Annotated in this window: 48 protein-coding genes and 1 tRNA gene (2 of these 49 cut by a window edge); 25 read left to right on the forward strand and 24 right to left on the reverse strand. The window is 31.8% G+C overall.

The genetic code is table 11. The annotated features are described in order from the left end of the window. On the reverse strand, positions 1 to 333 hold the 5' portion of the coding sequence (locus E0F76_RS14855; RefSeq protein WP_132007794.1) for a nucleotide sugar dehydrogenase. Its footprint begins 1,059 nt before the window's first position; the window shows 333 of its 1,392 coding nt (coding positions 1–333); it begins with the start codon at positions 331 to 333; the stop codon falls past the left edge of the window. A gap of 527 nt (positions 334 to 860) precedes the next feature. Between E0F76_RS14855 and E0F76_RS14860 the strand changes: the two genes are divergently transcribed. The 23 genes from E0F76_RS14860 to E0F76_RS14965 all read left to right on the forward strand — a co-directional run bounded on the left by E0F76_RS14860 (position 861) and on the right by E0F76_RS14965 (position 26,644). Beyond that, positions 861 to 1,289: an adenylyltransferase/cytidyltransferase family protein gene (locus tag E0F76_RS14860; protein ID WP_132007797.1), complete on the forward strand. Its 429-nt coding sequence runs from the start codon at positions 861 to 863 to the stop codon at positions 1,287 to 1,289. A gap of 11 nt (positions 1,290 to 1,300) precedes the next feature. Continuing rightward, positions 1,301 to 2,290 (forward strand): mannose-1-phosphate guanylyltransferase, encoded by a 990-nt coding sequence (locus E0F76_RS14865; protein WP_132007800.1) that lies wholly within the window; start codon positions 1,301 to 1,303, stop codon positions 2,288 to 2,290. Positions 2,291 to 2,390: 100 nt separating this feature from the next. Beyond that, the gene (locus E0F76_RS14870) at positions 2,391 to 3,347 is read left to right on the forward strand and encodes a GDP-L-fucose synthase family protein (protein WP_165932716.1); all 957 of its coding nucleotides are present in this window, start codon (positions 2,391 to 2,393) and stop codon (positions 3,345 to 3,347) included. 81 nt (positions 3,348 to 3,428) lie between these two features. Beyond that, complete coding sequence (gene gmd, locus E0F76_RS14875; protein WP_132007924.1) at positions 3,429 to 4,541, forward strand: GDP-mannose 4,6-dehydratase; 1,113 nt, start codon at positions 3,429 to 3,431, stop codon at positions 4,539 to 4,541. A 225-nt stretch (positions 4,542 to 4,766) separates the two neighbouring features. Beyond that, positions 4,767 to 5,705 carry a hypothetical protein gene (locus E0F76_RS14880; protein ID WP_132007803.1) on the forward strand — a complete coding sequence of 313 codons (939 nt, stop codon included), beginning with the start codon at positions 4,767 to 4,769 and terminating at the stop codon, positions 5,703 to 5,705. Between the two features lie 81 nt (positions 5,706 to 5,786). Further along, positions 5,787 to 5,912, forward strand: coding sequence for a hypothetical protein (locus E0F76_RS19910; RefSeq protein WP_281275289.1), 126 nt, complete (start codon positions 5,787 to 5,789; stop codon positions 5,910 to 5,912). A gap of 249 nt (positions 5,913 to 6,161) precedes the next feature. Continuing rightward, on the forward strand, positions 6,162 to 7,526 hold the full coding sequence (locus E0F76_RS14885) for a lipopolysaccharide biosynthesis protein (RefSeq protein WP_165932717.1): 1,365 nt from the start codon (positions 6,162 to 6,164) through the stop codon (positions 7,524 to 7,526). A 74-nt stretch (positions 7,527 to 7,600) separates the two neighbouring features. Further along, complete coding sequence (locus E0F76_RS14890) at positions 7,601 to 8,872, forward strand: glycosyltransferase family 4 protein (RefSeq protein ID WP_132007809.1); 1,272 nt, start codon at positions 7,601 to 7,603, stop codon at positions 8,870 to 8,872. 38 nt (positions 8,873 to 8,910) lie between these two features. Then, positions 8,911 to 10,017: a glycosyltransferase gene (locus E0F76_RS14895; RefSeq protein WP_132007812.1), complete on the forward strand. Its 1,107-nt coding sequence runs from the start codon at positions 8,911 to 8,913 to the stop codon at positions 10,015 to 10,017. A 291-nt stretch (positions 10,018 to 10,308) separates the two neighbouring features. Beyond that, complete coding sequence (locus E0F76_RS14900; protein WP_165932718.1) at positions 10,309 to 11,394, forward strand: hypothetical protein; 1,086 nt, start codon at positions 10,309 to 10,311, stop codon at positions 11,392 to 11,394. 13 nt (positions 11,395 to 11,407) lie between these two features. Next, positions 11,408 to 12,241 carry a glycosyltransferase family 2 protein gene (locus E0F76_RS14905; RefSeq protein ID WP_132007818.1) on the forward strand — a complete coding sequence of 278 codons (834 nt, stop codon included), beginning with the start codon at positions 11,408 to 11,410 and terminating at the stop codon, positions 12,239 to 12,241. Further along, entirely contained in the window at positions 12,238 to 12,801 is a 564-nt protein-coding gene (locus E0F76_RS19915) for a CatB-related O-acetyltransferase (RefSeq protein ID WP_132007821.1), read from the forward strand. The genes E0F76_RS14905 and E0F76_RS19915 overlap by 4 nt, the downstream gene beginning before the upstream one ends. 76 nt (positions 12,802 to 12,877) lie before the next feature. Further along, entirely contained in the window at positions 12,878 to 13,768 is an 891-nt protein-coding gene (locus tag E0F76_RS14915) for a hypothetical protein (protein ID WP_132007824.1), read from the forward strand. A 62-nt stretch (positions 13,769 to 13,830) separates the two neighbouring features. Beyond that, entirely contained in the window at positions 13,831 to 14,727 is an 897-nt protein-coding gene (locus tag E0F76_RS14920; RefSeq protein WP_132007827.1) for a glycosyltransferase, read from the forward strand. Continuing rightward, complete coding sequence (locus tag E0F76_RS14925; RefSeq protein ID WP_132007830.1) at positions 14,724 to 15,830, forward strand: glycosyltransferase family 4 protein; 1,107 nt, start codon at positions 14,724 to 14,726, stop codon at positions 15,828 to 15,830. Before E0F76_RS14920 ends, E0F76_RS14925 begins: the two co-directional genes overlap by 4 nt. A gap of 334 nt (positions 15,831 to 16,164) precedes the next feature. Next, the gene (locus E0F76_RS14930) at positions 16,165 to 16,929 is read left to right on the forward strand and encodes a WecB/TagA/CpsF family glycosyltransferase (RefSeq protein WP_220398931.1); all 765 of its coding nucleotides are present in this window, start codon (positions 16,165 to 16,167) and stop codon (positions 16,927 to 16,929) included. Positions 16,930 to 17,570: 641 nt separating this feature from the next. Beyond that, positions 17,571 to 18,971: an exopolysaccharide biosynthesis polyprenyl glycosylphosphotransferase gene (locus tag E0F76_RS14935; RefSeq protein ID WP_132007833.1), complete on the forward strand. Its 1,401-nt coding sequence runs from the start codon at positions 17,571 to 17,573 to the stop codon at positions 18,969 to 18,971. A 19-nt stretch (positions 18,972 to 18,990) separates the two neighbouring features. Next, on the forward strand, positions 18,991 to 19,185 hold the full coding sequence (locus E0F76_RS14940; RefSeq protein ID WP_132007836.1) for a hypothetical protein: 195 nt from the start codon (positions 18,991 to 18,993) through the stop codon (positions 19,183 to 19,185). Between the two features lie 113 nt (positions 19,186 to 19,298). Next, positions 19,299 to 20,066: a polysaccharide biosynthesis/export family protein gene (locus E0F76_RS14945; protein ID WP_132007839.1), complete on the forward strand. Its 768-nt coding sequence runs from the start codon at positions 19,299 to 19,301 to the stop codon at positions 20,064 to 20,066. A gap of 7 nt (positions 20,067 to 20,073) precedes the next feature. Continuing rightward, entirely contained in the window at positions 20,074 to 22,437 is a 2,364-nt protein-coding gene (locus tag E0F76_RS14950; protein ID WP_132007842.1) for a GumC family protein, read from the forward strand. A gap of 342 nt (positions 22,438 to 22,779) precedes the next feature. After that, a complete protein-coding gene (locus E0F76_RS14955) occupies positions 22,780 to 23,466 on the forward strand; it encodes a 2'-5' RNA ligase family protein (protein ID WP_132007845.1) in 687 nt (228 codons plus the stop codon). Positions 23,467 to 23,620: 154 nt separating this feature from the next. Beyond that, entirely contained in the window at positions 23,621 to 25,357 is a 1,737-nt protein-coding gene (locus tag E0F76_RS14960) for a phospho-sugar mutase (RefSeq protein ID WP_132007848.1), read from the forward strand. A 99-nt stretch (positions 25,358 to 25,456) separates the two neighbouring features. After that, positions 25,457 to 26,644 carry a lipid-binding protein gene (locus E0F76_RS14965; protein ID WP_132007851.1) on the forward strand — a complete coding sequence of 396 codons (1,188 nt, stop codon included), beginning with the start codon at positions 25,457 to 25,459 and terminating at the stop codon, positions 26,642 to 26,644. Positions 26,645 to 26,922: 278 nt separating this feature from the next. Here E0F76_RS14965 and E0F76_RS14970 read toward each other — a convergent pair whose 3' ends face one another. The 19 genes from E0F76_RS14970 to E0F76_RS15065 all read right to left on the reverse strand — a co-directional run bounded on the left by E0F76_RS14970 (position 26,923) and on the right by E0F76_RS15065 (position 46,561). Beyond that, entirely contained in the window at positions 26,923 to 27,654 is a 732-nt protein-coding gene (locus E0F76_RS14970) for a tyrosine-protein phosphatase (RefSeq protein ID WP_132007854.1), read from the reverse strand. 398 nt (positions 27,655 to 28,052) lie between these two features. After that, positions 28,053 to 29,159 carry a HigA family addiction module antitoxin gene (locus E0F76_RS14975; RefSeq protein WP_132007857.1) on the reverse strand — a complete coding sequence of 369 codons (1,107 nt, stop codon included), beginning with the start codon at positions 29,157 to 29,159 and terminating at the stop codon, positions 28,053 to 28,055. A gap of 494 nt (positions 29,160 to 29,653) precedes the next feature. Then, the gene (locus tag E0F76_RS14985; RefSeq protein ID WP_132007863.1) at positions 29,654 to 31,021 is read right to left on the reverse strand and encodes a hypothetical protein; all 1,368 of its coding nucleotides are present in this window, start codon (positions 31,019 to 31,021) and stop codon (positions 29,654 to 29,656) included. A gap of 475 nt (positions 31,022 to 31,496) precedes the next feature. Further along, positions 31,497 to 32,150 (reverse strand): hypothetical protein, encoded by a 654-nt coding sequence (locus tag E0F76_RS14990; protein WP_132007866.1) that lies wholly within the window; start codon positions 32,148 to 32,150, stop codon positions 31,497 to 31,499. A gap of 161 nt (positions 32,151 to 32,311) precedes the next feature. Continuing rightward, entirely contained in the window at positions 32,312 to 32,920 is a 609-nt protein-coding gene (locus tag E0F76_RS14995) for a P-loop NTPase family protein (protein ID WP_132007869.1), read from the reverse strand. A 78-nt stretch (positions 32,921 to 32,998) separates the two neighbouring features. Next, the gene (locus E0F76_RS15000) at positions 32,999 to 33,832 is read right to left on the reverse strand and encodes a transcriptional regulator (RefSeq protein WP_132007872.1); all 834 of its coding nucleotides are present in this window, start codon (positions 33,830 to 33,832) and stop codon (positions 32,999 to 33,001) included. Then, positions 33,829 to 34,134 carry a helix-turn-helix domain-containing protein gene (locus E0F76_RS15005; protein ID WP_132007874.1) on the reverse strand — a complete coding sequence of 102 codons (306 nt, stop codon included), beginning with the start codon at positions 34,132 to 34,134 and terminating at the stop codon, positions 33,829 to 33,831. Before E0F76_RS15005 ends, E0F76_RS15000 begins: the two co-directional genes overlap by 4 nt. 567 nt (positions 34,135 to 34,701) lie before the next feature. Then, positions 34,702 to 36,150, reverse strand: coding sequence for a hypothetical protein (locus E0F76_RS15010; protein ID WP_165932719.1), 1,449 nt, complete (start codon positions 36,148 to 36,150; stop codon positions 34,702 to 34,704). A 509-nt stretch (positions 36,151 to 36,659) separates the two neighbouring features. After that, on the reverse strand, positions 36,660 to 37,898 hold the full coding sequence (locus tag E0F76_RS15015) for a site-specific integrase (RefSeq protein WP_132007877.1): 1,239 nt from the start codon (positions 37,896 to 37,898) through the stop codon (positions 36,660 to 36,662). Positions 37,899 to 38,161: 263 nt separating this feature from the next. Further along, positions 38,162 to 38,246: transfer RNA gene (locus E0F76_RS15020), tRNA-Ser, on the reverse strand. Between the two features lie 168 nt (positions 38,247 to 38,414). Continuing rightward, positions 38,415 to 39,548 (reverse strand): 3,4-dihydroxy-2-butanone-4-phosphate synthase, encoded by a 1,134-nt coding sequence (ribB, locus tag E0F76_RS15025; protein ID WP_132007878.1) that lies wholly within the window; start codon positions 39,546 to 39,548, stop codon positions 38,415 to 38,417. Between the two features lie 11 nt (positions 39,549 to 39,559). Continuing rightward, positions 39,560 to 40,993: an LptF/LptG family permease gene (locus tag E0F76_RS15030; protein ID WP_132007880.1), complete on the reverse strand. Its 1,434-nt coding sequence runs from the start codon at positions 40,991 to 40,993 to the stop codon at positions 39,560 to 39,562. 7 nt (positions 40,994 to 41,000) lie between these two features. Beyond that, positions 41,001 to 41,690: a LolA family protein gene (locus E0F76_RS15035; protein ID WP_132007882.1), complete on the reverse strand. Its 690-nt coding sequence runs from the start codon at positions 41,688 to 41,690 to the stop codon at positions 41,001 to 41,003. Positions 41,691 to 41,698: 8 nt separating this feature from the next. Then, positions 41,699 to 44,137, reverse strand: a complete 2,439-nt coding sequence (locus E0F76_RS15040; RefSeq protein WP_132007884.1) for a DNA translocase FtsK — start codon at positions 44,135 to 44,137, stop codon at positions 41,699 to 41,701. A 19-nt stretch (positions 44,138 to 44,156) separates the two neighbouring features. Then, on the reverse strand, positions 44,157 to 44,531 hold the full coding sequence (locus E0F76_RS15045; protein ID WP_132007886.1) for a diacylglycerol kinase family protein: 375 nt from the start codon (positions 44,529 to 44,531) through the stop codon (positions 44,157 to 44,159). A gap of 9 nt (positions 44,532 to 44,540) precedes the next feature. Further along, the gene (gene tpx / locus E0F76_RS15050) at positions 44,541 to 45,038 is read right to left on the reverse strand and encodes a thiol peroxidase (protein WP_132007888.1); all 498 of its coding nucleotides are present in this window, start codon (positions 45,036 to 45,038) and stop codon (positions 44,541 to 44,543) included. Positions 45,039 to 45,178: 140 nt separating this feature from the next. Next, positions 45,179 to 45,436: a DUF6952 family protein gene (locus E0F76_RS15055; protein ID WP_132007890.1), complete on the reverse strand. Its 258-nt coding sequence runs from the start codon at positions 45,434 to 45,436 to the stop codon at positions 45,179 to 45,181. A 55-nt stretch (positions 45,437 to 45,491) separates the two neighbouring features. Then, a complete protein-coding gene (locus E0F76_RS15060) occupies positions 45,492 to 45,800 on the reverse strand; it encodes a thioredoxin family protein (RefSeq protein ID WP_132007892.1) in 309 nt (102 codons plus the stop codon). 122 nt (positions 45,801 to 45,922) lie between these two features. Further along, positions 45,923 to 46,561, reverse strand: a complete 639-nt coding sequence (locus tag E0F76_RS15065; RefSeq protein WP_132007894.1) for a peroxiredoxin — start codon at positions 46,559 to 46,561, stop codon at positions 45,923 to 45,925. Positions 46,562 to 46,941: 380 nt separating this feature from the next. On the opposite strand from E0F76_RS15065, the gene katG reads away from it, so the two are divergent. Then, positions 46,942 to 49,209, forward strand: a complete 2,268-nt coding sequence (gene katG, locus E0F76_RS15070; protein WP_132007896.1) for a catalase/peroxidase HPI — start codon at positions 46,942 to 46,944, stop codon at positions 49,207 to 49,209. A gap of 54 nt (positions 49,210 to 49,263) precedes the next feature. Here the strand turns inward: katG and E0F76_RS15075 are convergent, their stop codons facing one another. From E0F76_RS15075 to E0F76_RS15090, 4 genes are all read right to left on the reverse strand, one after another. Further along, entirely contained in the window at positions 49,264 to 50,862 is a 1,599-nt protein-coding gene (locus tag E0F76_RS15075) for a glycoside hydrolase family 3 protein (RefSeq protein WP_132007898.1), read from the reverse strand. A gap of 136 nt (positions 50,863 to 50,998) precedes the next feature. Then, entirely contained in the window at positions 50,999 to 52,267 is a 1,269-nt protein-coding gene (locus tag E0F76_RS15080; RefSeq protein WP_132007901.1) for an MFS transporter, read from the reverse strand. Then, a complete protein-coding gene (locus E0F76_RS15085; RefSeq protein ID WP_132007903.1) occupies positions 52,251 to 53,825 on the reverse strand; it encodes a glycoside hydrolase family 10 protein in 1,575 nt (524 codons plus the stop codon). The genes E0F76_RS15080 and E0F76_RS15085 overlap by 17 nt, the downstream gene beginning before the upstream one ends. A gap of 154 nt (positions 53,826 to 53,979) precedes the next feature. Then, positions 53,980 to 55,251 carry an acyltransferase family protein gene (locus tag E0F76_RS15090; RefSeq protein ID WP_132007906.1) on the reverse strand — a complete coding sequence of 424 codons (1,272 nt, stop codon included), beginning with the start codon at positions 55,249 to 55,251 and terminating at the stop codon, positions 53,980 to 53,982. 718 nt (positions 55,252 to 55,969) lie between these two features. Between E0F76_RS15090 and E0F76_RS15095 the strand changes: the two genes are divergently transcribed. Next, a protein-coding gene (locus E0F76_RS15095) for an amino acid permease (protein WP_132007909.1) crosses the window boundary here: on the forward strand, positions 55,970 to 57,671 show its 5' portion. It continues 227 nt past the right edge of the window; the window shows 1,702 of its 1,929 coding nt (coding positions 1–1,702); the start codon lies at positions 55,970 to 55,972; the stop codon falls past the right edge of the window.

A 57,671-nucleotide genomic window follows, 5' to 3' on the forward strand; every position in this document is an offset into this window, starting at 1 on the left:
AATGTATTTTAAATCAGCAGCCATGCCTTTTCCTTTTCCATATGTTTTAGTTGGCGTATTCACTGAAATGAATATTATTTGGGCTTCTTCAATTGCTTTTTCCACATCAATTGAAAAAAACAAATTCCTACCTCTTGTTTCTCCAACAATTGTACTCAAGCCGGGTTCGTATATTGGAATATTGTCTATATTTTCGTCATTCCAGGCAGCAATTCGTTGTTCGTTTATATCTACCACTGTGACCTTAATGTGTGGACATTTTTGCGCAATAACAGCCATAGTTGGTCCACCAACATATCCGGCTCCAATGCAACATATTTTATTGATTTTCATTTTATTTTTTTTTTATTTTTTGTTGAAATGAAAGGATATTTCTTTTCGTTTTAGATAGTTTTATTAATGATAACTGTAACATCAATATTTTTAAATACATTCTATGTTATGGTTTAAATTGGCTTTTCATCCTTATTTAATTGTTTTAAATAAGTAAGTCTTTTTGTTGATTTTTAGATTGTAAAGCTAATATTTTATAAATAGTCAAGCTTCCTAATAAGTGAAGTAATCCTCCAGATTTAGGCTACATTACAATTAATATGGCGGGTCATTTCCCTTTAAAAGAGATAGTTTTGTCCTGTATTGATCAATGATGATATTGTTTATAATTATTTAAATTTTATTGTTTTTATTTTGATTGTATATTTTTCAACATCATAACTGATTGCATGTTATTTGATTGAAAAGTTAACTTTATTTTATTTTAAACAGTTAGAAAATGTAACTGTTGATGGGGTACCCTTATCCAATTTTGAAAATACCAAATTAGTTTTAGGGCGTTTTTTTTACTTAATAATTTACTACATATGAAAATAGGAATAACATTTAGCACTTTTGACTTGTTGCATGCCGGACACGTAAAAATGTTAGAAGAAGCTAGAGAGCATTGTGACTATTTAATTGTTGGTTTACAGACTGATCTTACTTTGGATCATTCTGATAAAAACAAACTGACCCAAAGTGTTGTTGAGCGCTACATTCAATTAAAGGCTTGTCGATTTGTAGATGAAATTGTTCCTTACGCCACAGAACAAGATTTAGAGGATATATTACAGTGTTTTCAAATTGATATACGTTTTGTCGGGGATGAGTATAAACAAAGAGATTTTACAGGTAGAGCGTATTGTGAAGAAAAAGGTATGGAGTTGTATTTTAATTCACATGACCATCGTTTTTCCACAAGCGGATTGCGCAGAGAAGTATTTCAAATAGAACTTTTTAAAGAAAATAATTAAAATTAAGCGGAATGGTTACACATGTTATTCTTACTGGCGGAATAGGGAGTAGGTTATGGCCTCTTTCTCGAAAAACTCAACCAAAACAATATTTAGAATTGTTTGATGGCAAGTCTCTTTTAGAGATGACTATTGCTCGAAATGCAAATGTTGCTGATAAGATCCTTATTGTTGGTAACACAGATAATCATAATCTTAGTGTTGAAGTGATGAAGAAATTTGCAGTTTCTCATTCTTATATTGTTGAGTCAACCCCAAGAAATACAGCTGCAGCCATTGCATTTGCTGCTTTTGAATCGAATCCAGATGATGTTTTAATTGTCACTCCGTCAGATCATATTATTGATGGGGAATTTTTTTACAAGAAATCATTGAATGAGGCTATTAAATTGGCTAATAAAAATTTTTTAGTCACTTTTGGAATTAAACCGACTAAACCAGAAACAGGTTATGGCTACATTGAGTTTGAAGGTGAAGATGTGTTGGCTTTTCATGAAAAACCCGATTTAGAAAAAGCAAATCATTTTTTAGAAAAGGGGAATTGTTACTGGAATAGTGGTCTTTTTTGCTTTAAAGCAGGATTATATTTAGCGGAACTTGAGAAACAAGAACCAGAAGTTTATAAACAATCCAAGAAAGTTTGGGATGCTAATATTGCAGGACTTCTTGATTACGATTTATCACTTCAAATTCCATCAATAAGTATTGATTATGCCGTAATGGAACGTAGTAAAAACATAAAAGTTGTACCGTCTGAATTTAATTGGTCTGATTTAGGTTCGTTTGAATCAGTTTATGATTATTTATTGCAAACAGGACATCCCGTTGATGCAAATGGAAATATAGTTATCGGATCTTCATTACATACTTCTTTTGTTGGTGTTAAAAATTGTCTTTTGGTACATACTCCGGATGCTTTTTTGGTATTACAAAAAGAGAATTCTCAAGAGGTAAAACAAGTTTATCAAAACTTGGAAATTATCAATTCCCCATTATTATAATACAAAAAGCACAATTTAAAAAAAGGCAATTTTAAATTAAAAGTTTTTATACATTTTATTACTACGAATTAAAGTCAATTTATAAATCAAAAAGTTATTCATGGGGATTAATTACAATACAATTATTTACATCGCTGGGCATAATGGTATGGTAGGTAGCGCGATATGGCGTACACTATCAGCAAAAGGATATGTCAATTTAATAGGTGCTAGTAGTAAGGAATTGGATCTTAGAAATCAACAAGCCGTCCGAGACTTTATCCGGAAGACAAAACCAGATGTGATTATAGATGCTGCTGCAAAAGTGGGTGGTATTTTGGCCAATAACAATTTTCCATATCAATTTTTGATGGAAAATATGCAAATTCAAAACAATCTTATTGATACAGCACACCGTTTGGGGATTGATAAATTTATCTTTTTAGGCAGTTCTTGTATTTATCCAAAATTAGCTCCCCAACCTTTGAAGGAAGAGTATTTGCTTACAGAGCCATTGGAGCCGACTAACGAATGGTATGCTTTGGCTAAAATTACCGGAGTAAAAGCCTGTGAAGCTTTACGGAATCAATTTGATAAGGATTTTGTGAGTTTGATGCCTACCAATTTATATGGAACCCATGACAATTTCGATTTAAATAGTTCTCATGTTTTGCCTGCTATGATTCGCAAATTCCATGAAGCTAAACTGAATAATCATGCCGTTGTCGTTTTGTGGGGAAGTGGCACACCCTTGCGCGAATTTCTATTTGTAGATGATATGGCAGCAGCCGTTGTTTTTGCCTTAGAGAATACACTTCCTGAATCTCTGTATAATGTAGGTAGTGGAACCGATTTAACGATTAAAGAATTGGCATTAATGATCCAAAGAATTATTGAACACCAAGGAGAAATTATATGGGACGATACGAAGCCAGACGGTACGCCCCGAAAATTAATGGATGTTTCTAAAATGCATGCCTTAGGATGGAAGCATCAAACCAATCTCGAAGAAGGAATTAAGAAAACCTATAGTTGGTTTTTAGATAATACAGACAAGTTTAAAGAATTAAAAATGTAAAAATCGGTTAGCCGTATAATTAATTAACCGAATTAACTTTTCATATAAAATATCAAATAACGAAGCAATATGAGTACACAAATGAAAGTAGCCTTTATAACAGGAGTAACTGGGCAAGATGGAGCCTACCTTAGTGAATTTTTATTAAAAAAGGGATATATCGTTCATGGTTTGAAAAGACGTACCTCATTATTCAATACCGATCGTATTGATCACTTATACCAGGATCCTCATATTGATAACCGCAATTTCTTTTTGCATTATGGTGATATGACCGATAGTACCAACTTGATTCGTTTGATTCAGGAGATACAACCTGACGAAATCTACAATTTAGCTGCAATGAGTCATGTAGCTGTGTCTTTTGAAACACCTGAATATACTGGTAATGCCGATGGTTTGGGTACACTACGTATCTTAGATGCAGTTCGCTTATTAGGTTTGGAGCAAAAGACGCGTATTTATCAAGCTTCAACTTCAGAGCTGTATGGTAAAGTACAAGAAGTTCCACAATCAGAAACTACACCATTTTATCCACGTTCTCCATATGGAGTTGCAAAAATGTACGCATTTTGGATTACGGTAAACTATAGAGAGGCTTATGGAATGTATGCCTGTAATGGTATTTTGTTCAACCATGAATCACCCATTCGTGGGGAAACTTTCGTGACTCGTAAAATTACCAGAGCCACATCTAAAATTGCACTAGGATTACAAGATAAAATGTATTTAGGAAATTTGGATGCCAAACGCGACTGGGGTCATGCCAAAGATTATGTGCGCATGATGTGGATGATTTTGCAGGCTGATGAAGCAGAAGACTGGGTAATTGCTACAGGGACAACTACTCCAGTACGTGAATTTGTGCGTATGAGTTTTGCCGAAGTAGGGATTGTATTGGAATTCAAAGGTGAAGGAATTGAAGAAAGAGGGTATGTAAAAGCTTGTAACAATCCTGAATACCAATTGGAAATAGGAAAAGAAGTATTGGCTGTTGATCCTAAATATTTCCGTCCAACGGAAGTTGATTTGCTAATTGGGGATCCTACCAAAGCGAAAACCAAATTAGGTTGGGAATGCAAATATGATCTGCAAGCCTTAGTGAAAGATATGATGCAATCGGACTTGAAGTTGATGCAGAAAGATCAGTATCTTATTGATGGAGGGTATAGCGTTCTAAATTATTTCGAGTAAAAATAGATTGTCATCTAATAATAGATATAATTATTACTGTACTTAGTGATTAAGCATATTAGTTAATCACTAAGTACTCAATAAATGTTGTTTATTGCTTATCTGAAAACATCTTTTTTTATAATAAACAAAATATGGTTTATGTTCCATAAGCATTTTTGATTCTATGATAAAAAGTAGTCGGGCACTGGTGATTTAGAAATTGAATTTTAAATACAGAAAAACGTGAATAATATATTAATTATTGGACTAAAAATTTTAAGAAAAAGTCATGGTATTTTTTTTGATAGATCACAAAATAGAAAACCGGAGTGCATAGAGGGTGCAGATTTGGCGTCCTATGTTGTTTATGATTCCTTAATGAATGATCAACCTTGTATGATAGCAGGTTTTAGAAATACGGAGTTAAACTGTTTGGTAAACTACATAGGGGTAAAAGATCATGGTAAAGACTATTTAAAATATATACAAGGAAAAACACAATCGTGGTGGTGGGATAATACTACAATCAATCAATTGCAACAATTTGGCGGTTTCTTTCCTGAACAAAACAATAAAATAGAACAATTTTGTGAGTTGATGGTACAGGATATTCCTGAAGTAAATATATTATCCTCGAGGTTTCCACACGAACGTTTGTTCGATAAAGAATTAATGAACTGCGAAAAAATAAAATTTGAATTATTAAATCCTTACTTCACTACATTGCCATGGACAATGGCTTTAAAGGGAAAAAAAGTGTTGGTTGTTCACCCATTAGTTGACACAATAGAAAAACAATATCTGAAAAGAGATTTGTTATTTAAAAATGATTTGTTACCAGAGTTTGAAATGCAAATCCTGCAAGCTTCAGTGAGTATTGCAGAGAATTTAATGTTATATAAAGATTGGTTTGAAGTTCTTGATTATATGAAAACTGAAATTGATAAGCAGGAGTATGATATTTGTTTAATAGGTGGTTGTGGTGCATATGGATTTCCATTAGCAGCACATGTAAAGCGTATGGGAAAGAAGTCAATAGAATTAGGAGGCAGTCTTCAGCTGTTGTTTGGTATTTGGGATGAGTTTGGAGGTGATTTCAATTATAATTTAAACTATCATTATGCTCAACTAGTCAACGAACATTGGATAAAAACTAGGAATGGAAGAAATATAACAGGATGATTCATTTGAATTAATGAACTTTTCCAAACCACTTAGGGTGAATCTCAGCTTCAATAAACCAATAAAAAAACAACAATTACTATGCAAGCAGCTCATCGCGTAGCGAGAAATACAGGTATTTTGTATGCCCGTATGGCAATTACGATGTTCATTTCTTTGTATGCTACCAGACTTTTATTGGTTGCCTTAGTGAAAGATATGATGTAATTTGACTTAAAATTGATGCAAAAAGATTAATGTTTAAAAAATAGTGGGTACTCGGCGCTGAATTTTTTCGAGTAGAGAACAGCTGAATAGTTTAGAAAAAGGTTAACTGTTAATCGATAGTTAATCAATCTAACCAATGACCGCTTTCGCTATTTAAAAAAGATCTGTATTTAATAGATATCGACTTACAGTGTATATGCAATAGGAGTATGGGATTAGTAGTTAAAAATAAATTTTAATAGCAGAGAATTGAAACAGACAATCCAAAAAGTTTACAATAAAGTTGGGGTTAAAAGTGATCGTACTAAGAACATTACAAAACATGTTCTGGTGTCGTTCATTTATAAAGGTGGAAGTATAATAACTTCTTTTCTTTTAGTACCCCTTACTATCAGTTTTCTAGATACCGAAAACTACGGAATATGGCTGACAGTGAGTTCATTTATAGGTTGGTTTTCTTTTTTTGATATTGGTTTAGGAAATGGTTTGCGTAACAAATTTGCAGAAGCCAAAGCTAAAGATGATTTAACTCTTGCCAAAGCTTATGTAAGCTCAGCCTATTATACAATAGCTAGTATTTGTTTACTGCTTATTATTGTATTTTTTGGACTAAATTATTTTATAGATTGGACACGTGTTTTTAATGCTAATGCAGGAATGCAAAATGATTTAGGTATTTTAATGCCAATAATTTTTTCTTTTTTTTGTTTGCAATTGGTAGTGAAACTAATAACAACCATCTATACAGCCGACCAACAACATTCGATGCAGGGTAAGATCACCTTTTATAGCTCTGCCTTATCCTTACTATCTATTTGGCTAATGACCCATTTTGCAAAAAGTTCTTTACTGATTTTTGGAACTATTTTTTCTGCATTACCGGTATTGGTTTTAATTGGCTTAAATATATTTGCATTTTCCAATAGATATAAACAATATAGTCCTTCCCTTATTTTATGGAAAAAAAAACATTTAAAAGATATTTTTGGATTGGGAATGAAATTTTTTATACTTCAATTTTGTGGAATAGTACTCTATACGTCTGATAACCTGATTATTTCAAAATTATTTTCTCCTGCTGCTGTAGTACCTTATAATATCGTCTTTAAATATTTTAGTATCGTTTCTATGGGTTTTTCTATAATTATAGCACCTTATTGGTCAACTATTACTGAAGCGACTCAGAAAAATGATTGGGAATGGATAAAAAATGCTATGGATAATCTGCTTAAACTTGTTTTGCTAACTATTGTAGTTATAATATTAATGATGATATTTTCTAATTCGATATTTTTATTATGGATTGGAACTAAAGTGACAATTCCAACTTCATTGACACTATTTATAGGTTTGTTTTTTATTATTAATACAATTATATCCCCATTTACAGCTTTTTTAAACGGTACTGGGAAAATAAGATTGCAAGTTATACAAGCAGTAATATCTGCTGTAATTAACATTCCACTTTCAATTTATTTGGCAATTAATTTAGGTATGGGATCAAAAGGTGTTATTTTAGCTACAATAATTTGTTCGATACCAGGATTAATATTAGCACCCCTACAGTACTATAAAATTATTAATAAACGAGCTGTAGGTATTTTCAGCAGTTAATTGTTCTTATAATATTAAAAATTTGAAGAGCACCAAAAGAAGAAGGTGCTTGATATTAGTAAATTAAAAAAAACATGAAAGTACTTTGGATAACAAATGATGTTATAGAATCATTTTACCCATTTGTTGAGGGAAAGCCAACAAAAGGTGGATCATGGGTAGAATCGCTTTATTTTGCCTTGAATAAATATAGTTCAATTGAGCTAGGTATTTTAACTCCTGTATTGGATGGAAATATACAGAAAATAATTCAGAATAATATAATCTATTATACTATTCCGATTAACAAAAAATCAAAAAAAAACTATTTATCAAAAGAATTATCGGAACATTATTTAGCTCAAATCTATGATTTTGAACCGGACATTATTCATATACATGGAACCGAATTAAATTTTGGATTGATTGCAAAATTAGTACCATTATTGCCTGTTGTTTGTTCTATTCAGGGAATAATTAGTTGTTATATGCCCTATTTAAAAAGTAGTGTTGCTAACATAGACATTAACCGTTTCAAATCACTTAAAAATTGGTTATTTTATGGAGGTGTAAATGGTTTTTATACTAATTGGAATAAATATTCAATTATTGAAAAAGAAATTTATAAAAATAATAAGTATTTTATAGGTCGAACCAACTGGGATAGAGCACAATTAAAAGCATTAAATCCAAATGCACATTATTTTCATGGCGAAGAATTGCTAAGAAATGCTTTTTATAAAACACAATGGGATTTACTAACCTGTAAAAGAGAAACTATTTTTTTTAGTTCTGCAGCCTATTCTGTAAAGGGATTGCATGTGCTTTTAAAGGCGGTTAACCTTTTAAAGACAAAATACCCTAATATTCTAGTAAATGTACCTTTGTCACAAATAAAAAACAAACTTACTTTAAGAGAACGATTTTTTGGTGAAGATTATACTATTTATTTAGGATACTTAATTAGGAAATTTAACTTAGAAAAGAACATCAATTTTTTCAAAAGATTGAATGCGCAAGCAATGGCAGAGCAATATAAATCTAACCATATCTTTGTTTTGGCATCCTTTATAGAAAACAGTCCAAATTCATTAGGGGAATCTATGCTAGTAGGATGTCCCACAATTACTTCTTTTGTTGGAGGTATTGGATCAATTGTTAAAGATGAAGAAAGTACTCTAATGTTTCCAAGTGGGGATAGTAATTTTTTAGCATATCAGATCGATAGAATGTTTTCTAACGATGAGTTAGCTCAGAAACTTTCTGTTAATGCCAAAAAAATAGCAGAAAAGAGGCATCACATAAAAGGAGCTTCTTCCCAATATCAAAACATTTATGAAAATATTGTATATAATAATCGCATTTAATTAAAATCTGTTTAAAAAAAACTAATAGGCACAACAACATGAAAGTAATACATATCCTTAATAGTTTAAAATTTTCTGGTGCCGAAATAATGTATGTAGATGCAGCACCTATTTTTCAAGCTAAAGGCTGTGAATTAACAGTGATGGCTACCGCTGATAAATTAGGAGAATACGCAACTTATTTTGAAAAAGCAGGTTATCAAGTATTGCACCTATCGATGCCTCCATTAAAAAACTATTTACGTCGTATCCATTATTACAAGACTATAATAAAGTTGTTAAGAAAAGAGCAGTACGACGTGGTTCATATTCATAGTTCTGCTGCGAGATGGGGTTTTGCTTTTTGTGCTTGGGTAGCAAATATAAAATCTATTTATACTTTTCATAATGTTTTTTCTAGTCGTTTTCTTAGCTATCCTTACCATTATTTACAACGATGGTCTGCTAAAAAAGTGTTTAAATGCCAATTTCAAACGATAAGCGATTCCGTTCATGACAATGAACTAAAACGTTACCATAATGAAACGATTAAAGTGTATAACTGGTATGGGAATGCCCGTTATTATCCTGCTTCTGAAGGGGAGAAAGTTACCGTTAGGAAAGAGTTAGGAATTGGAGAACAAACTTTAGTATTGATTTCAGTAGGTGGCTGTAGTCATGTAAAACGACATACTGATATTATAAAAGCTTTGCCTCTAATATTGAAATTAATTCCAGATTGTCTGTATTTACATTTGGGAAAAGGCTGTTCAGAAGAGGAAGAAAAGCAATTAGCAAATGATCTAGGAGTAGCTAATCATATACGATTTTGTGGAAACCAAGAAGCGGTACGAAAACACCTAATAGCATCAGATATTTATTTGATGCCTAGTCGTTTTGAAGGAATTCCTATTACAACGATTGAGGCTATGGCTTGTAAAATTCCAGCTATTTTATATGATGTACCGGGTTTATGTGATTTTAATAAGTCGGGGAAGAATAGTGTTTTAATTGCAGAAGATTACCATGTGCTAGCAGATTCTGTTATAGAATTATTCAGTAATAAAAAAGAGGCTACTAAAATAGCTAAAAAAGCTAAAAATTTTGTTGACTCTACCTTCAGTATAGAAGATAATGTGCATCGAATTTATGATTTATATAGATAAATTTTAATAAATTTAATTAATAATATTATAAGTAAGGTTATGAATGCAAAAGTTCTAACTAATGAAATTTGGACAGCTAATCCCGCTACATAAATTAAAATGCTAAGTCGTTCTATTATATTTAAATATTTACCTTGGGGAATATTTCTGATTACACTCAATTCACATGGGGAATCATTAAAATTAGGAAACACTACTTTTTGGTGGATAATTCAGTTTTTTGTACTCCTTTTGTTTTTGATTATAATGTCAAAATACACTTCAAAAAGGCATATCAGACAACTTTTTATCATGAATATATATCTTATTTATGTTTTCATTTCATTTGTTAGAGGGACATTCATTGTGGATGGGTATTGGGATTGGAAAAACTTAATAAGCAATACAATGTGTCTTCTGATTCCCCTGGTGGCCTTTGCTTCGGACAGTAAGTTATTATTCAAACATATTATAAAAAATTATATTTATTATACTGCTCCAATTTTTTTATTTATTCAATTTTTTATAAGAAAAGATGAATTTGGATTTTATTTGGCTCCTTTTTCATTTGTATTATTATTCTTTCCAATTCTTTCAAAGAAGTGGAAACTAATCTGTTTATTAATTACATTGTATGTTATTTTTGCTGATGTTGGAGCAAGAAGTAATTTGATAAAATTTATTGTCCCCTTATTATTTGTTTTGATTTATTATTTAAGAAAGATTGTCACTGTTAAACTTTTCGAATATATCCGATTATTGTTAATTGCTCTTCCCTTTATTTTTTTTAGTCTTGGGATAATGGGTGTCTTCAATATATTTAAGCCCAAAGGAAAGGATTACACTGAAGTAATAAAAAAAATAGATGATAATGGTAAAATAGTGAATGAAAATCTAGCTGCAGATACAAGGACTTTCATATATGTAGAGGTCTTAGCGACTGCCCATAAATACAATACATGGGTTTTTGGCAGAAGCCCAGCCAGAGGTAATATTTCAGTTACTTTTGGACAGTCAGATATGAATAAGCGAAATGAAAGGAATGCTAATGAAGTTTCTATTGTCAATTATTTTACTTGGTTAGGTATTGTTGGCGTTTTATTGATTTTTAGTCTGTTCTATCAGGCAACTTATCTTGCTGTAAATCATTCAAATAATATTTTTAGTAAGATTATTGGATTGTTTATTGCTTTTAGATGGGCCTATGGCTGGGTGGAAGATATTAATAATTTTTACATTCAGTATTTATTTCTTTGGCTTTTTATTGGTTTATGCTATTCTAAATCATTTAGAGAAATGACCGATAAACAAATGAAACATTGGGTTCGAGGAATTTTTGAAATAAATAAAATTCCAAGAATAAAAAAGCTTAAGAAAGCTATCTTTAATCAATTATAATCAAAAGAAAACAATGAATCCCACAATTGCAGTACTCTTAACCTGTCACAACCGAAAAGACAAAACATTGCAATGTTTAACAAATTTATTTGTTCAACAAGGTTTAAATGTCGATTTTAAATTTGAAGTTTTTTTAGTAGATGATGCTTCCACAGATGGAACTTCAGAAGCTGTTAAAAGTCAATTTCACTCTGTCAAAATCATAAAAGGAGACGGTAATTTATTTTGGAACCGTGGAATGCGACTAGCTTGGGAAACGGCGGCTGCATCAAAGAATTTTGACTATTACTTGTGGCTTAATGATGATACATTTTTATTAACGGATGCGTTAATTACTATGTTAAGTGGAGCAAATATCAATACAATTGTTTGTGGTAGTACTTATGGATTGAGTAATAAGAAAGCTACATATGGGGGATATGTACAACAGAAACTGATAGAGCCTAATACTTTTTTACAACAATGCGATTATTTTAATGGTAATTGTGTCTTAATATGTAGAGATGTTTTTGAGAAAATAGGCCTTTTGGATTCTTTTTTTCATCATGCAGTTGGTGATTTTGATTATAGTTTACGTGCAAAAAAGGCAGGTGTGCAGTTTTATGTTGCTTCTAAATATATAGGAACTTGCGAAAATCATGTTTCACTTCCAAAATGGAGAGATCCTAAAGTAAATCTTAGCGCAAGATTAAATAATTTGTATTCAGCAACTAGTGGTTGTTATCCTTTTGAGTTTTTTATATATGACAGAAGGCATAATGGTGTTTTACTAGCAGTTAGGAGGTTTATAACTTTACATTTGCGTGCTTTATTTCCTTATTTATGGTTTAAAAATTTAAACACATGAAATTGATTAGATTGGTATTTAGGTGTTTTTATCCAAAGTTAAAATATTTGATTTTATTTGTTCCTTATAGAATTAGAGGAAATAATATTTCTTTTACTGCTATTATATCAAAGGGTACATTAATGAATTATTGTAATGTAGATCATTATACATATATAGGTCATTATTGTTCTCTTAATTCTTGTAAAATTGGAAAATACTCTTCGATTGCTCCTTATGTAATGATTGGGGGTGCTGAACATTCTTATTGGTGGTATTCTACATCACATCACATTAGTAAAGAAAATATTGGAGGTAAATTGACTGTTGTTGGGAATGATGTTTGGATTGGAACACATGCTGTAATTAGGCAGGGTATAACTATTGGCAATGGTGCCGTAATAGGAGCTGGATCTGTAGTTTTATCTGATGTTGAACCATATTCTGTAGTTGTAGGAAGCCCCGCTAAGAAAATAAAAATGCGTTTTGATAGTAAAACGGAAAGGGCAATCGAAGGTTCATATTATTGGAATTATTCGCCTAATAAAGCATTTAAAATTTTAACAAATTTATTTAAATAATAATTTATCCTTTTCAAATAAGATCAATTTGGTGATTTTTATTTTCGAGGTAATGATTAAATATAAAAATATATAAATGAGCAACGGATTGTCAAAAGTAACGCATAAAATGGTAAAAAAGCTATTTTATAAAACCGTTCTGGAAGGGGAAATTTGTACAACTATTATTAAAAGCGAATTAGATAGCGACCAGCCTTCTATGATTGCCCGTTTTGGATCTACAGAGATAAAAGCCATATTGTATCCTCAGTTTCCATTCTTTATACGACCTTTTGTGAGAAAGAGGATATTTGGAAATATGTTTACCCTGTCCGGTTTTTTTCCAAGCAATGAACAAAGCATTCTAAAATTTTCCAAGATGATGCTGGAAGACATGAAATTGTTAGATGTTTTGGGCTGTTGGCGTATTGAGGAACGTTTTTTACAAAAGTATTTTCCATTGGCAAAGCGAATAAAACTTAGCACATTAGAACCGTATTTGCAAAAAGACCCTTGGTCGGAAGTATTAAAAGACAAAAAGGTTTTAGTTATTCATCCTTTTAATACCACTATAGAAAATCAATATTTCAAGAAACGGGAACAATTGTTTTCGGATAAGCGGGTACTACCACAATTCAAATCATTCGAAACAATAAGAGCGGTGCAGACTATTGCTGGAACCGATTCGACTTTTTCTGACTGGTTTGAAGCACTGGATTCGATGAAAGCTCAAATGGATAAAAAAGATTTTGATATCGCTATTATTGGTTGTGGTGCTTATGGCTTTTCTTTGGCAGCACATGCCAAACGAATGGGGAAAAAAGCCATCCATTTGGGCGGTCCTACCCAAATGCTATTTGGAATAAAAGGAAAAAGGTGGATCGAAAATGAAAATTTCAAGGATATCATCAATGACTGTTTTGTTTTTCCAGGGGATACCGATAAAATTGCAAATGCTTCAAAAGTGGAAGACGGTTGTTATTGGTAATTTAAGACTATCAAAGCCAACTTTTTTACCACTATAAATAAAAATTAATTCTTATAACCAGAATGACCGAATTAGCCCCAATAGTTTTATTTACCTACAAGAGATTAGATACACTGCAGCAAACTGTCCATGCTTTAGCCAATAATTCTTTAGCCGATAAAAGTGATTTGATTATTTATTCGGATGGCGCCAAGAAACTAGAGGACGAACCCATTATTCAAGAAATTCGAAATTATTTGAAAACGGTAACCGGGTTTAAATCGGTTACAATTCATGAATCTCCAATCAACAAAGGCCTTGCGACTTCGATTATTAACGGAGTAAGTGAAGTGATGGCAATGTATAAGAAAGCTATTGTATTAGAGGATGATTTGATTACTAGCACCAATTTTTTGGAATATATGAATCAAGCTTTAAATTATTATCAGGATAATCCACGAATACTTTCTGTGTCGGGTTACAGTCCCATCATTAAGGGTTTAAATCCTAATGAAATCTATTATACCCAAAGAGCGTCTAGCTGGGGATGGGCTTGTTGGGAAGATCGCTGGCAGAAAATAGATTGGCAAGCACAAAGTTATGAATCATTTGTAAAGGATAGTCAGGCTAAATCGAGATTCAATCAAATGGGGTCTGACATGTGTTTAATGATGAAGAGGCAAATGCAAGGAAAAATTAATTCTTGGGCAATACGTTTTTGTTTTCATCAATTTCAAAACGATTTGTATTCTGTGCATCCGAGCATTTCGAAGATACAAAATATAGGATTTTCAGAAAAAAATGCTACTAATACTGTTCAAAAATACAACCGTTTTCAATCGGAATTTGATAAATCGAATTCATTAGCGTTTAATTTTAATACAGTAATTCAATTGGATAAACGTCTAATACAACAGTTTGTTAGAGATAACTCCATAAAAATGCGAATACTAAATAAGGTATTGAATTATATACAATGAAACCAAAATTATTATTTGTTTTACATCTTGCACCTCCCGTGCATGGTGCTGCTGTGGCCGGTGGGTTTATTAGAGAGAGTAAAGTCATAAATGAACCTTATGATATTACTTATATTAATCTGTCCACTGCTAGTAGTGTGGCAGATATCGGTAAAACAGGATTCAAGAAGTTTATTGTTATCCTTAAATTATGGTATAAAGTATTCTTAGCCTTGAACATTCAAAAGTATCAGTTGTGTTACTTAACAATTAATGCTAAAGGTCCAGCTTGGATCAAAGAATTAGGAATTGTTGCTCTAGTAAAAGTGTTTCAAATACCTCTTATATACCATTATCATAATAAAGGAGTTGCAGAAAATGCCACTTCTTTATTTAAGAAAAAATTATATAGCTTCCAGTTTAAAAATGCAAAAAGTATCTTGTTATCACCTTTATTATACCGCGATATTGCTGATTTTGCAATAGGAACGGAAGTTTACTATTGTCCGAATGGTATTCCTACTATAACTCTAAACCAAACCGAAAATTTAATAAAAAATGAGTCTAAGATTGCAACTATTTTGTTTTTATCAAATTTAATTGAATCCAAAGGCGTTTTTATTTTGTTACAGGCTTGTGTATTATTAAAGAATAAAAATATACCATTTCAATGTGTCTTTATTGGCGGAGAGGGTGACATTACAACCAAACAATTTCAAAAAAAAGTACAACAATCAAATTTACAAAATGAAGTGGAGTACCAAGGCAGAAAATATGGTCTTGAAAAAGAGGCCGCTTTTGCTAATGCCGATATTTTTGCTTTTCCTACTTATTATCATAACGAAACTTTTGGCTTAGTAAATTTGGAAGCCATGCAATATGCATTACCAGTAATTTCTACTTTTGAAGGTGCTATTCCTGAGGTAATTATAGACGGTGTTAATGGTTTTTTAGTTCCTCAACAAAATGCTGAAGCTTTGGCAAGTAAATTGGAAATATTAATTGGAAATCCAGTACTCAGAAATGAAATGGGACTCGCTGGTAAAAAGATGTATGAAGAAAAATTCACATTAGAACATTTTGAAAAAAGGATGTTAGAGATACTACAAGCTGTACTAGAATAAATTTATGTTTTTTATTGTTAAATACTATATAATACCATTGAGTTATTTCTAAATGGAATTATTGTTTCCGAAATTAATTGTCCAAAGTTCATATTTTTTTGAACTTTAGGTGATTATATGTTAGCTTTTATTTCCAATTTTTTTTTAGTACTGCTCATTACCTCTATAAAAAATATTTTTATGTTGTTTGTATGCACTATATATACAATATAGTTTCAGCAACGTGACTCAATATTATTAGAAAAAGCCAAAGGCAAATCTTAATAATTACAATCTAAAGCCCATGGATTGTGTTGTTTCTATAATTTTTTTCCATTTCTATAATAATAAAATTATGCAAAAACCTACAACTACAGTTCCTTTAATGGATTATTCCGTTTACAGTGGTGATCTATTTAATCTTAATTTTTCCAAAAAAAAATTGATTACAACTATCAATCAATATTCATATTGTATTGGGGAGAAAGATCCTGAATTCAAAAATGCTTTACTTCAATCTGATGTTTTATTGCCAGACGGTATGGCTATTGTAAGTGCAATCCAGCACCAAAAAGGTAAAAAAATAAAAAAAATATCCGGTGCCGATATTCATTTGCATTTGTTGAATCATCTTAATGAAAAATATGGAAGTTGTTTTTATATGGGTTCTTCGGAGAGTACCTTATTAAAAATTAAAGAGCGGTTAGCTACAGAGTTTCCTAATATTTCAGTAGGTACATATTCCCCTCCTTTTAAGACCTTTTTTACAAATAACGAAAATAAGATAATAGTTGATGCCATAAATGACTTTTCACCTGATGTTGTATTTGTTGGTATGACTGCTCCTAAGCAAGAAAAATGGGCTTTTGAACATAAAACTCAATTAAATGCCAAAACTATTTGTGCCATTGGAGCGGTGTTTGATTTCTATGCCAGAACTGTGAAAAGACCTTCTTCATTTTGGATTAACTTAAAATTAGAATGGTTTATCCGATTGGTTAAGGAACCTAAGAGAATGTGGAAGCGTTATTTGTACTATGGACCTGTTTTTATAGGGTACATACTTCAAAATAAGAAAAAAAGTTACTTTGAGATAGATCAAATGGGAGCCAGAAAGTAAATGACTGTTTTAATTTAAGAACACTATTTTAAAAATTAAAGTCTATTTATTTTAATGCAATCACGATGGCTTTCATGTTTAAAAAAAATAATGTTTGCAAAATTAAATAAATATTTCTGGCAATGAAGTACTACTGTATTTGTTTTTTTGCTTTGTTTAGCGGGTCTCTTTTATTATTCCTGGTTGCCAGATTCTTCCTTAGAAAAAGAAACATATTTGCCTTTATGGCTCCGAAGTTGGTGTAATAGGTATTTTAATTAGCGTTCAGCAATTCCATTTTTGGTATTGGGGTTTTTATACCAATAATATTTATAAAATAGTCCAAAAGTAACCAGCATAATGCCGATATAGTATGAAAAAGTTCAAATTTTATTGGACTAAATTGAATAGATAACCGGTATTAATAGAAGCATGGGTTTCTATTCTCACTCAATACTATGTTGTTCGAAAAAGTTTGCCTTTTAGAATTTGTACTGTTTTTATTGCTGCAGTTATCATTTGTCTGGCAGAGGGCGGACAATTTTTTGTTTTGAAATGTCATACTGATTTAATATATGTATTCTTTGGAATTTTCGGCAGTATCTGTGGAAGTTTTATTTATCACATATTTCAAATAATCAATTTAAAATTATTTAATAAAAATGCGAAATAGATATAAATTTACCTTCATCCTTTGGTGTTTCCTGACAGATTTAATGGCCTTGGTTTTTGGAGTCCTTTTATTTTTAAGGATTAGCACTGAAATGGCTATTGAATGGAATGATTTACTTCTTAGTAAAATGGTTCCGATCACGATTTTCAGTTGGTTGTTTTCAGTTAGCTATTTCCGTTTGTACCGCATGGACACTCTTTTTAGCTTGGATGCTTTTTATCGTAACAGTTGGCGTTCTTTATTGACCCAAAGAATCCTCTGGCAAATTTCTATTTTTATTTTTCAGGGTAGTCTGCGAGATTCTTTTGGGAGTCGTGCACATTTGTTTCAATTGAGTTTTTTGCTGGTATACATTTTGTTATCCCGAATTTTGTTTACACTCATTTTAACAAAAATTAAAAAATGGGCTGCTAAGCCATATACTGTTGCTATTTGGGGATTTAATAAAACGAGCATCGAATTGGCATCTAAATTGGAAGCGAACTCCTGTTTTATTCATTTTGTGGGTATTATCAATGAAGATTCATATGAGGATTTTAACAGTAGGGAAGCTTTTAATTTTGCGCTCAATACCGCTATTCATAAGGCATCAATAAGTAGTATTAATGAATTGTATATAGTGGCCAAGCCCGATTTTATTGTTGATTTGAATTATTTTTTTGAGCTTGGGGATCAGTATTGCATGCGTTTGAAATTTGTACCTGATTTTTCGATGATTTCGAAAGTTCATTTTAGTACGGGTAATTTAGATAATTTCCATGTCATCAAACCCCGACATGAGCCACTACAAAATGCTTATAATCGATTGGCTAAAAGAATATTTGATCTTATTTTTAGTCTAGTAGTTATTGTTTTCATTCTGTCCTGGTTGTATCCTATTTTGGCCTACCTCATTAAAAAACAAAGTCCAGGACCTGTATTTTTCAAGCAATTGCGTACCGGAAAAAAAAATGAAGCTTTTTGGTGTTATAAATTCCGAAGTATGAAAACGACTGGATTTGACGCGAGTCAACAAGCACAAAAAGGCGATGAACGTGTTACTCCAATTGGGCAATTTATCCGTCGTACGAGTTTGGACGAAATGCCACAATTTTTTAATGTTTTGTTGGGCAGTATGAGTGTTGTGGGCCCTCGACCTCACATGCTTCAGCATACCAAGGACTATAACGATCAGATTAATAATTTCATGGTTCGCCATTTTATTAAACCAGGAATCACAGGACTTGCTCAGGTAAGCGGCCTAAGAGGAGAAACTAAAAAAGTATCGGATATGAAACGCCGAGTAAATGCTGACATTGAATATTTACAGCATTGGAGCCTGATTAAAGATGTTAAAATTTGTTTTTTAACGGTTATTGTTACCCTAAAAGGGGATGAAAAAGCTTTTTAAACTAAAAAATAAATAAATTATGAATATTACCTATTACTTAGCGGGTTTACTATCGGGCATTTGTGTTGCCTCCTTTTTTATTGGTAAAGAACTATACAAGTTTTACATCAAAAATAAAATTCAAAAAAAACAATTGGACCGGATGGCAAAATTGAATGATAAAATTAAGAAATCATTTTATTTAGAATCAAATGAAATGTCTAGTTATTTGTAAATCATTGACTATGCTAATTTGTGCGTCATTTCCGCAAGTTGATTACCATTTTATTTTAATTTATAAGATGTAATGTACTAGATTATATCTTTCTATTTAATTCTTATTTTACTATGAATATATTGCGTTATTTTACTTTTGTTTTAATCTTATTTATGGCTTCTTGTGCCTCCAAAAAGGATATTTTATATTTTCAAGATGCTAGCAGTTATCCTTCTGTTTTGGTTTCTCCAGCAATAGTTTTGATTCAATCTAATGACATATTGCATATTCAAATAGGCGCTTTAGTGCCAGAAACTGCATTGCCTTACAATTTTCAGACGGCTACTTCCTCGGTATCAACCCCCAATCTCGAAACTTTAAAAATAGAGGGGTATTTAGTTTCTTCTCAAGGAACTATTATACTTCCTGTATTGGGAACCTTACTTGTTGCCGGTCAGACTGTTTATGAATTAGAAGATTCAATTCGAATACTGCTCGAAAAAGGGGGACATCTGATTCATCCCGCCGTTTCAATACGCATTTTAAATGCGAAATTTACTGTTTTGGGGGAAGTAAAGTTACCAGGTACCTACTCTTTTATGGAATCTTCTCTTTCGGTGCCACAAGCTTTAGGCTATGCGGGGGATTTGACTATTGCTGGGAAACGAAACAATATTCTACTTATTCGAAATTCGGCTGGAGTACAGACAATATCCCACATCGACATGACTACAGCCAACTGGATGAATAATCCCGATTATCAAATTCGTCAGAATGATTTACTCGTAGTGAATCCAAACAATGCTAAGGTAAAAACAGCTGGTTATGTGGGTAATACTGGTACTTTACTTACTATTGCATCATTACTATTGAGTTCCATTATTTTATTAACCCGATAATAACCTTATGAATACAGAAAGAAACGATTATTTCGACTTTATTGAAGACGAAAATCCAGTACAGATCAAACAAGTCATAGGTCAATATTTGCGTTATTGGCCTTGGTTTATAGGTACGATTGTGCTTTGCCTATTTATAGCCTCTCTTTATTTGCGTTATGCCGATGTTATCTATAAAACAGAAGCGAAGGTAAAAATACTGAGCGATAAAGAAAACGCTAATTTTAGTCTGGATGTTAGTAAGTTATTTAATAAATCTAGCATTAATTTAGAAAATGAAATAGCCTTATTTAAGTCAGTTCACTTGTCAGAAAGTGTTGTTCAGAATTTGGAATTGAATGTTGCATACATTTATAATTCTACAGTTACTTCAAAAAACACCTTTAATCCGCCTTTCGTTTTAACTTATCTTAATTCTACCAAAACGCCATTACAATCTCAAGTACAATATAGTATTACTATATCTAAAACAGGATATACTATTGTAAATGTGGTCACTGGCAAAACTAATCTTACTAAGGGTTACATAGTAGATCTAGGGATGTCTCCTTTTCCAATTAAAATTCGACCATCCAAACCGAATATAATGACTTCTAATATTGATAAAAATTTTAGTGTTATTATCAGTCCAATTCGTAAAATTGCGAAGCAATTGAGTAATTCAATTTCAATTGTTCCTGATGCGGATGAGAGTGATATATTGAGCCTTTCGATACAAGGAACAGATGGTTCTCATTCAGAAAAAATTCTTAATAATTTAATTTCTGTTTTTGAAAATGATGGTATTACGGACAAACAAGAAATTTCACAAAGAACTATTCGTTTTGTAGAGGATCGATTTGTTTATTTACGAAGAGAACTAGATTCGATAGAAATATCGAAAAAAGAGTATAAAAAAAGGAACAATTTGAGTTTTATTAATGAAGATGCAGGCTCCAGTCTTCTAGAAAAAAATGAAAAAGATAAAGCATCTTATGAAATAGAATCACAATTACTATTAGTAAAACTTCTGAAAAATAATGTAAGTTCTCAAAAAGTATTTGAACTTCTACCTGCCGATATAGGCATTCAAAATAGTGCCGTCAATGGATTAGTCTCAGAATACAATAGCTCTGTCTTTACTTATCAGAAATTACTAACAAGTGCTGGAGCAAACAATCCTTCTATTCAAAATTTAGTTAGTGGTTTAATCAAGCAAAAGGCTAATATTCTCAATTCAGTCGATGGATATACAAGACAATTAAAAACAACACTTAATAAAAGCGAATCGGCTCAACGAAATGCTGAAGGATCATTCTCTTCTCTACCTGAAAAGGAAAAAGTATTGCGTAGCATTGAACGCCAACAAAATTTGAAGGAAAGCTTGTATTTATTGTTGCTTCAAAAAAAGGAAGAAGCGTCTATTAATGTGGCTGTAACAGTGCCTAATACGAAAATTATAGATTATGCTATTACCAATAATGCACCAGTATCACCACAAAGAACAAAAATTTATCTAGTAGCTTTTTTATTGGGTTTGGTTTTTCCACTTGGAATACTATTCCTTGTATTTAAATTGGACAATAAAATACACAACGCTACCGATGTAGAAAATCAAACTCGTTTAATACCTATTTTAGCTGAGTTGCCTTCTTTATCAGACACTAAGGACTCAATCTCTCAAAGTTTAGAAGCGTTTAGAACTTTGGCCTACAATACTAATTTTATTACGCCAGTTCTTGAAAATAAAGAGGGTAGCATTCTTTTTGTTGCCTCTTCTATAAAAGGGGAGGGAAAAACATTTGTTTCCTATAATTTAGCCAAAGCGTATTCTCAACTAGAAAAGAAAGTTATTATTGTCGGAGCTGATTTTAGGAATCCGCAATTGCATAAGTATTTAGATCAGAGTAGAAAAGGGTATAAAGGTTTATCTAATTATTTGCATGATCCTGCCTTAGAATGGCAAGATTTAATTTGTAAAACGGTTGATGATAAATACCCATTCGATATTTTATTATCAGGAGACATCCCACCCAATCCCACCCTATTACTATCTAATCAACGATTTGCTTCTTTTGTTGATGAATTGAAAAAACGATATGATATTATTGTTTTTGATACGGCTCCTACTTTACTGGTCACGGATTCACTTATTATTTCAAAATATGCAACTACTACATTATATGTTCTTCGTTCAGGTGTTACCGAAAAAAAACTGGTTTCTTATTCCAGTAAATTAGGTTTTGACAAAAAAATCAATAATATGGGTTTTGTCATTAATGATATTGATTTTAATTCTGCATATGGGTACGGGTACGGGTATAACTACGGTTATAGGTATGGATATGGTAAAGAAATAGAAAAGATGGTATGGTATAAGCGCTGGATTTAATACCTATATAACCCTTTGGGCGTAATTCAATTTTATGTTTTTTAAAAGCATAAAAACATAGTTATTGTTGATTTTAATTAGACGTTTCACGTAGTTTTAGAATAGATAATCTGTGAGAAGACCAAGAATTGGTCCATCTCAATCTTTTATTCATGTTTCTATGTATTTCAATTTTTTATTTCTAAAAATAAGAATTTCAGTCAACTGGTTACCTATTTAAATTAAATGTATTATGATTTTCAATACATTAGGGTACGGAAAGTACTTTTGATGGCCCAAAAGGTACTAAGCACAGTGCTGAGGAAAGACTTTTGAGAACAAAGAACAAACTAAATGACTTCGATGAATTTAAGCACGCATTATAACAAAATTTATGAAGAAGCTATACCGAAAATCCGAGAAGACAAGTATCAATTAGACGACCAAATTGATTCTTTATCGGATAATAGATTTGGCATAACTTTATTAATTCGACCTACTATTGAGATTAAAAATATTATTCAACAATTTTTAGAAGTAATAAGAGCAATTGATCCCGAGCAATATTATTATCCTAATTCTGATCTTCATATCACTGTAATGTCAATTGTTTCCTGTTATACAGGTTTTGATTTGTCTAATATTTCGGTTTCAGAATATGTTCATTGTATAGAAAAAAGCCTCGTCGGAATCAATACCATAGAAATTAATTTCAAGGGAATAACAGTTTCGCCATCGGCAATAATGATTCAGGGATTTGTCAATACTAGTTCGCTGGACGATTCAAGAAATAATTTGAGAGATAATTTCAAAAATTCAGGATTGGAAGAAAGTATTGACAAACGCTATTCGATTTCAACAGCGCATTCGACCGTGGTAAGATTTCGAAAAGAAATTAGAAACAAAGAGCTATTAATTGAAACTCTAGGAAAATATCGCGATTTTGATTTCGGAAAATTTACTGTTGAAAAATTTGATTTAGTTTATAACGATTGGTATCAAAGAGAAAAATTTGTTCAACAATTACACCAGTTCAAATTGAAAAATTAGATTTTCCACGACTACGATAAAACAGCACTAAAATGGCGGCATATATGTGCTTTTAAAAATAAATTTTACGCTTTCATAAGCAAACTCAAACCTAAAAAAACATTATGCACAGCACATTTCAACACGCAGGTTATTTCAAAAACAGAAAAATAAAATGGACATAAAAAACACGTTGGATGCTGTAAACGAGTGGCTGACACCTTCTTTTGATGCAGCAACACAAGAAGCTGTGCAAACAATGAATGCTTCCTGTCCACAAGAATTGGAAGAGAGTTTTTATAAAAATCTCGAATTTGGTACTGGAGGAATGCGAGGTATTATGGGGGTTGGAAATAATCGTATCAATAAATATACTTTAGGTAAAAGCACACAGGGTCTTTCAAATTATTTACACCAATGTTTTCCAGATATTCCAATAAAAGCAGTAATTGCGTATGATTGTCGTCATAACAGCAACAGTTTAGCAAAAGTTGTTGCTGATGTTTTTTCTGCTAATGGAATTCAAGTGTATCTCTTTTCAGGTTTGAGGTCTACACCAGAGCTTTCTTTTACAGTGAAGCAGTTAAATTGTCAGTGTGGAATTGTACTTACAGCTTCACACAATCCTCCAGAGTACAATGGTTATAAGGTATATTGGGAAGATGGAGGTCAAATCGTTCCTCCTGAGGATTTCAATATTATTAATGAAATTAAAAAATTGGATTACAATCAAATTAAATTTGATGCCAATGAAGCTTTGATAGAATATATCAATTCTGAAATAGACGAGGCATTTATAGCCTCATCAATTACAAATGCCAGTTTTGACACTTCGACTGAAGCAAAAGAAAATCTAAATATTGTTTTCACCTCCTTACATGGAACTTCCATAACAGTGATTCCAGATACTTTATCGCAAGCTGGGTACCACAATGTAAATATTGTTCCGGAGCAAGCAGTTCCCAATGGTGATTTTCCAACCGTGAAATCACCCAATCCAGAAGAGCCAGAAGCATTAGCTATGGCATTGGCATTAGCAGATAAAACCAATGCAGATATTGTTATAGGTACTGACCCTGATTGTGACCGATTGGGTATTGCTGTTCGAAACAACGAAGGTGAAATGACTTTATTGAACGGGAATCAAAGCATGATTTTGATGACCGCCTTTTTATTAGACCAATGGAAGAAAGCAGGTAAAATTAATGGCAGGCAATTCGTTGGATCTACTATTGTTTCAACTCCCATGATTGAAAGATTGGCTACAGCCTATGGAGTGGAATGTAAACTGGGGCTAACTGGTTTTAAATGGATTGCCAAAATGATCAAAGATTTTCCAGAACTGGAATTTATTGGAGGTGGGGAAGAGAGTTTTGGCTATATGGTGGGTGATGCTGTTCGCGATAAAGATGCTGTTGCTGCCACTTTACTGATTTGTGAAGTTGCTGCCCAAGCTAAAGCTAAAGGAAGCTCTGTGTATAAAGAGTTGTTAAATCTATATGTCACATATGGGTTTTATAAAGAACATTTGATTTCCATAACCAAAAAAGGAATGGAAGGTTTAGCTGAAATTAATCAGATGATGGTTTCCTTACGGGAGAATCCTTTACATGAAATTAACGGCCAAAAAGTAATTCGTATTGAGGATTATAAATCTTCGTTAACTATAAACTTAATAACTGGAGAAAAAGAAAGCATGGATTTTCCTAAAGCCGATGTTTTGATTTATTTTACTGAAGACGGTTCTAAAATTTGTGCTCGGCCGAGCGGAACAGAACCCAAAATTAAATTTTATATTAGTGTACATTCCACCTTAGATTGCATTGAAAATTATACCAAAGTAGCTTCTATTTTAAAAGTAAAAATTAATTCGATTCTTCCTCAATTCGAATTACAGCACTATAATATCTAAAAAAAAAGCTCGAAGAAGGTTTTAATTAGTAACTGCCTTAGTTTTTTAACCCTACTTATTTAATACACCAGTCTTTTTTATTAACTTAAATTATAAATTATGAAGTCTTTTTTTTTACCATTAATATTATTTGTATTTTCGCTTAAAAACCTACATGCTCAGGATATTGAAACAACTATTAAAGAGCAATCTAGTACGGTAAGACCAAAAGAGTCTTTAAATTATTTCGTTGAATTTGGATTAAACGTTATCGATAATGGAAGAACTAAATCTCCTTTTGATTCTGAAAGATTAGAGTTTAAGAATCCTTTTTTTATTAGTTTGGAACATAAAAGTAAATCAAATTTCTCAATTGCATTGAGATTTTCCTCAAATGAAATAAGGGTTAAATCTGAAGATAGGTCTTATTTTGGTCTTGATCTTTCTGGACGCTATTATTTTGATGATTACATTTTTAAAAATAAAGATATTGACACTTATGTTGGTCTAGGATTAGGACGTTTTTATTTGCAAAATGGGGGCAATAACACCTTTAATGTAAGTTTTGGTGGTCGTTATTGGTTTTCTAAAAGTTTTGCTGTTTCTTTTCAATCAAATGGTAAATTGGCCTTAGATCCGATTAATCCGGATGTACAAAACTATTACCAATATAATTTTGGAATTGTTTGGCGAACTAACTTTAAAAAAGTAACTCCTTCGCATAAATCGGTTAATTCTGAACTTAAATTATTAGAAGATCAAAAAAAGATGGGCCAAATTGCTGAAAAAGTGGCAGATAAAATCATCGAAAAAATGGCTAAAAATGAGGCTAAAAAAGACAAATTAGCTCAGGCAATTGTTAGCTCTTCTAATAATAAAACAGAACTTGACCCAAATACTTCAGCTAGAATATTGGCCTCAAGATCCGATTATGGTGGTAATTGGTATATTTCAGTAAGTAAAAAAAATGGTTCTAAAATTTTTAACAATGTTTTACATTCAACAAATTTTCCTTCTCTGGATGATAATACAATGTGGATAAGTGATGATAAAAAAGGAACATGGTTAAAGTGTAAAATTGATTTAAACCTATTCGACGGTACTTTTAGTGCTACTTCTGAACCTAATGTTTTTGATAAAGGTACTGTTACAATAACAGAGGGGAAAATTGAAAAAGGAGCGGCTTTGTCGAAAACGGGACATATTGTGGATAAAATTTCGTTTAAAGCTCAATTCAGCTATGACCCAAATAATGTTTTGATATTTGAAGGGCATAAAAGTACTGGACAAGAAGTAGATGAATATTAGTTTAAAGTGCCTTCATTGTAAAATTGTTTTAAATGTTCGTGGAACATGTTTTTGGAGTTAAATAGATTAAAATTTCTCGATATATTACGTGATTAAAGCATAGTGTATCGAGAACTATTTTTAATATTAATTTTCAAGTTAGCAATACTATTTGGTACATATTAAGTGTAAAAAAGAGAAGCTCTATTTAATGTTGTAATGAAAGGAAGCTAATTCGGAATCAATGTTAAAAAAATAAAATTTATTTTACAAACACTAACAGTTATTAATTTTTAGGATTAGGAAAAAAATGAATTTTTTTGTAATAAATCACCAATTTTATTTTTTTTGGAAAATGGAATTGGTTTTTTTATTAACAAATCAATATGTTTTTCATTATGAACATCCGTACCAGAAAAATCATACATATCATTTTCCAATAATTTTTCTGCCATTTTTTGAATTTCTGTACCGTAATATCCTGTCAACGATAATAGATTAAGTTGAAAGTATACATCAAATGCTTTTAATTTAATTAACTTTTGAAAATCATGATGAAAATATAAGTAGCGTTCCGGATGGGCAATAATAATTTTATAGTCTTTGATTTTTAATTGAAATAACAATTCGTATAAATCTATCGGATTATTGAAAAGATGAAGTTCAACTAATACAAAGGAGTCTTTTATACATAGAAGTTTTTCTTTTTTTATGCGTTCCATTAAAGAGGAGTCTAACATATATTCGCTAGCATATCCTTTCAAAAAACAGCCATTTAAGGACGTTTCTTTTACGTAATCATATGCGCTTTCTATGCTAGAAGTACTATTGTTCCAACGACTCGTGTATGTATGTGGTGTAGCAATAGCTCCAGCAATATTTATTTCTTTCATTCTAGCTATAAGGGTAGAGGTTTCTGCTACTGATTTAGCCCCATCATCAATACCGGGCAATAAATGATTGTGGATGTCGATGTAGTTATTTGGAATTAAGTCTTGTAAGTAGTATTTTGATTTGAAAATAGAAAACATAATATGGTGTTCAAATGTGGTTTATTTGATATCAAATATATTTCAATTTTATAGAAAAGTGCTTTGTTCTGTACTATAATATCTCCTTTAAAGTGATAATATCACCTTTTTAAGGATGTTTTTTTTGTTTATAAGTGATTTGGGATTTCAAGTGATTAAAAGCTAATCTCTAAAAACAGCTTCCTTTTCTCTGAAAGCGACTGCTTGGTCAATTTCAGAAAGTTATAACCATCTGATTTTTTTAAGTTTATTGTTTACCCTTATTTCAGTATTCTGAGGGTCTTTTTAAAACTAGTTTAAAGGAGTTGTTTTAATATAATTTAAGCTTAAGATTATCAAACCACACGAACGGATTCATAGGGTAGCGTGGGGGATTTATTTCCGGATTAGATTTTATTTTAATTGATTTCGCTGCAAATTGAAGTGTAGCTGCGGAAATTATCCAAAGCGAAACAAACTCTTCCTCTCACAATACTGGGATGGATTTTGACTTGATTGGCAAATGCAATGATTGATTGATCATTATTGTTGTAAGCCAAATTCCTTTTGAATTTGTTCCAATCTTCGTCTTTAATCAGTTTATCTAGGGCAAAATGATTGGCTTGTTTTTCTTCAGTCGAGTTTTTGTACTCTTCCTCTTCATTTTTAATTTCTAGATCAATAAACTCAGCGATTTCATTATTTACCAGATGCTTGTATATGTGTCCCAATTCGTGAAACAAAGTAAATGCAAAATTATCCAATCGATGGTGCCTCAGAGTCATTCCAATTGCAGGATTTCCATTACTCCAAAATGATACTCCATCTACTGGTGTTTTTTCTCCTTTTACCTGATATACCAACTTAATACCATTTTCGTGCAATTTCTTTTGAACCTTATTTAATGTGTCCGTATTTTTTAGCAAAATAGCTCTTAAGTCTGCTATAAGTTGTTCTTGGTTTTCGTGATTGAAAGGAGGGACGCTTAGTCCTGCAGCATTGTATTGCACCAGTTTCACCCAGCCCATAATATTGACCACATCCGATTTGAGTTTGGTTGATTTTTTGAAGCGGTGGTAATGGTTTTGGACGCTCATTGCAGCCAGTTGGTCTAAATTTTCCACTCTGTATATTTCTCTAATTTTCTGAATATCCCGTAGCGGATTTCCTGAAATAACTTTTTCTTTTCTATAGAAAGAAATTGGAATTAATTCTTTGGCCACGTTCCAAATTTCTATAGCTTCTAATTGTTCTTTGTTTTTAGACTCAATTCTAGCTTTGTCCAAATCATAGTTTTTTTGTGCTTCCATCCAGAAATCAGCATCGATACCCAAGGCTTTTTCTAACAATAAGGCTAAATCAGCATTGATGTTTCGTTTGCCTTTAATGATTTCGTTGAGTTGGCTGCGTTTGATGTCTATGAGTTTGGCTAGGTCAATTTGGGAATATCCATTTGCTTCCATTTCGTCCACGAGAATGGTTCCGGGATGTGTGGCAAATGCAGGGATTGGGTTTTTTGTCGTCATTTTTTGTCCTTATTTTTCGTAATGTTTACTTAAATCTTCGATTTCTAATACATCGATGGTGAGATCAGCTGAAGTGGAAGCTACTTCATTAAAAAAAATACGGTATTGCTCGTTTACCCAAACAGCACTAATACATCAAGATTACCTTCTTTTTTTCATAGTGTAAACTTTTAATTTGATACAACTGTTCAACACGAGTGACAGATTTTAAGGTATTGATTTTTTTTATAAATTGTTTGACCAATTGTGGGTTGGATTTATATTCCTTGTAGGGTTTTACAATTCCTTGGTACAAGTCGGATAAATACTGTTTTTTAAAGATAATCTCCATAATTGGTTTTGCAAAGATATATAAATGTTCACATATTTGTGAACAAATATACATTTATTAGTGTATATTTTTTTTGAGTCCAACTTTGATAAGGATTTGGATGACTTGGAATTAGATTATTGAGTTTATTGTATTGATTATTTTATTTCAACTTTATTTAATATCAGACCTTAATATTAGGAACATAATAGAAACATAATTTAAAATCGTTTGGCTCTATTTCCAAATAAAAACTTTCATTATTTGAGCGCCAAATTCTGCCTCGCCATTTATTTTCGACAATATCAAATTTGTCCTCTTTATCAAATTTATCTTTACCTAAATTATCGGAGCCTAAAATATTTACTATTTTATTGGTAATAGATTCAAACTCTTTGAATGAAGTAAATTTTGAATAATTTAAAAATTCATTAATAAAAATAAATGTAGGAGTGTCATTATTTTCAATCATTAAATTTAATCTATTGAAGAAATTAAAATGTTTTACCTTCAATTTATAAAATATTACTTTTTTGTTTTGTTCTTCAAGATCTAATACTTCAACTAGCTTTTCTTTTTTGATAACATTTACTAAATTTTTAAAATAGGTTTCAATGTTTAAATCTAGAACACCAGATATTTCAATATAATTTTTTTGAAAATCAGCCAGATTTAAAACCTTTGTTTCAATGCCAAATAAATTATATAGCACTTTTGCTTTTAGTAACAATTGTTCATCATCAGAAATTAAGTATTCACAATGAGCAGCATAAAAGGCGTGTTGTGCATCATTTTGAAAACTAGAAAAGACAACCTTACTGTTTTTTTCATTATCTAAGCCTAAAATATTTAAACAACTATATGCATTTATGAAAAAATTAAATTCTCGTTGCTTTTCTAAACTTTTGTTGTGAGTAAATGTTTCTTCAACAAATTCCATAAAACTCTTTTGAAGTGGCGTATCTATTAATTCAGTATCAAAATTTTTATCGTTTATATTAATATTAAATTTTTTAAGATTTAGTGCATCAATTGAATAGTTTCTTAATCCTCTCCAAATTGAAGGGTCTTGGTTTAAATTATCAATTGTTTCAAGCATACCTTTTATTAAATCCATTAGAGTACTTGCGTTTTCTAAAGCGGGAAACATTTTTTTTAATGGATTATTATCTGCTATGTTATCACTAAAATTCGAAATTCCTAAATTGCCAATAGGCATATTGAACATCAATTTCATTTTATCTTTGGACTTAATAATTTCAGGGGTGTCAAACTCGTTTGATTCCATTTCTGAAAATAATTCTGTAAAATTTAATATCTCTGAAATACGTGTGTGATCTAAATTGTTAAACGCCTCTGTTGGTGATGCAATTTGAATATTTACAATAGTTTCGTCAATTTTTAAGTTCAAATAATTTTTATCAACTAATTGTTCCATAAAAAGTAAATCCTCAAATTTTTTATTGGTTTTGTCACGTGTTAAGTCAGATAGATGTGCATATGAGTAATAGAAAATTAGTTTATCTTTTTGTTCGATTAGATTTTCTAACAATCTAGAATATTTTGGGTTTTTCAAATATCGAAAAACATTTCTATCATTGTATACTCTTGTCATAATAAGATAGTTTGTAATTAAAGATTTTTTGCTTCACTGGTTTTCTTTCCGCACTCAATGACTTTATGCTTCTACAATCCCAATTAACTACCACTCAACCCCTACAATTCATACACCATCTTATCAAAGGCTTTTTCGCTGGTTTATATTTGTGATTTTAGGGTTTGGGCTTAAATATTTTTTGAGAACAGAGATCTGGAATAAAGACATTGGTGACGCTTTTGTTTAAGATTCTAAAAATACACAATTTGAAATTAATGTAAGTTTTTTGTTATTAACAAATTCCGTTGATAAAGACACATTTGTCATAATTTAAATGTGGTGATTTTTCCAAAGTTAAACAGAGTCCATTGAATTTGATTATGGTTTACCACATTCGGATTTATTAATTTTAAATTCAATGCCAAGAGAGTTACATTATTCCTGTTTTGTCTCTTGTGTTAATCTTGTATAGGTATTCTATAAAATAGGGGAGTTCTACTAAACTTAATAAGCCATTTACCTCAAATGGGAGTTGATTTATCTTGATTTGTTGGATGTGTTTCTGGAAGGCTATTTCACCAATAATTTGCATTATAATCCAATTGATATTTGATTTTAGATCGTCAAATTGTTTGAGTTTATTATAATGGGGAAGGTAGATGTTGATTTTAAGATGCTTGCTTTCGATATTGTAATCTAACAAAGCCATTTGAATTTCAGAGATTTTGATTTGGTAGTTTTTGCAGATGCAAGGTTCATCCGTTCCATTCGTGTATTTTGTAATATCCTGCAGCGGTTTGATAAATGCCTGGGCAGTGAAATGCTGTAAAATAGGCGCTTGGTTTTCTAAAGCAACAACTTTCGGAAATAATTTGCGATAGCCGAAGCATGTGAAGATAATGATGAACTTGTCATTGACTGTAATTGGCGCTTTTATCACGAAGTCAATTCTTTTGGAAATAGTATTGAGATTTCGGGATATTTGGGTGAGGACTTCGTCGGTATTGATACCGAGTAGGAGTGCGTTTAGGATTACTTGTTCGTTTTTTTGGAAGTAGTTCCAGAAGGATGTGATTTGTTTCATAATGGGAAAAGGTTTAATTGGTTAATCGGTTAGGGGTTAATTGTTTAAGTTTAATTGTTTAAGTTTAATTGTTTAAAGGTTTAATTAGTTCGAATTTGTACCTGATACTTCTCGATACATCACGCCCAAAAGTGTGAAACTCGAAGAGACGCGTTTTCGGATTATCTCTTGTCTATTGCTGATTTGTCGAAGGCGATGAGGTTGATCATGGACCGGAGACGGGAGCGGACTCGATTGCCATATGCGGTTTCTATTTCGGAGGCGGATAGGTTGGTGATAATGTGTGTTGGAATTTTCTTGGAGATAAAAATGTCGTATCTGGTGAGTAGTATCTCAGCCATTACGTTACATTCGTTTCCGAAGTATTTGAGGTTATTTTCGGTTCCTAAATCATCGAAACAGATGGTTTTAGGTTCTGATACATATAGTTTTCCTTTACTGTATTTGTGTATTACCTCATATCCCTCTTGGATAAATTCAAAGCTGATGTCACGACAAGGTTTTATGGAAAATTTGTGTTCGGATTTGGTTAGAGCTTTCATAAGATTCATGAGGGTTGTTTTTCCGCAGCCTATTGGTCCTGAAAGAAGAATTCCTTTGTTGAGATCTATGTTGTGTTGATGCGCTGATTGCTCGTCCTTCAGGAAATAAGCCATGAGTTTGTAAATTATCGGGTGATCGTTTTCAAGGATTTTGAATTGATTGCCGTAGAGGGCTATACCTTTTTGCTCTAACCAAGTTATAATTTCGGGATAATTGTATTGAGGCATACGAATATGAATTATGGGTTGTCGGTTATGGGTGAAATAGGTTGCCGCGTCGTTCCTCCTAGCAATGACAGGGGAATGCTACATGGGTTCTGAGTAGTCTTTGTCATTTCCGACGTTGAGGTGTTTGGCTCGGTCTGGAGGTGCTTCGATGGGATTGAATTTAAAGGCATTGAGCATCCAGTTTTGTGCTGCCGCTTTCCAATCGACCATGGGTGTTTTGCCACCGACAAGCCAACCGATGCTACTGAAGTAATTGAAAAATTTATTGGCTTCGAGTTCCGGGAAGTTTTCCTGGAGGAAATAAGATTTGATTTGATCGAGAGTTGGTATTGAAACTTTTTCTTTTTTCGCGGAACTTTTTTCTTTTTTTTCTCTGGAAAATAAATTCGTATTTTGATTTATTTTTGCTTGCTCATCCAAGTTTACCAATTTTGAAATGTTTGTATTGTTTGAAATGTTTGTATTGTTTATAGAAGATACCAATGCTTGTTCAGTGCTTGTACTAATACTTGTACCACTACTAATACAAGACTTGTTCACTACTTGTTCATTAACCAGTTCAAAAACAGGTTCGTTTATTGGTATGGTTATTTTATCGCTTTTTGGAATTGGTTTTAAATCATCTGAAAAATTGAATAGGTACACATGACTTCCTTTGAATGGATTGTAGGAGGGTTCGTAGTTGATATAGCCCATTGAATGTAAATTTTTAAGACATTTGTGATACGTTGCTTTAGAACTTATTTTGCTTATCCGCATCACTTCATCACGAGAGATGCTGATTGGGTTTTTGAAACGATTACAATTCCAAAATTGGAATAATGCTATATATAAACTTACATGTGTTGGATTGAGTGTTTTGTCAATGGCGACTTTCTCAAAAAAACCAGTTAGGTGTTTTATATAGTTCATCTCACTAACCATTTTGGATTGAATAAAGTTACTGCAGCTTCATTTTTATTGGACTCTAATAGTTTTTCTAATTCTGCATTAGAATAATAAATAATACCTCCAATTTTGGTATAGGTAAGCGTACCGTTCACTCGAAGATTTTGAAGAGTACCTGAAGAAATGTTTAATAACTTACGGATTTCATTGGATTTGAGCCATTGTTTTTGTTGTTGCGGTTTTGCGTTAAGCATTGCGTTTAAATCTGAGAGTAGGAGTGTGCGGAATTCGTTTAAATCCTCGCGAGTGATCACTTCGATTGCCATAATGTTGTGGTTTTAAAGGTTTGTGACAAAGAGAAATAATAAAGTAACACCAAAACAGTCACAGGGGGTCATATGACCACTTGTGTACCTCTACAAAATCAGCTAATAGGAGTGAAAAAGTTTTTTTATTTATGTATTATAGATTGCTATTTTAATACAATTATGACTAAATTTACTTAAAGAATACCAAAAAGGGTTTTCTATTGAAAATATATTGCGAAAGTTATTTAGGGCATCAGAAAACGACCAAACTTCTAATCATCAGCCTACGAATAAACTGTTTGCCTTCGCTAGGCGTGGGCTCGGTTTATCGTGGCTGTAGGTGCTTGGTCGTACCTCTGATGCTGGTGGTCGATGTCCCCCGCTGTTATTTAACGCCTTACCGAAATTGATTTTTTTTTAGAATTCATAACTTGATTAATTATGAAAGACGATATTAAAATAAGTCCAGAACTCCAATAATTTATGGGTTCATATTGCACTCCCAATCTCTCCTCTTTATTAGAAATTGAGGATGAAAAATTACTTGAAATGGAATTATTTGGATGGAGGTTGATGAGAGAAGTTTTAGTCCTTCGTGAGAGCTATAATTTCTAATAGTTTTTCCTGAACCACTTTTATAGTAGCACTTTCCACATTATGAAATTTTGTTCTTAGACTTTCTATAGCTATTTTATCAGTATTTTTGGTTTTGAAATTTTTCGCAATAAATCGAATCACATCCGCTTGGTTTTTATGATCTATAATATTGGTATCAATCAATAAGCCGAAAAAGAAACTTAATTGAGCAACCGAAAAAACGGATAAAAATTTAATGTTATTTTCATCCTGATAGGGGATTCGAAATTGATTTTTTTCTTGATCAATAATTTTATTTAAATAATTAATTTCTTCTTCAATCCAAGCTATAATTTGTTTTTTAATAGAAGGTAAGTTTGTTTTGTATTTTATCGCATTTCTACTTTGCTTTTGATTGTAGATTTTAAGTATACGGAATAAATCGTAAATTTTTTGAGTGTTGTCTTCTAAGGGTTCTAATTCTTGTAAAATAGTATTAGTTATGTATTTGAAAAGTTGTAATGAATTGAAGTTTAAATCGAATAGACAATCCAAAATAACTTCTTCCGTTAAATTTTCTGATTCAATTTGTTTGTATAACTCTTTGATAATTTCTGAGCAGTAATTAAATTCATAGTAGGTTAAGTTTCCATGAATATTCAATGTTTCAATTTTAAGTATAGGTTCATAAACTAATTTCAATACTTTATCATTGATATTACTTTTTAAAAAAATAGTCTTGACTTCATTTATTTTTTTAGAAATTTTAAATTCCTTTATAAATGTTGAACGAAAGGGAATTTGACTATTTAGGTTGAGGTAAATTTTATATTCTTTTTCAATAAAGTGGTGTAATTTTTCCAGATAAATATAGGTGATTTTTAAACAGTCTGTTTTATCATAATTATTTGAAAATTGATTGAGATTTGAAGTGTGTTCTAGGGTGATTTCCTTTATTAACCGGTGAGTAAGGTTTTCTAGAGCATATTGTTTTTGATGGATGTACTGTTCAATTTTGGCTTTTGAATTTAATTTAAAAATAATTTCTTTATTTGTTTTTTTTATTTTATAGTTTTCTTTTTTTAGTGTGTGATAGCAATACAAAAAGAAACGTTGCTCTTGAGATAAATCTTCGATTTCGAAATCCTGGAAAATGTAGCCCGTATTTTTGTTATTGGTACACCAATACCAGCTGACTTGATTACTTGAAAGATTTAACTCTTTTATTATGTAGGGAATATAGTGCTTTAATTCAGCATTTGATTCGGCTGCATTACATTTGATTTTGTTTGCTCTAGGATGCAGGTTGTGTATTGTATTTTTTAAAATGTATTTGATCTCATTGTTTAGGATGCTGAATTCTATTTGATGTATAAGATAGCTCTCTAAAGTGAATTTTTTGAGAAACGGAGTTAAGTCATTACTGAAAATAATCTTTGGATTTTTTATTTCCTTCACTATCCTATCATAGTTTTCAAGTATGTATTTGGCCTTCATACTAATTTAGGAGCTTTTTATTTTAACTTTTATCATTAAAATAAAAAGTAAAATTTCATATAGAAACAGAATACTATTATAAAATAGTATACTTTGTTTACCAAATACTTTCTTTACTTTTCGTATTTGGCATATTTTTACATTAGGCAAAAATAGTACTAGTTTTATGTTAGCTCCCAAGTTGTTATTATATATGTTAGTTGAATGTTTTGATTACTAGGTTGCTAAAGTAAAAAATGTTTCATTACAATTTTATTTTTAATAGAATTATTCTTATCAAAAATAAATAAAAAATGTTAAAAAAAACATAATTAGTTTAATTATATACTATTTCTTTTAGGGAAATTGCTTCTACTTAAACACAAAATAATAGGTGTATTCTAAATGATTATTATGTTATTTATTGCGTTAATTGTATTTGCATTTTAGTTTTAGAGAATGAATATTTGACTAGGAAATTGAATTTAGGATTAGTTTGTTTTCTTAATCGATATATTCATTTTGAATTTTTCTTTTAATATCATCATATCCTCGCTCACTTTTCTATCTAAAACTTTAGCATAATGTTGCGTAGTTCTTAAATTTTTATGACCAAGCATTTTACTTACGCTTTCAATAGGAACCCCATTTGTGAGTGTTACAGTTGTAGCAAAAGTATGTCGGGCAATATGGAAGGTTAATTCTTTTTCAATCTTGCAAATAGCGGCTATTTCTTTTAAATAGGCATTCATTTTCTGGTTTGACAAAATTGGTAAAAGCTTATCCTGGTTAATGCTTTGTGGATGATCCTCGTATTTGTCAATTATATTTTGTGTTACTGGAAGAATTGGAATCTTAGAAGCACTCTCTGTTTTCTGTCTATGCGTGAAAATCCATTTTTCACCATCTATTCCAAAGTTGATATGTGATTTGGTTAAATTCTTAACATCTATGTAAGCTAAACCAGTAAAGCAGCTAAAAAGGAATATATCTTGAACTAATGTTAGTCTTTCATTTTTTAAGTCTTTGTTGATTATGTTTTGAATTTCTGCTTCGGATAGGTAGACTCTTTCGACTTCTTTTACTTTTGATTTGTAGTTGGCAAACGGATTTTTGTCAAGCCAATCATTGGCCAGACAAAGTTTGATAATTTTATTGAAGTTCTTGATGTATTTAACAGCGGTGTTATTTGCACAGGACCGGACACTTCTCAACCAAAACTCATAATCGGTAATAAAGGCGTGATCTATCTTTGTGATATCGATATCAGAGCAATTGTATTTCCATTGCATAAATTCGATGGTATGACTCAAAGAAGTTTTGTACCGTTCTAATGTTCCTGGTGCGTATTCTTTTCCAATTAACTCTTTGATTTTATTGTTGTGGTCTTGGAAAATAGGAACGAGCATTCGTTTGTTTTCAGCACTACCAAATAATTCATTTTTCAAGTTTTCAGCAGAAACACGAATATCTTTTTTGTATAACCTTTTTTCAGCTTCTAAAACTTGATTTTTTAAATAATCAAGGTGACTATTTATTGTCCTAGCTTCTTCATTAGTACCTTTAACTTTAGACCCTTCAACCAACCATCGTTCAGGATTTATATACTTGTTTGTACTAAACTCAAATCGTTTGGTTTGGATTGTAACTCTTGTGTAAATTGGGCAAATACCCTCGTTGTTGACTTTTGCTCTTTTAATGTAAAAGAGAACTAATACTGTAGTGTTCATAAGTGGTAACCTTTTAGTTATTATTAAATTTAATATTTCTAATAATTACACACAAGATGTACATATTTTGAATATGTTGTTAAACATCTTGTTGTACTGGTGGTTTTTCTGTGGAGGAGTCACTTGAATTTTTAATATTAAGTGACACCTCGAAAGACACCATAACTTTGAGATTAAATAAATAATTTGATATTCCAATAAACGAAAAAACCCACTAAATCGTTGAATTTAGTGGGTTTTGTAACCATTTGCTTTTCAGCTCGCGGAGAAAGAGGGATTCGAACCCCCGGACCTGTTACAGTCAACAGTTTTCAAGACTGCCGCATTCGACCGCTCTGCCATTTCTCCAATAAGTTGCTATCATTTACTGATTGCGAGTGCAAATATAAGAACCTTTTTTGGTTATGCAAATCTATTTTCATAAAAAAATTAGTAATTTTTTACATGCGTTTTTAATCGTTTCATTTCCTTATGTTTAATGAAAAAAAACAGTAAAAATAAAAATACATAAAAGGTCTAATACTTTACGATCTCAGTGATTTCAAGCCCGTAACCTATCATTCCCACACGTCTGGTTTGCACAGTATTCGATACCAATCTTATTTTTGAAATATCAATATCATGTAAAATTTGTGCACCAATTCCATAATCTTTACTGTCAATAACCACTTTAGGAGCTTTCATTGTACCATTTTTTTGTAATTCTTTCAGTTCGTTAATACGATTCAGAAGATTTACAGCAGTCATATCTTGATTGATAAAGACAATTGCACCACGTCCATTTTCATTAATAATTTTAAACATACTGTCTAATTGCTGATCCACATTATTGGTCAGAGTACCCAGTAAATCATTATTCACTTGTGAGGAGTGGATGCGAGTTAAAATAGGTTCTCCTAGATTCCAATTTCCTTTGGTTAATGCAATATGAATTTGTTTGTTTGTTGTTTGTTCGTATGCTCTAAGTCTGAATGTTCCAAAACGGGTTTCAATATCAAAATCTTCTTTTTTGATAATTAAACTATCATGCTGCATTCTATAAGCTACCAAATTTTCAATTGAAACTAATTTCAAGTTGAATTTTTTAGCAATATCAGCCAATTGTGGCAAACGAGCCATCGATCCGTTTTCGTTCATGATTTCTACAATTACACCAGCAGGTTTAAATCCAGCTAACCTTGCAAAATCTATTGCCGCTTCCGTATGACCTGTTCTTCTCAACACTCCACCTTGTTTTGCAATTAAAGGAAAGATATGACCTGGTCTGGCTAAATCGTGTGATTTTGTATTTGAGTCTATTAAAGAATACACCGTTTTAGAACGATCCGATGCAGAAATTCCAGTTGTCACCCCTTCTTTTTTATAATCTACAGAAACGGTAAAAGCTGTTTCCATTGGATCGGTATTATTTGCCACCATAACATGTAGTCCCAATTCTTTACATCTACTTTCTGTAAGTGGTGCGCAAATCAAGCCACGTCCATGAGTAGCCATAAAGTTGATCATTTCTGGAGTTACTTTTTCGGCAGCTGCAAGAAAATCGCCTTCATTCTCTCTATCTTCATCGTCAACAACGATAATTATTTCGCCTTGTCGAATGGCTTCGATAGCATCTTCAATGGTATTGAGTTCAATTTTGATGGTGGACATTTTTTTTAATATTATTTTGGTGATGGAAATATTTTTTTGAACATTTTTTGAAAAGGAGCTAAAATGACATCAAAATTAATTAAGCCAATATCATTAGTAGCCCTATAAGTTAGCAGTATAGCAAGTGGAGATAATATAAATGAAGACATCCATGCACCCATAAAAGGAGAGAGTTGATCTTCTTGTGACACTCTTTTACCAAAAGTATTTATAAAATGAAAAGATATAAATATTAATACCGCAAATACGATTGGAAGTCCAAGCCCTCCTTTTCTAATTATTGCACCTAATGGAGCTCCAATGAAAAACATCAAAAAGCAGGCAAATGCTATGACAAACTTGTCATAAAAGGCTAATAAGTGACCGTTTATGTTTTTTTGTTTGAATACTAATTCATTATTAGTGCCGTCAATGCTTATGAGTGTGTTATCAATATTGCTTTGAGCGATATTCAAAATATCTATTTTTTGATTGTTGGTATATAAAGACAATAAATCATTGGGTAGTGTTTTGTTGTTTTTTTGAGGCGTAATTGTTGTATTTCTATTAATTCCAATTCGTTGATTGATGTTTTCTGAAAAGGATAAAATTTCAGTATTCAAATTTTTATGCAATGAATCCAGGGTGTAGTTCAATTCACTTACATTAAGCATTGTATTTGTATTACTAATACTTGTATTGTCAACATCTACGGCATTTAATTTTGATAAATCGATATTGATAATATATTTCTTGAAGGAGCTTTTCGCAAAGGGAACCTTATTCCAATCTGCATATTTTTTTGGGACAATATCTTCGTAATAGTTCCCGTCATTTAAAACTAATTTAAGGGTACTCGATTTCTCACTACTGATTAATTCTCCATTTTTGGCCTTAATTACTGTTTTACATCCATCACCATTTGTTGCTTTTTTATGAATGGTAATTCCTGAAAGGTAATTACCGTTCTTACCAGACTTTTTATCAACTTTTATGTTAAATAAGCCTACATCACTAAACTGTCCTTCGGCAATGGCTAAAGCAGGTTTTAATTGGGCAATGTTTTTTCTAAAATTAATGAATTTATATTCGGCATAAGGAATAACATTATTGGCAAATAAAAACGCTACAATACTCAATAAGGATATAAATACAATTAAACTTCTCATTGCCCTTTGAAGAGAAATTCCTGCCGATTTCATTGCAGCAAATTCATAATTTTCAGCCAAATTACCAAAAGTCATTATCGAAGCCAATAATACCGATAATGGTAATACTAATGGAATAATTCGAGGCATGGCAAACATCAAAAATTTTAAAACCATTAATAGGTCTAAATCTTTACCGGCTAATTCTGCTATGAATAACCAAACAGATTGAAGTATGAATATGAAAAACAGGATTACAAATACCATGGTAAATGTAGTCAGGAAAGTTTTCAGTAGATATTTGTCGAGAATTTTCACCTAAGCTTTAATCTAATTTATTGATGTAGTAATTTGGGTATTTACTTTCAGCAAAGGTAAATTGATTTTTTGACAAAGGTTGATTGGTTTTAAAAGAATTAACGGTCAAAGTAGTTTTAGTACCATTTTTCCCCATTTCTATCAAATTATAGATGTGTTTGGTTTGTACATCAATTCCAAGTAAAATTTCTTTTCGTTGGTCTTTAGCGTTTAGGGGAACTAGTTTTATATATTGTATTTTTCGGCCTCTTACATCTTTTACAGCATCCATTATACATTTATACCCTGTATTAAAAAAAGTTAACATTTTTGAAGGTGTAATAGCATTGTCATCATTATCATTAACAGTTGATATAGTAACCTCCTCATCTTCAGGGACGATAGTATAGCTTTTTTTTCCATCATAAATCTTGGTAACACCCATGAAATTCAATACATATTGATTCCCTTTCATTGTCACATTTCCTTTACTGTCCTGGTTGATGTTTTCTTTGGCGTTATTTAAAGAATATTTAAAATCAATTATAATGTTATCATAACTTTTTACTATAGAAGTAACTTGATTTAACAGGTCTTTTGCTTTTTTATCCTGAGCTTGAATAGATAAACTAAAAAGTAGTAAGGCTGTAATCTGAAAAATTTTTTCACTTACGTTTTTTATGTTTTTAATACGGAGTTCTTGAATCTTTGTTTTCATTAGTTTTGTTAATTTTGTTCATTATTGAAAAATTGATCAAGAGAACTCATATCAGGAATGTTTACACCTCTGGCTTTGCTGCCTTCAAACGGACCTACAATTCCAGCTGCTTCTAATTGATCTATCAATCTGCCGGCTCTGTTGTAACCCAATTTTAATTTTCTTTGTAATAATGAAGCGGAACCTTGTTGTGCATTTACAATCACTTCAGCAGCTTCCCTAAATAAAGTATCTCTTTCGGAAATATCCATATCAAGATTAATGCCACTTTCTTCTCCTACAAATTCTGGAAGTAAATAAGCAGTTGCATATGCTTTTTGAGATCCAATAAATTCAGTTATTTTTTCTACTTCTGGAGTGTCAATAAAAGCACATTGAACTCTGACCATATCATTTCCATTGGTATATAACATATCTCCACGTCCAATCAATTGATCGGCACCTTGACTATCAAGAATAGTTCTTGAATCTATTTTAGAGGTTACTCTAAAGGCGATCCTTGCAGGGAAATTTGCTTTTATCAAACCTGTAATTACGTTTACCGAAGGTCTTTGAGTCGCAATTATTAAGTGAATTCCAATGGCTCTGGCTAATTGCGCCAATCGTGCAATAGGAGTTTCTACTTCTTTTCCTGCTGTCATTATTAAATCGGCAAACTCATCTACAACAAGTACAATATAAGGTAAAAAACGATGTCCGTTTTCTGGATTTAATTTTCTGGATTTGAATTTATCGTTATATTCTTTAATGTTTCGAACCATTGCATCTTTTAACAATGAATACCGATTATCCATTTCAACACAAAGAGAATTCAAAGTATTGACCACTTTCGCATTATCAGTAATTATGGCATCATCTAAATCGGGTAGTTTTGCAAGATAATGTCTTTCGATTTTATTAAATAGTGTTAATTCTACCTTTTTAGGATCGACTAATACAAATTTAATCTCTGCTGGATGTTTTTTGTAAAGCAGTGAAGTAATTACGGCATTCAACCCAACCGATTTTCCTTGACCAGTTGCTCCTGCCATCAATAAATGGGGCATTTTGGCTAGATCGACCACAAAAGTTTCGTTTGAAATTGTTTTTCCAAGCGCAATAGGTAATTCCATTTCAGCTTCCTGAAATTTGGCTGAGCCAATGACACTTTTCATAGAAACCATGGTAGGATTTTTGTTGGGAACCTCGATACCAATTGTACCTTTTCCAGGAATTGGAGCAATAATACGAATTCCTAAAGCGGATAGAGACAAAGCAATATCATCTTCTAAACTCTTGATTTTTGATATTCGGATCCCTGCTTCTGGAACAATTTCATAGAGTGTAACCGATGGACCTACGGTAGCTTTTATTTGTGCAATTTCTATTTTATAATTGCGTAATGTTTCTACAATTCTATTTTTATTTTCCTCTAATTCTTCTTGATTAATGGTGATTCCACCAGTTGAATACTCTTTTAATAAATCAATTGTTGGGTATTTATAATTGGATAGATCTAAAGTTGGATCAAATAATCCAAAATCAGCTACCATTTTTGAAGCTAGATTTTCTTCGATAATATCCTCTTCAGGTACTTTTTCGATTACAAAAGTGTCAGTAGGAGTGGTTACTGTTTTAGGAGCAACATAAGGAGGAGGAGTTACTTCTAAAGGAATTGTTTTTATACTAATTTCAGAAGCATGGCTGATTGTAGGTTTCAATGCTTCTTTATTAATTTCAAATTTTGAACCTGTTGTTTTGAGGTGAATGCCATCTGATTCTTCATCAACAGCGTATTCTTCCAGGTTATAAGTACTTAATGGACCAGTATTTGCAACGTTAGCACCTAAATCAGTTTTAATTTCTTTTTTAGTACTTTCAAAAAAAGATTTAATCTTTTCGGGAGATACTTTTATTTTAAAAATTAAATAAATGATGAGTCCAAAAAATAAAACGAGTAAAGTTCCTGTTTTACCAATATAATCTTGTAAAAATAAATTCAATTCATAACCAATTGTTCCACCTAATTCAGGTAGGGAGGTGGCGAAAAAACCAAACAAAACAGACACAATTATAATGACGAACAAATCCCAAAACCAGATATTTTTGAGTTTTTGTAATGAAATATTCAAAATTAGAAATATACCCGTTAGAAAAAATAATCGAACAAATATAAAAGAGGCAAGTCCAAAACCTTTGTAAACAATTAAATCGGCCAAATAAGCTCCAAATTTACCCAACCAATTTTGAACAATTTCCGTTCTATCAGAAAGTTGATTTACGGCGCTTTGATCGGCTTGTCCATAGAGATAAAAGGAAAAAAAGGCAAGTAATAATGCTATTGAAAATAAAACTAAAAGGCAACCCAAAACAATTTTATGCTGTTTTGAAATTGCCCATGATTTTTTTTTCACAGATTTTGAATCTTTATCTTTGTCCGAAGTTGTTTTCTTGGTTGTTTTTGCCATTCTTAAATTGTCCTAATTTCTATAAAAATTTTGGTACATATATAATTAATCCAATTGCAATTGCAGTAAATGCTGCAAATAAAACTGCTCCTGCTGAAATATCTTTAATAAATCCAATTTTAGAATGATACTCTGGATGAATAAAATCGGCAATTTTTTCTATTGCTGTATTCAACCCTTCAATACTCAAGACTAAACCAATGGATAGAGTCTGAAAAAGCCATTCCGTTGTATTTATATTAAAATAAAAACCAGCAATTACCATTAATAGTCCAATCGAAGATTGCACCATAATACTATGTTCGGTAGTTATCAATTTTACTGCTCCTTTTACGGCAAAAGAAACGCTTTTAAGTCTTCCGCTAATAAAACTATTGTCTTTTTGAAATGTCATAGATTATTTTTATAGAACTGCCAATGCAGCTTCATAATTAGGCTCATCTACGATTTCAGAAACTTGTTGTGTATAGATAATAGTACCATTTGCATCTAATACAATAATTGCTCTTGAATTCAAACCTGCTAGTAGTCCATCAACAAAATCCAACCCATTAGATTTACCAAAACTTCCGTCTTTGAAATCAGATAAATTGATTACGTTTTCGATTCCTTCAGCTCCACAAAAACGTTTTTGTGCAAAAGGTAAATCTCTTGAAATACACAAAACTTTTGTGTTATCTAATTTACTAGCACTTTCATTAAATTTACGAATTGAAGTTGCACAAGTTCCAGTATCAACACTTGGAAAAATATTTAAAACTACTTTTGAACCAGCGAAATCTCTAAGAGAAGCGATAGAAAGATCTGTTTTTACTAATTTAAAATCAGTTAATTTTGAACCAATTTTTGGTAATTCTCCTGAAGTATTAATTGAATTTCCTTTTAATGTTAAAGAAGCCATTTTATTTTAAATTTTATTGAGGTTCAAAAGTATGAAATTTTATTTACGATTCCGTCTTTTGGTTTTAGGATTTGCAAATTATACAAAAAAACGTCCCGATATATCGAGACGTTTTAAATTATTCTAAACAAAAAAAGTGTTTATTTGTCGATAGAACCCAATACTCTTTTCATAAAAGTATTCAAAGCTTCTTTTTTATCCAAACCTCCTTTAGTCATTTTGTGGACTTCAAGTGCACCATACATATTCGAAATTAATTCTCCTATGACATCTAATTCTTCCTCTTTTAAAGAAGAAACTTCAGTCAAAGCTTCTAAAACTTCAATGGTTTCAACAAGGTAATCTTGATCATTTTCTTCAATAAATTGCGATAAATGCTTGATTATGGGTAGTTTCATTTTTTTTGTTTTAGGTTATTTGTATATTCGGTTAATCGTTTAACCAATTAAACATCTAAGCTATTTCATTTACCAATTCAGCTAACACTTCCGCTTTGTTAGTTTGAGTTTCGTTGACCAATACTCCATTTACAAAAGTGGCGAAGGTAGGCAAGTTACTTACATTGGCTAATTTTCTTGATTCGGGAGCATTCTCGGCATCAACTAAAACAAAAGTCATATTCTCATTCTCTGAAGCCATTTTTTTGAATTTTGGTTTCATAATACGGCAATTACCACACCAAGAAGCAGAATATTGAACAACAACTTTTTCGTTATTAGCAACTAAATGGTGTAAAGTATCTTCGTTTAATTCGATTAACATAGTTTTTAAAATTTTCAATGTCAATTTCAATGTCAAAAATCTATGATAAAATAGGATTAATAAACAATATTCCTATTTTATATTGACATTGCAATTGATTCTTGACATTGCAATTATTAATATTAGTTTAAACTCAAGTATTCTGCAGTACTGTTTCTGTCAGCACTCATTGCTTCTTTTCCAACTTCCCAGTTAGCAGGACATACTTCTCCTTTTTCTTGAATGTGAGTATAAGCATCAACCATTCTTAAATATTCATTTACATTTCTACCTAATGGCATATCGTTTACACTTTCGTGGAATATTTTTCCTGTTTCGTCAATTAAGTAAGTGGCTCTGTAAGTTACGTTAGATCCTTCAACAATAACTGAATCAGTATCGTCACTGTAGCTTGTAGATTCGATATCTAGGATACCAAGTATGTTTGATAAGTTGCGATTTGTATCAGCTAAAATTGGGTAAGTAACCCCTTCGATTCCACCATTATTTTTGGGAGTGTTCAACCATGCGAAATGCACTTCGTTTGTGTCACATGAAGCACCAATTACTATTGTATTTCTTTTTTCGAATTCTGGTAAAGCAGATTGAAATGCGTGTAATTCTGTTGGACAAACAAATGTAAAATCTTTTGGATACCAAAACAAAAGTACTTTTTTGTTGTTTTTTGTTGCTTCTTCAAAAATGTTGATTTTCAAATTATCACCCATTTCTGTTATAGCGTCTACTGCAATACTTGGAAATTTTTTACCTACTAAAGACATATATTTTTATTTTGTATTATTTATAGAGCAAAATTAGTCTTTAGGGTTATTATTTTCTTATAGATAAGTGATATATTTTTTTATTAAACTATAGAGTAAATTGATTCTTTTCATGGTTTTTATAATTAGTTAAGTTATTGTAGATTTTTACGAGTAAAATAAATGAAATTCATAAAAATAAATACTTTTATTTTTCAATTTATGAGTAGTAATCTTTTATTTTTTTATTTTAAAAAATACCGTTAATCAAATATGAATACCGTTTTAGATAGATTTTATTGATGACAAAATAAACCATAAAGATTAATGAATATGATTTTTAAAAGAGAATTTAACTAAATTTACAATAGAAAAAACAGTAATCTATAAATTTTTAAAATATGGAAAATAATAACAATGCGGATCCGTCAAACGGTCAAGATAAATGCCCAGTAAGTCATGAACAGCTTCCATTAAATGAAGGTGCTACTATAGTTGAAGCAAACCATGATGGATCAGCAGGTAAATGCCCTGTGATGCATGGTGGAAATACATCATCCAAGGCAAATGTTATGGATTGGTGGCCTAATGCGCTTAATCTGGATATATTGAGTCAACATGATACTAAAACAAATCCTTTGGGGCAAGAGTTTAATTATCACGAAGAACTTAAAAAATTAGACATTGAAGCATTAAAAAAAGACATGCATGCTTTAATGACGGATAGCCAAGACTGGTGGCCTGCAGATTGGGGGCATTACGGAGGATTAATGATACGATTGTCTTGGCACTCTGCTGGATCCTATCGTATTTCTGATGGCCGCGGTGGTGGTGGTGCAGGAAATCAACGTTTTGCTCCTTTAAATTCATGGCCAGACAATGTTAGTTTAGACAAAGCTAGAAGATTGCTATGGCCTATCAAGAAAAAATACGGTAATAAAGTGAGTTGGGCCGATTTAATTGTTCTAGCGGGAACAATTGCTTACGCCGATATGGGATTAACAACTTTCGGATTTGGATTTGGACGTGAAGATATTTGGCACCCAGAAACAGATACGTATTGGGGAGCTGAAAAGGAATGGTTAGCACCAAGTGACGAACGTTATGCTAATGTAGAAGACCCTAAAACGATGGAAAACCCTTTAGCTGCCGTACAAATGGGGCTAATTTATGTAAATCCAGAAGGAGTTAATGGAAAACAAGACCCTTTGAAAACAGCTGCTCAAGTACGTGAAACGTTTAAACGTATGGCAATGAATGATGAAGAAACGGTTGCTTTAACTGCTGGTGGACATACAGTAGGTAAAACTCACGGTAACGGTGATGCCAGTATTTTAGGTGACGATCCTGAATCAGCTGGTTTAGAAGAACAAGGCTTTGGATGGCACAACCCTAATAAATCAGGAAAAGGACGTTATACGGTAACAAGCGGACTTGAAGGAGCATGGACTACAAACCCTACTAAATGGGACAATGGCTATTTTCAGATGTTATTTAATCATGAATGGCACTCTGTTAAAAGTCCTGCGGGCGCATTTCAGTGGGAACCGGTGACTATTAGAGAAGAAGATAGACCGGTAGATGTTGAGGATCCAAGTATTCGACAAAACCCAATGATGACTGATGCTGATATGGCTATGAAAGTAGATCCTATTTATAAAGAGATTTCATTAAAGTTCATGAACGACCAAGAATATTTTTCAGATACTTTTGCTCGTGCTTGGTTTAAGTTAACCCATAGAGATATGGGACCAAAAGTAAATTACTTTGGTCCAGATGTACCTCAAGAAGACTTAATTTGGCAAGATCCTATTCCAACTGGAAATAGAGACTATGATGTAGCTGCAGTAAAAAACAAAATTGCAGCAGCCGGACTATCTATTCCTGAAATGGTAAATACCGCTTGGGATAGTGCACGTACGTTCCGTGGATCTGATATGCGCGGTGGAGCAAATGGCGCTCGTATTCGTTTAGCTCCCCAAAAAGATTGGGAAGGAAATGAACCGCAACGTTTAGCCTATGTTTTATCAGTTCTTCAGCCAATAGCAGCTGAATTTGGTATTAGTATCTCTGACACCATTGTTTTAGCAGGTAATTTAGGTATAGAACAAGCTGCTAAAGCTGCTGGTATTGCCGTTACTGTTCCATTTTCAGCAGGTCGTGGAGATGCAACTGATGAAATGACAGATGCCGAATCTTTTGATTCATTAGAGCCTTTAGCTGATGGTTACCGTAACTATAGTAAAAAAGATTACATGGTGAGCTCAGAAGAATTAATGCTGGACCGCACACAATTAATGGGATTAACGGCTCCAGAAATGACGGTACTTGTGGGTGGAATGAGAATGTTGGGTACAAATTATGGCAATACAAAACATGGTGTTTTTACCAATACAATAGGGGCGTTGACTAACGATTTCTTTATCAACCTAACCGATATGGGGAATACCTGGAAACCAACAGAAAAAGGACTTTACGACATTTGCGACCGCAAAACGGGAGTAGTAAAATGGACTGCTACTCGTATGGATTTAGTATTTGGATCAAATTCTATTTTGCGTTCCTATTCTGAAGTTTATGCACAGGACGACAACAAAGAAAAATTTGTAAACGACTTTGTAAAAGCTTGGACTAAAGTAATGAATGCAGATCGTTTCGACTTGGTATAATTACATCACGTCTATTTATAATTCTAAAAGGTGGTCTGACAACAGATCACCTTTTTATTTTAAAATTATACTTACGGGCAAAGTTCCTTTGCATTCCTTGTTTTTAAGTAATTGATTTGCAGCACTTTCTTGAAACTCGGCAAAATCTTGATATACTTGTATAATTCCTATAGCTGATTTTAAATTTGGTATCACTTGCAAGGCATACGGATTTCCAAATACGTATAAAATACATTTTTTGGTTGCAAATAAGTGGTCTAATAATTTTAATACTTCATCTTCAATTCCAAAATTATCAAATGGTTTTGCCTTCGGAACAAAAAGAGCTATTAAGAGGGTGTCAAATTCTTCTAGGTTGTTTTTTAACGCAGTAATAGATTCTTTATCAGTTTTTTCGAGTGTAAATTTTTCAGACGGAATCGAATCATATAAGGCTTTAAAAAAATCATTTTTTATGCCTTTATATAAACTTAATTTGGCTAATTTTTCATTGTTTTTAGCCTCAAAAATAGTCAAGCTATTTAGGTTGTCTTTTATTTTTGTCAAACAATAATCAGCAATATTTTTGTTTAAAGCTGAGGAAACATTAAAATCAAAAACACCTTGTGGAGCAGTATTGCTATCTATAATCCCTGCTTTTTGTTTGCATTTCATTAATCGATTAAAGCTAGTTTCGATTCTTTCTGGCGAAGCATTTTTTAGGATTTCTTGAATACCTTCTGCTACATTTTCGGCAAAACACAAGATATCATTTCCAGCATTGAAAGCTTCCCATTCGAGTTGTCCTTTCGTTTCATATAATTTTGAAACACTGTGCATATTTAAAGCATCGGAAATCACTAAACCTTCATATCCTAATTGCTCCCTCAAAAGGGTTTGTATTATAGATTTTGATAAGGTTGCAGAAGTATTTTTTCCGTCATTTAAAGCTGGAACAGCCAAATGTCCAATCATAATGGAGTCAACATTATTCTCGATTCCTTTGATAAATGGATACAATTCGTTCTCCATTAATTGCTCTATTGTTTCTTCTAAAATGGGTAATCCCAAATGCGAATCGACGCTGGTGTTGCCATGACCTGGAAAATGTTTTAAACAACCTAAAACGCCAACATCATTCATTCCACGTAAATATTCATTGGCAAAAAGCGCTACTTTTTGCTTATTTTCACCAAAGGATCGATAGCCTATAACTGGATTTATCGGATTGCTATTGATGTCTGCCAAAGGGGCTAAATTATAATGAATTCCCGCTGATTTTAAATCCAGTCCAATTTGTTTTCCCACTTCGTAAACCAAATGTGCTTTTCTTTCAGGTAAAGCACCAAGTGTTATTGCATAAGGATATTGTGGTGTTTTTTCAACACGCATTGCCAATCCCCATTCTGCATCAATGCTCATCAAAAGTGGAGTAGTGGCACACTGTTGAAAACGAACAACAAGTTCTTTTAAACGTTCAAAACTAGTATCGTGGAATTCTATTTTTTTCTTTGATTCGTAGTTGGTTGCAGCACTGGCTCTACTGTGAAAAAAAGTGAGTCCACCAATATTGTGTACTTTGATTAGGCGTTCTGTTTCTTGAATATTTTCTTCAGTATCGTTGATGAAAACAGCTGGAAAAAAGAATTGACCTATTTTTTGTTCTAATGTCATTGTTTAGAAATTTATGCTTTTTTTTGGTATTAATGACGAACTGACAAAACGGATTATGCTGATTTACACTGATTAAATAAAATCTTTTTTTATCCGTTTAATTTGTGTGATCCGTGTGCTATTTTTTACATATGTGCTATTCTGCTTTCTTTCCAAATTCTTTTGGATAAATTAAAAAGAAAGATAAAATTAATCCTGGAATTGTAGCCAATAAAACCCAAATAAAGAAGTTAGCATAACCTAAATATTCTTGAATAAAGCCACTTAACATACCGGGAAGCATCATTCCTAAAGCCATAAATCCAGTAGCGATTGAATAATGAGAAGTTTTAGACTCTCCTTCGGCAACATAAATTAAAAACATCATAAAAGCAGCAAATCCAAAACCATATCCAAATTGTTCACATATAACTACGGCATATATATATAAAATGGAGTCGGGATGAAAATGAGATAATAATATAAACCCAATTATGGGTAAGTGCATGGCTAATATCATTGGTAACATCCATTTTCCAAGACCATCTTTTGATATGGCTATTCCACCTAAAATCCCACCAATTGTCAGAGCCAAGACTCCAAATGTTCCATAAACTACTCCAACGTCTTGTGTTGTTAATCCCATTCCACCAACGGATTTATCGTCAATTAAAAACGGCGTCAGCATTTTCAATAATTGTGATTCACCCAATCGAAAAAATAGAATAAATGTTAAGACTAATCCCACTTGTTTTTTTTGAAAAAATGAAATAAAAACACTTCCAAAACTCGCTTTTGGTGCATGCTCTACTTGATTTTCTATGTTTTTTGATTCGATTTTAGGAGTCGAAAAATAATTATAAATAGTAATAATAGCCATAATAAAGCCAACAATTATCATGGTATATGACCAAGCTTTGGTTTTATCGCCATATTGTTGTTCTAAGTAACCCGCTATAATTACTATTAATCCATTTCCCGTTAGTAATGAAAGGCGATAAAACGTACTTCTGATACCTAAGAAAAAGGACTGTTGCTCTTTGGCCAAAGCCAACATATAAAATCCATCGCTAGCTACATCATTCGATGCTGAGGCAAAGGCGGCTACCCAAAAAATAGACAAACTGAGTATGAAAAAATTAGACATTGGAATGGATATTCCGACTACAATAAATGCAATTGAGATTATTAATTGCATCGATAAAAACCACTTTCTTTTAGTGGAATATAAATCTATAAAAGGGCTCCATAAAGGTTTAATTACCCATGGAAGGTACAACAAGCTAGTATAAATTCCAATATCTTCATTGTTGATTCCTAGGTTTTTATACATGATTACCGAAACCGAAATTATAATAGCGTATGGTAAACCAGAGGCAAAGTTTAAAACGGGTATCCAATACCAAGGTTTAGAATCTGTACTCATTATTTTTATTTTTTATTTTTGTGATTTCTAATGGTAAATTTACAATTGTTGATGCACTTTCATTACCATAATAATCAATAAATGTTAAGGCACAATTAGTCATGTCTCCCATTTTTGTTGTTGGAATACATATTGGAGTTCCCTCAAATACTATTTTATCAACAATTTGGCTTGGGTCTTTGATGTCAATTTTGATTGTTTTTTTAGATCCATATACAACTACATATCGAACTTTAGTATTTAATGGGTTTTTGATATTAAAAATATAAAAGGTTGAATCTTTTGAAACAGAATTCATATTTGGACAATCATGTACTATTCTTATAGAAGTAGGAACGGGCAAGGGAATAGCGGGATATTTATATTGATTATCTAGTAATAATTTTGTTATGTCTAGATTTTTGTTAACGAAAGATTTAGCGCTAAAAAATGCATTTCCTTGTATGTTATCGTAGGTTCTGGTTAAATCAATTTGATTTGGAATTTCATAGGGATCATTCCATCTTTTATCAGAATCAGTTTTAATTTTATAACTACTATTTCCTATATAAATATTTGCATTTACTGAATTTTCAGACCACCATTTCATTAATTTGGAATAGGATGCTGTTTTATGATCGATACTCCAATACAATTGTGGTAAGATATAATCAATGTATTTCCCTTCCATCCAGGCCAATGGATCTGCATATAAATCATCATAATTGGTTTGGCCCGCTTGTGTGTCGGAACCTTTAGTATCAACCGATTTGTTGCGCCATACGCCAAATGGACTAATGCCAAACTGCACCCAAGGTTTACAGTTTTTAATTGTGGTATAAACGTTTTTTACAAAAGTGTTCACATTATTACGCCTCCAATTTTCTATTGAAAGACCATTGCCATATTTAAGATAGGATACTTTATCGTTAAATTCTTGACCCGTTACTCTGTACGGATAAAAATAATCATCAAAATGTATGGCATCGACGTCATAATTTTTGACAACTTCGTCAACAACGGCAATTAAATGAGTTTGAACTTCAGGCAAACCCGGATTATAATAGTATTTTTCTTTTCCTGTTTCTCCATATTTAATCATCCATTCCCGATGTTTATAAAAATCGTGCTCTGGACTCAAATTCTGAATTTTAGTATCAAAAGTGGCTCTATAAGGATTTAGCCAAGCATGAAATTCGAAACCTCTGGCGTGAGCTTGAGTTATCATCCATTCCAATGGATCAAAGTATGGGTTTGGTGCAGCGCCTTCTTTTCCAGTTAAATAGCGTGACCAAGGTGCAAGTTTGGAAGGATAAAAAGCATCACCAACACTTCTAATTTGGACAATTACGGCATTATAATTTAATTTTTTATAGGTGTCTAGTATTTCAATAAAATCTGCTTTTTGTTTTTTGATACTATCAATATTATTCTTTGGCCAGTCAATGTTTACAACAGTGGCTATCCAAATTGCTCTGAATTCATTTTTGGGATTTGCTTTTTTTTCTTGTGCACTTCCATTAAAAAAAGATAATATTGAGAAGGAAATAAGTAATATAAAAGACCTGAAATTATTCATTATTGTACTTGTTTTGTATCGTTCAAAAATAGTTTTTTTAGAGTAGTTTTCCCTATAAATTTAGATAAAATTTGACTTTAAATTATCATCAATTTCTTTGCCAAAATTTTAAAATACATTTATGATTGTTAATTAGTTTACCCTTAATTACAATTTATACTTTGAATATGATTTTGGCTTTATACAACCCCCATAAAATTACAGACCATAAAAAGATATAAAATAAAGCAAATGCCAACGATTCGTTTAATGGGTTATTAAATAATGGTGTAATAAAAGAAATATAAAAATAATCTTTGATGTTTATTTGTTCAAATGCAATTTCAGGATTTTGAATTTTAATCATATTCCAAGCTCTTGGAAAAATTCCTGACAAAAAGAATACAATCATGGGGTTTATTCCCCAAATTAAAAAAAAGCGTGTCCATTTTATATAGTTTGAAATATCAATTATATAGTATAAAATTGTTAAGCATAGCGTAGCCAAACCTGCAGTATATAAAACATAAGAACTGGTCCAGAGGGATTTGTTAATTGGAAAAAAGCTATCCCAAATTAAACCAATTATAGTTAGCGTGATGCCAATAAGAGCTGTTTTTTTTGCAATTTCAATTTTTGGGATTTTTAATTTTAATACTTTTCCAATAAACATTCCACATATACCGGAAGCTATTGCAGGTAAAGTACTTAAAATCCCTGCTGGATCCAAAGTTTTGGTAAAAGCCCGTAAATGGCCTTTTAAAATTAAATTATCTAACCAAGCAGTAAGATTAGTTCCTTTGTCAAAATTTGCCTCTCCAATTCCAGGAACAGGAACAAAAGCCAAGAGCAACCAATACGCTACTAAAATAATTCCTATAACCAGAATCTGTGTTCTTAGTTTCGTTTTTAAATATAAAATGGAAGTAAAGAAATATACAATTCCAATTCGCTGTAAGACACCAGGAATCCTTACGTCTTTATATTCTCGAATAGGGCTGTATGCCAGGAAAAGTAAAATTGTGAAAACCCCAAATACTAAATAGGTTTTAATTTTTAAACTGAATTTTCCCAAAAGGGCATAGGCAACACCTAAAGTAATACTCAATCTGACAGCTAATAAGGAACAATCTTTCAACCCAAATAATTCAATTCTACTAAAATAATTTAAGAACAAACCTAAACAAACGATGCGCAAAGAACGGACTAAAATTTTATTAAAGACAATGCTATCAAATTGTTTGTTTGGTATTGCAAAAGGAATTGCTGTTCCCATTATGAAAATAAAAAAAGGAAACACTAAATCAGTAGGAGTACATCCGTTCCATTTAGAATGCTCTAATGGAGGGTAAATGTGATCCCAACTTCCAGGATTGTTAACGATGGTCATCAAAAGTATTGTAAATCCGCGGAATACATCCAGCGAAATTAAACGCTCTTTTTTCATTTTTGTATGTTTTAATTGTAAGGTTTATATATCGCTTTACAATTGTATTTTAATTACTTCTCAAATTTATATTTTAACTATAGTGTATTCTTAAAACGTTTTATTCGATGGAAATTTTTGAAAATTTCGATTTCGGTATTTGAACATGCAATGTCTCTATTAAAATTGAAATGACCAAAATTAACTCAGAAATACATCCAGAAGTTGAGCTTTCTTTTCAAATTCTTTTTTTAGAACTTATTCTTCTCTGAAATCTTTCTGAAAAGAAATCACAGGTAGCAAATTATGAAATGTTTTTTTAGAAAAATAAAGTTGATTTCCATAATTTCATTTTGCAAAAAACAACTTCATTATTTTGGTTACCTCTATTGCGTAAGAAAATAATCCTGCAAGACCAGAAACACCACTTCCCAATGCTGTTACTTAATCATTTAGATTCCTCTAAAATTATTGATAACAAGAATAAATATCGATTTCTATTAGAGCAAAAGTATTTTGTCTAAATTTTAAAATTAAAGGATGATTCAGTGTGAAAACGTATCAGACTATTGAATAGTTAAAACGTTTTAATTTTAAAAGGAGTCTTTAAAATCCTAAAAGTTGAATTGTACGTGTTAAAATAAAAAATAAGTGTATTATTATTTATATCATAAAGTTTTAAAGCACTATATATTTATATTTGTCACTATTAATTTATAGTACCAACAAAATTATCATTATGGCATCATCAAATTTGTTTAGAAAAAAGACGGTTGAGGATATTTTAAAACAAGTAGCAAAAAATGAGAGAGATGGACATAATGCATTAGGGAAACATTTAACTGCACGAGATTTAACTGCTTTTGGTATAGCAGCAATTGTTGGAGCCGGAATATTCAGTACCATTGGAAAAGCAAGTTCAGATGGTGGTCCTGCAGTAATATTTTTATTTTTGTTTACTGCCTTAGCGTGTAGTTTTGCAGCATTTGCTTATGCCGAATTTGCCTCTATGGTTCCAGTTTCTGGGAGTGCTTATACCTATTCTTATGTGGCTTTTGGAGAGTTAATAGCTTGGATTATTGGTTGGGCTTTGATAATGGAATATGCAATTGGTAATATAACTGTTGCTATTTCGTGGAGTGATTATTTTACGGGATTGCTCGAAAGTGGAGGTATACACTTACCCCAGTGGGTACAAATGGATTATTTGACAGCATCAAATGGTTTTAAAGATGCAACTGCTTTGATGCAAGGTGGAAAATCTTTCGAAAATTTAAATGCAGGTTTGCAATCAGCTTATACTGCTTGGACTACTTCTCCAACATTGGCTGGTTTTCATTTTGTTGCTGATTTACCAGCTTTACTGATAATTATATTAATTACGGCATTAGTTTACCGCGGTATGAAGGAATCCCGAAACGCAAGTAATATGATGGTTGTCGTTAAATTGTGTATTGTACTTTTGGTTATTGCAGTTGGTGTGTTTTATGTAGATACTGCCAATTGGCATCCATTTGCTCCAAATGGAGTGAGCGGAGTTTTAAAAGGAGTCTCGGCTGTTTTCTTTGCCTATATTGGCTTTGATGCCATATCAACCACTGCCGAAGAATGTAAAAATCCGCAACGTGATTTGCCAAGAGGAATGATGTGGGCGATAATAATTTGTACTGTTTTATACATTGCAATTGCATTAGTCCTTACCGGAATGGTTAATTATACTGACTTAAATGTTGGAGATCCTTTGGCATTTGTATTTAATAAATTAAATTTAAAATGGATGTCTGGTATTATTGCCGTGAGTGCAGTTATTGCCATGGCCAGTGTTTTATTGGTTTTTCAAATGGGACAACCTAGAATTTGGATGAGCATGAGCCGCGATGGATTATTACCTAAAAAGTTTTCGACGATTCATCCAAAATTCAAAACACCTTCTTATGCAACCGTAGTTACTGGGTTTGTAGTTGCTGTTCCAGCATTATTTTTAAATTTAACAATGGTTACTGATTTGTGTAGTATTGGGACTTTATTTGCCTTTGTTTTAGTTTGCGCTGGTGTTTTGGTTTTACAAAATAAAAAAGACATTCCCCGTGGAAAATTCAAAACACCGTATGTCAATTCTAAATATGTAATGCCTGTTTTGATTGTTATAGGACTTGTTTTTGCCTTTGGTTACAACCAAAAAGCCACTATGGGTTTTTTGGCCAATGAAATGCAAATTAACACACCAGAAATTATTGTTACATCCTTAAATAAAGAAAAATCTAAAGAAGTATTTGAATTTATTGCTACAAATTATGCTAATCAAAAAGTAGCCTCAGACGATTTAGAAGTAGTTCTTAGTGGTTTTAAATTGGACGATGTTCAATACAAAACGGTTGTAGATTCATTGCCTATAGATAACTCATTAAAATATGAAAGTGGTTTTAGTTTGTTTAAACATA

It is taken from the genome of Flavobacterium cellulosilyticum, from assembly GCF_004349355.1.
GTDB classification, from domain to species: domain Bacteria; phylum Bacteroidota; class Bacteroidia; order Flavobacteriales; family Flavobacteriaceae; genus Flavobacterium; species Flavobacterium cellulosilyticum.

Coding starts and splice junctions, on each gene's coding strand:
- E0F76_RS14860 (WP_132007797.1), top strand. CDS start 861: ATGAAAATAGGAATAACATTTAGCACTTTTGACTTGTTGCATGCCGGA.
- E0F76_RS14865 (WP_132007800.1), top strand. CDS start 1,301: ATGGTTACACATGTTATTCTTACTGGCGGAATAGGGAGTAGGTTATGG.
- E0F76_RS14870 (WP_165932716.1), top strand. CDS start 2,391: ATGGGGATTAATTACAATACAATTATTTACATCGCTGGGCATAATGGT.
- gmd (WP_132007924.1), top strand. CDS start 3,429: ATGAAAGTAGCCTTTATAACAGGAGTAACTGGGCAAGATGGAGCCTAC.
- E0F76_RS19910 (WP_281275289.1), top strand. CDS start 5,787: ATGCAAGCAGCTCATCGCGTAGCGAGAAATACAGGTATTTTGTATGCC.
- E0F76_RS14890 (WP_132007809.1), top strand. CDS start 7,601: ATGAAAGTACTTTGGATAACAAATGATGTTATAGAATCATTTTACCCA.
- E0F76_RS14895 (WP_132007812.1), top strand. CDS start 8,911: ATGAAAGTAATACATATCCTTAATAGTTTAAAATTTTCTGGTGCCGAA.
- E0F76_RS14900 (WP_165932718.1), top strand. CDS start 10,309: ATGAATATATATCTTATTTATGTTTTCATTTCATTTGTTAGAGGGACA.
- E0F76_RS14905 (WP_132007818.1), top strand. CDS start 11,408: ATGAATCCCACAATTGCAGTACTCTTAACCTGTCACAACCGAAAAGAC.
- E0F76_RS19915 (WP_132007821.1), top strand. CDS start 12,238: ATGAAATTGATTAGATTGGTATTTAGGTGTTTTTATCCAAAGTTAAAA.
- E0F76_RS14915 (WP_132007824.1), top strand. CDS start 12,878: ATGAGCAACGGATTGTCAAAAGTAACGCATAAAATGGTAAAAAAGCTA.
- E0F76_RS14920 (WP_132007827.1), top strand. CDS start 13,831: ATGACCGAATTAGCCCCAATAGTTTTATTTACCTACAAGAGATTAGAT.
- E0F76_RS14925 (WP_132007830.1), top strand. CDS start 14,724: ATGAAACCAAAATTATTATTTGTTTTACATCTTGCACCTCCCGTGCAT.
- E0F76_RS14930 (WP_220398931.1), top strand. CDS start 16,165: ATGCAAAAACCTACAACTACAGTTCCTTTAATGGATTATTCCGTTTAC.
- E0F76_RS14935 (WP_132007833.1), top strand. CDS start 17,571: ATGCGAAATAGATATAAATTTACCTTCATCCTTTGGTGTTTCCTGACA.
- E0F76_RS14940 (WP_132007836.1), top strand. CDS start 18,991: ATGAATATTACCTATTACTTAGCGGGTTTACTATCGGGCATTTGTGTT.
- E0F76_RS14945 (WP_132007839.1), top strand. CDS start 19,299: ATGAATATATTGCGTTATTTTACTTTTGTTTTAATCTTATTTATGGCT.
- E0F76_RS14950 (WP_132007842.1), top strand. CDS start 20,074: ATGAATACAGAAAGAAACGATTATTTCGACTTTATTGAAGACGAAAAT.
- E0F76_RS14955 (WP_132007845.1), top strand. CDS start 22,780: ATGAATTTAAGCACGCATTATAACAAAATTTATGAAGAAGCTATACCG.
- E0F76_RS14960 (WP_132007848.1), top strand. CDS start 23,621: ATGGACATAAAAAACACGTTGGATGCTGTAAACGAGTGGCTGACACCT.
- E0F76_RS14965 (WP_132007851.1), top strand. CDS start 25,457: ATGAAGTCTTTTTTTTTACCATTAATATTATTTGTATTTTCGCTTAAA.
- E0F76_RS14970 (WP_132007854.1), bottom strand. CDS start 27,654: ATGTTTTCTATTTTCAAATCAAAATACTACTTACAAGACTTAATTCCA.
- E0F76_RS14975 (WP_132007857.1), bottom strand. CDS start 29,159: ATGACGACAAAAAACCCAATCCCTGCATTTGCCACACATCCCGGAACC.
- E0F76_RS14990 (WP_132007866.1), bottom strand. CDS start 32,150: ATGAAACAAATCACATCCTTCTGGAACTACTTCCAAAAAAACGAACAA.
- E0F76_RS14995 (WP_132007869.1), bottom strand. CDS start 32,920: ATGCCTCAATACAATTATCCCGAAATTATAACTTGGTTAGAGCAAAAA.
- E0F76_RS15000 (WP_132007872.1), bottom strand. CDS start 33,832: ATGAACTATATAAAACACCTAACTGGTTTTTTTGAGAAAGTCGCCATT.
- E0F76_RS15005 (WP_132007874.1), bottom strand. CDS start 34,134: ATGGCAATCGAAGTGATCACTCGCGAGGATTTAAACGAATTCCGCACA.
- E0F76_RS15015 (WP_132007877.1), bottom strand. CDS start 37,898: ATGAACACTACAGTATTAGTTCTCTTTTACATTAAAAGAGCAAAAGTC.
- ribB (WP_132007878.1), bottom strand. CDS start 39,548: ATGTCCACCATCAAAATTGAACTCAATACCATTGAAGATGCTATCGAA.
- E0F76_RS15035 (WP_132007882.1), bottom strand. CDS start 41,690: ATGAAAACAAAGATTCAAGAACTCCGTATTAAAAACATAAAAAACGTA.
- E0F76_RS15040 (WP_132007884.1), bottom strand. CDS start 44,137: ATGGCAAAAACAACCAAGAAAACAACTTCGGACAAAGATAAAGATTCA.
- E0F76_RS15045 (WP_132007886.1), bottom strand. CDS start 44,531: ATGACATTTCAAAAAGACAATAGTTTTATTAGCGGAAGACTTAAAAGC.
- tpx (WP_132007888.1), bottom strand. CDS start 45,038: ATGGCTTCTTTAACATTAAAAGGAAATTCAATTAATACTTCAGGAGAA.
- E0F76_RS15055 (WP_132007890.1), bottom strand. CDS start 45,436: ATGAAACTACCCATAATCAAGCATTTATCGCAATTTATTGAAGAAAAT.
- E0F76_RS15060 (WP_132007892.1), bottom strand. CDS start 45,800: ATGTTAATCGAATTAAACGAAGATACTTTACACCATTTAGTTGCTAAT.
- E0F76_RS15065 (WP_132007894.1), bottom strand. CDS start 46,561: ATGTCTTTAGTAGGTAAAAAATTTCCAAGTATTGCAGTAGACGCTATA.
- katG (WP_132007896.1), top strand. CDS start 46,942: ATGGAAAATAATAACAATGCGGATCCGTCAAACGGTCAAGATAAATGC.
- E0F76_RS15075 (WP_132007898.1), bottom strand. CDS start 50,862: ATGACATTAGAACAAAAAATAGGTCAATTCTTTTTTCCAGCTGTTTTC.
- E0F76_RS15080 (WP_132007901.1), bottom strand. CDS start 52,267: ATGAGTACAGATTCTAAACCTTGGTATTGGATACCCGTTTTAAACTTT.
- E0F76_RS15085 (WP_132007903.1), bottom strand. CDS start 53,825: ATGAATAATTTCAGGTCTTTTATATTACTTATTTCCTTCTCAATATTA.
- E0F76_RS15090 (WP_132007906.1), bottom strand. CDS start 55,251: ATGAAAAAAGAGCGTTTAATTTCGCTGGATGTATTCCGCGGATTTACA.